This window comes from Pseudomonas sp. BIGb0278 (genome assembly GCF_024809895.1).
Taxonomy (GTDB): Bacteria; Pseudomonadota; Gammaproteobacteria; order Pseudomonadales; family Pseudomonadaceae; genus Aquipseudomonas; species Aquipseudomonas shirazensis.
In genome coordinates this window covers 391,638-449,308 of the sequence record NZ_JANUEL010000003.1, presented here as the reverse complement: position 1 = coordinate 449,308, position 57,671 = coordinate 391,638, and the positions used below count along the sequence as shown (strand labels likewise).

Genomic DNA, 57,671 nt, shown 5'->3' with positions numbered 1-57,671 from the left:
GACCAAAGACCAACTGATTGCCGACATCGCCGAAGCAATCGACGCGCCAAAAACCACCGCTCGTAACGCCCTGGAGCAACTTGGCCAGATCGTTGCCGACCAACTGGAAAACGGCGCCGAAATCACTCTGCCAGGCATCGGCAAGCTGAAAGTCTCGGAGCGTCCTGCCCGTACCGGCCGCAACCCTTCGACTGGCGCTGCCATCGAAATCGCTGCCAAGAAAGTCGTCAAGTTCGTACCTGCGAAAGTGCTGACCGACGCCGTCAACAAGTAATTGTCGACGCTTGGATAAACCGCGCCCGGCTTGCCGGGCGCGGTTTTTTTACGCCTGCGATTTGCCCTGGCGCTGCGCATGCCAGGCTTTGCGCGCAGCTGCGTCGTGGAAGCTCCAGGCAACCACGCGGCTCTGTTTCTGCCCTTGGCCCATTGCCAGCGTCTGTACTGCTACGGCGCCAGCCTTTTTCAGTGCGGCTTCGATCACCGGCAGGTTACCCGCCTTGGACACCAGGCTGGTGAACCACAGCACCTGAGGCGCGCAAGCGACGCTCTCGCTGATCAGCTGGCTGACGAAGCGGATCTCGCCGCCTTCACACCACAGCTCATTGTTTTGCCCGCCGAAGTTCAACACCGGCAGCTTGCGCTTGGGGTCTTGCTTGCCGAGGTTTTTCCATTTGCGCTGGCTGCCACGGGTAGCCTCGTCGCGCGAGCTGTGGAAGGGTGGGTTGCTCAGCGTCACATCGAAGCGCTCGTCGGGCTGTAGCAGGCCGCTGAAGATGAGCTTGCTGTTGCTTTGCTGGCGCAGGGCAACGGCCTTATGGAGGCCATTGGCCTGCACGATGGCCTTGGCCGAAGCAAGCGCCACAGGGTCGATATCGGAGCCGAGGAAGCTCCAGCGGTAGTCGCTGTGGCCGAGCAGGGGATAGATGCAATTGGCGCCAACGCCGATGTCCAGCGCGCGCACCTGAGGGCCGCGGGGGATTTCACCGCCGTTATCGGCAGCCAGCAGATCGGCGAGGACGTGCAGGTAATCGGCGCGGCCAGGGATCGGCGGGCACAGGTAGTCGGCCGGAATATCCCAGTGCTGGATACCGTACTGAGCCTTGAGCAGGGCACGGTTGAACACGCGCACGGCTTCGGGGTTGGCGAAGTCGATGCTGGGGTTGCCGTAGGGGTTGGTGATAGTGAAGCGGGCCAGATCGGGGTGGGCCTTGATCAGGGCGGGAAAGTCGTAGCGGCCCTGGTGGCGGTTTCTCGGGTGCAGGGTGGGTTTTTCGGTCATGGTCGGATCCGGTGTTGCAAGCCTTGGGGCCGCTTTGCGGCCCTTTCGCGACACAAGGCCGCTCCTACAGTAACCGCGTCAGTCTAGGTGAACGCGGTCGGTGTAGGAGCGGCCTTGTGTCGCGAAACGAGGGCAAAGCCCTCGCCGCTCAGGTCAGCAATGTCGAGTTACAGCGCTGCAATCCGCGCATGCTGCTCGGTAAAGTTGGCCAGTGCCTGTTCGGCTTCGGCCAGCTTGGCGCGTTCCTTGTCGATCACCGCAGGCGGTGCCTTATCGACAAAGGCAGCATTCGACAGCTTGCCGCCAACGCGCTGGACTTCGCCCTGCAGACGCTGGATTTCCTTGTTCAGGCGCGCCAGCTCGGCATCCTTGTCGATCAGCCCAGCCATTGGCACCAGCACCTGCAGATCACCCACCAGTGCAGTCGCCGACAGCGGCGCTTCGTCGGCTTCACCGAGCACGGTGAACGACTCGACCTTTGCCAGCTTCTTCAGCAATGGTTCGTTTTCCTGCAGGCGGCGCTGGTCTTCGGCACCGGCGTTCTTGAGGAACAGCGGCAGCGGTTTGCCCGGGCCGATGTTCATCTCGGCGCGGATGTTGCGCAGGCCGTTCATCAGCTGTTGCAGCCATTCGATATCGCCTTCGGCAACGGTATCGATACGGCTCTCGTTGGCCACCGGCCACGGTTGCAGCATGATCGTCTTGCCGCTGACGCCGGCCAGCGGCGCGATGCGCTGCCAGATCTCTTCGGTGATGAAGGGCATGAACGGATGCGCCAGGCGCAGTGCCACTTCAAGTACCCGCACCAGCGTGCGACGCGTGCCACGGGCGCGCTCGATTGGGGCGTTTTCGTCCCACAGGACCGGCTTGGACAGCTCCAGGTACCAGTCGCAATACTGGTTCCAGATGAACTCGTAGAGCGCCTGGCTGGCCAGGTCGAAGCGGAACTGCTCCAGCTGACGGGTCACTTCGGCTTCGGTGCGCTGCAGCTGCGAGATGATCCAGCGATCAGCCAGCGACAGCTCGTAGGCTTCGCCGTTCTGGCCGCAGTCTTCGCCCTTGTCCAGCACGTAGCGCGCGGCGTTCCAGATCTTGTTGCAGAAGTTGCGATAGCCTTCGACGCGGCCCATGTCGAACTTGATGTCGCGACCGGTCGACGCCAGCGAGCAGAAGGTGAAGCGCAAGGCATCGGTGCCGTAGCTGGCGATGCCTTCCGGGAACTCGGCCTTGGTCTGCTTGGCGATCTTCTCGGCAAGTTTTGGCTGCATCATGCCGCTGGTGCGTTTTTCCAGCAGGGCATCGAGGGTGATACCGTCGACGATGTCCAGCGGGTCAAGCACGTTGCCCTTGGACTTGGACATCTTCTGGCCTTGGCCATCACGCACCAGCCCGTGCACATAGACGGTCTTGAACGGTACCTGCGGGGTGCCGTCCTCGTTTTTCACCAGGTGCATGGTCAGCATGATCATCCGGGCAACCCAGAAGAAGATGATGTCGAAACCGGTGACCAGCACGTCGGTGGAGTGGAATTTCTTCAGGAACTCGGTTTGCTCTGGCCAGCCGAGAGTGGAGAAGGTCCATAGCCCCGAGCTGAACCAGGTATCCAGCACGTCGTCGTCCTGACGCAGTACCACGTCGCTGCCCAGCTGATGCTTGGCGCGGACTTCGGCTTCGTTGCGGCCAACGTAGACCTGGCCGGCTTCGTCGTACCAGGCCGGGATGCGGTGGCCCCACCACAGCTGACGGCTGATGCACCAGTCCTGGATGTCGCGCATCCACGAGAAGTACATGTTTTCGTACTGCTTGGGCACGAACTGGATACGGCCGTCTTCAACGGCAGCAATCGCAGGCTCGGCCAGCGGCTTGGTCGACACGTACCACTGGTCGGTCAGCCACGGCTCGATGATGGTCCCGGAACGGTCGCCCTTGGGCACCTTCAGGGCGTGGTCATCGACGCTGACCAGCAAGCCCTGGGCATCCAGGTCGGCAACCATCTGCTTGCGCGCGACAAAGCGGTCGAGGCCGGCGTACTGCGCAGGCAGGCTGGTGTCGAGCTGCTCGTTGAGGCTGCCGTCGAGGTTGAACGCCTGGGCGTTGGCCAGCACCAGCGCATTCTTGTCGAAGATGTTCAGTAGCGGCAGGTTGTGACGCTTGCCGACTTCATAGTCGTTGAAGTCGTGGGCCGGGGTGATCTTCACGCAGCCGGTGCCGAACTCGGGATCGCAGTAGTCGTCGGCGATGATCGGGATAAGACGCCCGACCAGCGGCAGTTTGACGAACTTGCCGATCAGCGCCTGATAGCGCTCGTCGTTCGGGTTGACCGCAACCGCCGCGTCACCCAGCAGGGTTTCCGGGCGAGTGGTGGCGACTACCAGGTAGTCCTTGCCATCAGCGGTGGTGGCGCCATCGGCCAGCGGGTAGCGCAGGTTCCACAGGTGGCCCTTCTCGTCGTGGTTTTCCACTTCAAGGTCGGAGATTGCCGTGTGCAGCTTGGTGTCCCAGTTGACCAGGCGCTTGCCGCGGTAGATCAGGCCGTCTTCATGCAGACGCACGAAGGCTTCCTTGACCGCATCGGACAAGCCGTCATCCATGGTGAAGCGCTCGCGGCTCCAGTCGACCGACGAGCCCAGACGGCGGATCTGCCGGCTGATGTTGCCGCCGGACTGTTCCTTCCATTCCCAGACCTTGTCGAGGAACTGTTCGCGGCCCAGATCGTGGCGGCTCTGGCCTTTGGCCTCGAGCTGACGCTCTACCAGCATCTGCGTGGCGATACCGGCGTGGTCGGTGCCCGGCTGCCACAGGGTGTCGCGACCCTGCATGCGGCGGAAGCGGATCAGGGCATCCATGATCGCGTTGTTGAAACCATGGCCCATGTGCAGGCTGCCGGTCACGTTTGGCGGCGGGATCATGATGGTGTAGGACTCGCCTGCACCTTGTGGGGCGAAGTAGTTCTCGGACTCCCAGGTGTTGTACCAGGAAGTTTCAATGGCGTGCGGCTGGTAGGTCTTATCCATGCGCGGCGGGACCCTTAGGCATTAATTCGGGAAAGCCGAGCAGTATAACGGAGCGGCTGGTTGCACGCGACAGGCGCCTGAGTCGATCGCAGCGAGTGCTGCGTGCAGACTTCGCCAGCCGCCGCTACGCGGCACTGCGGGCTGTGCGGTTACTCGGGGCGCTTGAGCAGGCGCTCCATGCGGGCATCGAGGCGGCGCTTGATTTCGGTCTCGATGTGCGGGGTATAGTCGTTGATGACGTCCTGCATGATCAACTGCGCGGCAGCACGCAGCTCGGCGTCCAGCCGCAGCAAGGTGTCCTGGCGGCGCGCCTGGGCAGCGTCGTCGTCCTCGGCTTCGATTTCGGCCACGGGCGGCGGCGCATGGTTGCCTTGCGGCTCGTCGAGCACTAGCGGGATTTGCTCGACGGTATCGGTCAGCAGCGGCGGTTGCAGGTTGTCGTCGCCCAGCAGCACCCGAATCGACTCGAGATCATCCAGCAGGTGGGCGGAGGTAGGCAGAGAAGAAGGCTTGTCCATCGTCGTTAAAGTCGCTGTAGGCGGTGATTGTGCAGAGCATAGCCCTGTTCCCGGTAGAAACGGAACCGTTCTCGGGCCGCCTCGCGAATCGCTGGCGCCTCGACGACGATTTCCGCTACACGCTGGAAGTTGCCGACAAAGCCTGGCACTTCGCCGCCAAGGTTGATCAGCAGGTCGGCATGGCTGCCGGCATCGTTGCCCAGGCCCAGCACCACCACCGCGTTGGCATCGACCTCGGCCAGATCGTGCGGCACAAAGGCTTCGCCCTTGAACTGCCACAGGCGTTGGTCGAGCTGAGCGCGCTGGGCGGCATCCTCGCAATGCAGGTACACCCGATGGCCCAGCCGCCAGGCTTTCTCGCACAGCTTGCAGGCAAAATCCAACCGCGCGTCGAGGGCGTCGGTAGGCAGCACATAGAAGTCTACTTGGCTCATGATTCAGTCCGTTGGCGGCAGCCCCTGCGGGCTGCCGCCGTGCCCGGTCAGGCGTTGGCGCGGTCGAGCAGGTACTGGGTCAGCATCGGCACCGGGCGGCCAGTGGCGCCCTTGTCCTTGCCGCCGCTGATCCAGGCGGTGCCGGCGATGTCCAGGTGGGCCCAGTTGTAGGCTTTGGCAAAGCGCGACAGGAAGCAGGCAGCGGTGATGGTGCCGGCCTTTGGCCCGCCGATGTTGGCGATGTCGGCGAACGGGCTGTCGAGCTGCTCCTGATACTCATCGAACAGTGGCAGCTGCCAGGCGCGGTCGTCGGCGCGCTTGCCGGCGTCGAGCAGTTGCCCGAGCAGTTCGTCGTTGTTGCCGAGCATGCCGGTGGTGTGGCTGCCTAGAGCGACGATGCAGGCGCCGGTGAGGGTGGCGATGTCGATCACCGCCTGCGGCTTGAAGCGCTCGGCGTAGGTCAGGGCGTCACACAGCACCAGACGGCCTTCGGCGTCGGTGTTGAGGATTTCGACGGTTTGCCCGCTCATGGTGGTGACGATGTCGCCCGGGCGAGTGGCATTGCCGCTCGGCATGTTCTCGGCACAGGCGAGGATGCACACCAGGTTGATCGGCAGCTTCAGTTCAAGCACGGCGCGCAGGGTGCCGAACACGCTGGCGGCGCCGCACATGTCGTACTTCATTTCATCCATGCCGGCGCCAGGCTTGAGGCTGATGCCGCCGGTGTCAAAGGTGATGCCTTTACCGACCAGAACGTAGGGTTTTTCGCTTTTTTTGCCGCCCTGGTACTGCATGACGATCAAGCGTGGCGGCTGCTCGCTGCCCTGGCCGACCGCATAGAAGGCACCCATGCCCAGTTCTTTGATTTTTTTCTCGTCGAACACTTCGACCTTGAGGCCCTTGTGCGTCTTGCCCAGCTCTTTGGCCTGTTCAGCCAGGAACACCGGGTGGCACAGGTTAGGCGGCAGGTTGCCGAGGTCGCGAGTGAAGGCCATGCCGCTGGCAATCGCGGTAGCGTGCTGCACGGCGCGTTCGACTTCGGCCAAGCCAGCCTTGTCGGCCAGCAGGGTAATTTTCTTCAGGGCGCGCGGCTCGGCTTTCTGGCTCTTGAAGCGGTCGAACACGTACTCGCCATCGAGCAGGCTTTCAGCCAGCAGACGGTATTTGCCGTAATGACCTTCGCGGCCAGTGATGGCGATATCGTCCAGCGCCAGTACGGCATCGCTGCCACCGAGGTTTTTCAGCACGCCGGTGACAGCGCTGGCCAGCTTGCGCCAGCTGCGGTCGCCAAGGTCATCCTTGCCGCTGCCGACCAGCAGCACGCGCTCGGCCTTCAAGCCGGCCAGACCGTGCAGAAGCAGGGTCTGGCCCGGCTTGCCGGCCAGGTCGCCGCGCTTGAGCACGGCGCTGATGGCGCCGTTGCTGGCTTCGTCGACAGCCTTGGCGATTTCACCGAGCTTGCGCCCTTCGCCAACGGCCAGTACCAAAGTGGCGGTTTTCACCGATGCAGCAGCTACGCTCTTTACAACCAGTTCCATGTACGGGTCCCCGAATGGTCAGTCAGATAGCGCATGGGCTTTTGTCAGCCCTGGATACGCTCGATGCGAGCCTGGCCGCGTACTCGCGTGCCAGCAGGAAAGCTGCCAGTTTGAGCCTCGCGCAAGCGTGCTGACAACCCCGATGTCTGCGCTGATGCGTAGCCAAGTGACAGGCGAGGGCAATCACAGGATAATGCGCGCACTTTACATGGAGGTTCGCCCCTGGCGAACCGGCATTGGTCTTGGCTGTCTGAAGCCATTGTTTGGCGTCCGCCCCTGACAACCCAGGAGTGTCTGGTTTGATCGTCTTTCGTTATTTGTCCCGCGAGGTCCTGCTGACCTTGAGCGCCGTCAGCGCTGTGCTGCTGGTGATCATCATGAGCGGGCGTTTCATCAAATACCTGGCGCAGGCCGCACAGGGGGTTCTTGACCCGAGCGTGCTGTTCCTGATCATGGGCTTCCGGCTGCCGGGTTTCCTGCAGTTGATCCTGCCATTGGGGCTGTTCCTGGGTATCTTGCTGGCTTATGGCCGGCTGTACCTGGAAAGCGAAATGACCGTGCTGTCTGCCACCGGCATGAGCCAGCAGCGTCTGCTCGCCATGACCTTGGCACCGGCTGCGCTGGTGGCACTGCTGGTGGCCTGGCTGAGCCTGAGCCTGGCCCCGCAGGGCGTCGCGCAGGTGCAGCAGATCATCTCTCAGCAGGATGCGCTGACCGAGTTCGATACCTTGGTGCCTGGGCGTTTCCAGACCTTGCGTGACGGCTCGCGGGTGACCTACACCGAGCAACTGTCGGACGACCGCGTCAACCTCAGTGGCGTGTTCATCTCCGAGAAGCGCTTCAATCAGGACAAGACCAAGGACCGCGCGCCTTCGGTGCTGGTGGCTGAAAAGGGCCACCAGGAAGTACAGGCCGACGGCAACCGCTACCTGGTGCTGGAAAACGGCTATCGCTACGACGGTAACCCCGGCCAGGCCGATTACCGCGCGATCAAGTACGACACCTATGGCGTATTGCTGCCCAAGCCTGAGGTCAGCGAAGAAGTCACCGAGCGTGAAGCCATCCCGACTTCCGAGCTGTTCGGCCAGACGGGCCTGCGTGAGCGCGCCGAGCTGCAGTGGCGCTTGTCGCTGCCGCTGCTGGTATTCATCGTGACCCTGATGGCGGTGCCGCTGTCGCGGGTCAACCCACGCCAAGGGCGCTTCCTCAAACTGTTGCCGGCGATTCTTCTCTACATGGCTTACCTGACAATGCTGATTTCCGTACGCGGCGCCCTCGAGAAGGGCAAGCTGCCAATGGCCCTGGGCATGTGGTGGGTGCACGGGTTGTTCCTGCTCATCGGCCTGGGCCTGATGTACTGGGAACCGATGCGTCTGAAACAGGCTGCACGGCGCGCGGAGGTGACCCGTGGCCAAGCTTGATCGTTATATCGGCATGAGCGTGCTGGTGGCCATTCTGGCGGTCCTCGGCATCATTCTCGGGCTGGCTTCGCTGTTTGCCTTCATCGATGAGATGGGTGACCTGAGCGACACCTACAGCGTGCTCGACGCCAGTTACTTCGTGTTACTGACCGCGCCGCGGCGGCTATACGAGATGCTGCCGATGGCGGCCTTGATCGGCTGCCTGATCGGTCTTGGCAGCCTGGCCAGCAGCAGCGAGCTGACCATCATGCGTGCGGCGGGCGTGTCCATCGGGCGCATCGTCTGGGCAGTGATGAAACCGATGCTGGTACTGATGCTGGTTGGTCTGTTGATCGGCGAATACATCGCGCCGGTGACGGAGAACAAGGGGCAGGCCGAGCGGTCGCTTGCTCAGGGTGGCGGTGAGGCGCAGAGCTCCAAGCGCGGTATGTGGCACCGGCAGGGTGATGAGTATGTGCACATCAACTCGGTGCAGCCCAATGGCTTGTTGTTGGGTGTGACCCGTTATCGCTTTGATGCCGAGCGCAAGATCATCACCTCGAGCTTTGCTCGTCGTGCTACCTACAGCACTGATCATTGGCAGCTGAATGACGTCACTACTACGCACTTCCGCGGGGATCACACTGAGGTGATCAAGGCGCCGGAAGAGCGTTGGGATGTGTCGGTTACGCCTGAGCTGCTCAATACCGTGGTGTTGGCGCCTGAGTCGCTGTCGATTACCGGGTTGTGGGATTACATCCATTACCTGGCTGATCAGGGGCTGAACAATGCGCGTTACTGGTTGGCGTTCTGGGGCAAGGTGTTGCAACCGGTGGTGACGGCGGCGCTGGTGTTGATGGCGATCTCGTTTATCTTTGGGCCGTTGCGGTCGGTGACCTTGGGGCAACGGGTGTTTACCGGTGTGCTGGTTGGGTTCACCTTCAAGATTGCTCAGGATTTGCTGGGGCCTTCTAGTCAGGTGTTTGGCTTCCCGCCGTTGTTGGCGGTGCTGTTGCCGGCTGGTATTTGTGCGTTGGCTGGGGTTTGGTTACTGCGTCGGGCTGGGTGATCTGGCTGGGATGTGGGAATGTGAGCTTATGCGGCTTTTTTGGTGGCTGATCGGGCCCCTTTCGCCTTTACGGCGAGTTACTTTTTTGGCAAACGCCCCAAAAACGTAACCAAAAAAGGGCTTGGCTCCACATCCGGCCCCTTCGCTGCGCTGCGGGGTTCCCTCGCTCCGGTCTTGCTCCCGTGAGGACCGCGCTGTACGGCCCATCCTGGGCCGCAGCGCTTGCCGGCCATCCATGGCCGGCACCTCCCTTCGCAAGACCTGCGCTCGGCCTTCTGAGTCGCCGGTGGATCAAGATCAAAAGCAGATCAAGATCAAGGGCACGCCTCGCTACGCTGGCGCAGAGCGTGAGTGGCGTGGCTGCTATGTTTTCAACGGCCCAGAATCACTTCTTTTGCTTTGGCACCCTCACAAGTTCCGTCTGCGAATAGATGTCATGCCAGCCGCGTTTGCGTTTGTCGAACAATGCCCAGACAAAGCCCAGACCCAGGCACAGCCACGACGCAATCGACACGACAAAACGCAACAGCGCCTGCCACAGGCTGATGGCGCTGCCGTCGGGGTTCTGTACGCGTACGCCCCATACTTGCATGCCCAGGGTCTGGCCGCCGTGGGTCCAGAATTTGGCGAAGAAACCGAACAGCGCGAACAGCAGCACCGTCGACAGCAGCGGGTCGCCATCCAGCGCGCCGGCGTCGGTGAGGGTGCGCATGCGGTCCTGGCCAATGATCGACATCTGGATCAGCTTGTACGCCCCGGCGGTGACGATCAGCAGTGCCGTGCACAGCAGGAAGTCGTAGAACATCGCCGCCAGTCGGCGCCCGAGGCCGGCGGGTGGGAACTCGCCTTGGGGGTGCAGGGTGTGCTTGGGCATGCAGGCAACTCGTCAGGCCAAAAGCGCATTCTATGAAATTGCAGGCGTAAAAAAGCCCCCGCAGGTCAATGCGGGGGCTTTTTTATATCAGTTGTCAGGCGATTACTTGCACTTCATCAGCTTGCAGGCCTTTTTGCCCCTGAGTTGCCACGAAGCTGACCTTCTGGCCTTCTTTCAAGCTCTTGAAGCCGTCGCCCTGGATTGCGCGAAAGTGCACGAACAAGTCCGCGCCGCTTTCCGGGGTGATGAAGCCGTAGCCTTTTTCATCGTTGAACCATTTGACGGTACCGTTCTGACGCTGAGCCATTGTCTTGTTTCCCATGAATCTTCTAGAGGGTGATAACCGCGCACTGCTGGTGCAGGCAGTCGGCAAAATTACGCTGTAGTGCAGGAAACCAAGCGTCGTCGAACGGGTTGTAGCGGACCGCGGCTACTGGCCCAAGTCACGATCAATTGCGACCCATGCAAACACAGTGGGCTGAATGTACGCCAACTTTTGCGACCATGACAAGCCCTCGCATAGCACCCACCAAGAGGATCTCGGGCGCACTGTTCAATAGTGCTCCAGATACCATGGCGCCTGGGCTGGCGCCATTTTCAAAAGGTTATCGAACAGGTTCGAAATCGAATAAGCAGGCCGGCTTAGCCGCGGTAGTAACGTGGCGCAACGAAAGGCATCTTGCTGACTTTCAATGGCACGTTCTTACCCCGCACTACCGCACTCAGGGGAGTGTCGAGTGCGGTGTGGGCGAGATCCACGTAGCCCATCGCAAGCGGTGCTCCCAGGGTCGGACCGAAGCCGCCGCTGCAGACCTTGCCGACTACCTTGCCTGAGGCATCGACAATCTCGGCGCCCTCACGCACCGGAGTCCGTTCCTGCGGCAGCAAACCGACCCGTCTACGCGCCACCCCCTGGTGCTGCTGGGCGAAGATCTGCTCGGCACCGGGGAAGCCACCGGCACGTTCGCCGTCGGCGCGGCGTACCTTGGATATGGCCCAGAGCAGGCTGGCCTCGATTGGTGTGGTCGCGCTGTCCATGTCATGCCCATACAGGCACAGGCCGGCTTCCAGGCGCAGCGAGTCCCGCGCGCCAAGGCCGATGGCCTGCACTTCAGGCTCTTGCAGCAGGCGCCGGGCCAGCAGCTCTGCACCTTCGGCCGGTACCGAAATCTCGTAACCATCTTCGCCGGTGTAACCCGAGCGGCTGACGTAGCAGTCCAGACCGAGCAACTTGACTGCACGGAACTGCATGAAGGTCATGCTCGCCACCTCTGGCGCCAGGCGCGCCAGCACCGTTGCTGCGGCCGGGCCTTGCAGGGCCAGGAGCGCACGCTCGGTAAACAGCGGCTGGATCTCGCACTGGCCTTCGAGGTGTTGGCGCAGGTGCGCCAGGTCCTGCTCCTTGCAGGCAGCATTGACCACCAGCAGCAACTCATCGTTGCCCAGGTTGGCCACCATCAAGTCATCCAGAATGCCGCCAGCGTCGTTGGTGAACATCGCATAACGCTGCATGCCGACTGGTAGGTCGATGATGTCGACCGGTACCAGGGTTTCCAGCGCCTGCGCCGCAGCGCTGCCGCTGAGGCGGATCTGGCCCATGTGCGAGACGTCGAACAAACCGGCCTGGGCGCGGGTGTGCTGGTGTTCCTTGAGCACGCCGAGCGGGTACTGCACCGGCATGTCATAACCGGCGAACGGCACCATGCGCGCGCCCAGTTCCAGGTGCAGCGCGTGCAGCGGGGTCTTGTGCAGCTGTACTTCGGACATCGGTGACTCCTTGAGAGTGGTTCAGATCAACATTCGATGATGTTGACGGCCAGACCGCCGCGGGCGGTCTCCTTGTATTTGCTTTTCATGTCGGCGCCGGTCTGGCGCATGGTGCGGATCACCTTGTCGAGCGAGACGAAGTGCTGGCCATCGCCGCGCAAGGCCATGCGCACGGCATTGATCGCCTTGACCGAGCCCATCGCGTTGCGCTCGATGCACGGCACCTGGACCAGCCCGCCAATCGGGTCGCAGGTCAGCCCGAGGTTGTGCTCCATGCCGATTTCGGCGGCGTTCTCGACTTGCTGGGCAGTGCCGCCCATGACCTCGCACAGCGCCCCGGCAGCCATCGAACAGGCTACGCCGACCTCGCCCTGACAGCCGACTTCGGCGCCGGAAATCGACGCGTTTTCCTTGTACAGAATGCCGATCGCTGCGGCGGTCAGCAGGAACCGCACCACGCCGTCCTCGTTGGCACCGGGCACAAAGCGCATGTAGTAGTGCAGCACGGCCGGGATGATCCCGGCGGCACCGTTGGTGGGCGCTGTGACCACGCGCCCGCCGTTGGCGTTTTCTTCGTTGACCGCCAGTGCATACAGGTTGACCCAGTCGAGCACTGACAAGGCATCGCGCAGGCTGGCTTCCGGGTGCTGGCTGAGCTGACGGTACAGCGCCGCCGCACGGCGTTTGACCTTGAGTCCTCCAGGCAGGATGCCTTCGTGCTGGCAGCCGGCAGTGACGCAGTCCTGCATGACCTGCCAGATCCGCAGCAGGCCGTCCCGGGTTTCCTGTTCCGGTCGCCAGGCCGCTTCGTTGGCCAGCATCACCTGGCTGAACGAAAGCTGCTGCGCGCTGCAATGGGCGAGCAACTGTTTGCCGGTGGTGAACGGGTAGGCCAGGACGGTGCGGTCTTCGACGATGCGGTCGTGCCCGGCCGCTTCTTCATCGACCACGAAGCCGCCGCCAACCGAGTAATACTCGCGGCTGCGCAACTGCAAACCGGCCTCGTCGAAGGCGCGAAAGATCATGCCGTTGGGGTGATAGTCGAGCGGCTTGCGGATCATCGCCAGGTGCTGCTTTTCGTGAAAGGCGATTTCGTGCTCACCGAGCAGGCACAGCCGGCCACTGCTGCGAATAGCCTGCAGACGCGGGGCGATGCTGTCGGTATCGACGCTGTCGGGCTGGGCGCCTTCAAGGCCGAGCAGCACCGCCTTGTCGCTGCCGTGGCCCTTGCCGGTGGCACCGAGCGAGCCATACAGCTCGGCCTTGACGCTGGTCGTCTGGCTCAGCAGGCCGTCGCGGCGCAGGCCTTCGGCGAAGCGCGCGGCCGCGCGCATCGGCCCAACCGTGTGTGAGCTGGAGGGGCCGATGCCAATTTTGAACAGGTCGAACACGCTCAGGGACATGGATTGCTCCTCGGAACAGGCCTGGCTGTCGGGTGCGCCCGCCTCCAGTGGAGGCGGGCGAGGCGGCTATCAGACGTCCTGATAGCTCTCGATCGACGGGCAGGCGCAGATCAGGTTGCGATCACCAAACACGTTGTCGACCCGACCCACTGGTGGCCAGTACTTGGCTTCAACCAGGCTTGGCAGCGGGTACACCGCCTGCTCGCGGCTGTAGCCGTGGGCCCATTCACCGACCAGCTCGGCGGCGGTGTGAGGGGCGTTCTTCAGCGGGTTGTCATCCTTGTCCAGGTAGCCGTTTTCGACGGCGCGGATCTCTTCGCGAATCTTGATCATGGCATCGCAGAAGCGGTCCAGTTCTTCCCGCGATTCACTTTCGGTCGGCTCGATCATCAACGTGCCGGCCACCGGGAACGACATGGTCGGGGCGTGGAAGCCGTAGTCGATCAGGCGCTTGGCCACGTCATCGACGCTGATGCCGCTGCTGTCCTTGAGCGGGCGCAGGTCAAGAATGCACTCGTGCGCCACCAGGCCATTGCTGCCGGTGTACAACACAGGATAGTGCTCTTCCAGGCGGCGGGCGATGTAGTTGGCGTTGAGGATGGCCATCTGCGAGGCGCGGGTCAGGCCAGCGCCACCCATCATGCGGATGTACATCCAGGTGATCGGCAGGATGCTGGCGCTGCCGAACGGCGCGGCGCAGACCGCACCGGTGGTGTTTTCCAGCGCGGCGTGGCCGGGCAGGAACGGCGCCAGGTGTGACTTGACGCCAATCGGGCCGACGCCCGGGCCGCCACCGCCGTGGGGGATGCAGAAGGTCTTGTGCAGGTTTAGGTGCGAGACGTCGCCACCGAACTTGCCCGGCGCGCACAGGCCGACCATGGCGTTCATGTTGGCGCCGTCGATGTACACTTGGCCGCCGTTGTCATGGATGATCGCGCAGATTTCGCCGATGGCTTCCTCGAACACGCCATGGGTGGACGGGTAGGTGATCATGATCGCTGCCAGCTGCTCGCGGTGCTCGACGGCCTTGGCGCGCAGGTCGGCGATGTCGACGTTGCCGCGTGCATCGCAGGCGGTCACTACCACACGCATACCCGCCATGTGCGCGGTAGCCGGGTTGGTGCCGTGTGCCGACGACGGGATCAGGCAGATATTGCGGTGCGCGTCACCACGGCTGCGGTGGTAGGCACGGATCGCCAGCAAGCCGGCGTACTCGCCCTGGGAGCCGGCGTTGGGTTGCAGCGACACCGCGTCATAGCCGGTGGCAGCGCAGAGCATCGCCTCCAGCTCGTTGGTCATCTGCAGGTAGCCCTGGCTTTGCTCGGCGGGGGCGAACGGGTGCAGGTTGCCGAATTCGGCCCAGGTTACCGGGATCATTTCGCTGGCGGCGTTGAGCTTCATGGTGCAGGAGCCCAGCGGGATCATGCTGCGGTCCAGCGCCAGGTCCTTGTCGGCCAGCTTGCGCAGGTAGCGCATCAGCTCGGTTTCGCTGTGGTAGCGGTTGAACACCGGGTGTTCGAGGATCGCCGACTGCCGACGCAGCGCTGCTGGCAGGCGAGACTCATCGGCCGCAGCCAGGGCGGCGAAGTCAGGCAGCGACTGCTCGCCGGCAAATAGCTGCCAGAGTGCTTCGACGTCAGCCTGGGTGCTGGTTTCATCAAGCGACAGGCCCAGTTGCTCGGCGTCGATCTGGCGCAGGTTGATGCGCTGCTCGCGGGCCTTTTGGTGCAGGGCGGCGGTGGTTGCGCCGGTGGCCAGGGTCAGCGTGTCGAAATACGCCTGGGTCTGCAGGGTGACGCCCAGTTGCTGCAGGCCAGCGGCGAGAATTGCGGTGAGCGCGTGAGTACGCTCGGCGATGCGCTTGAGGCCAGCCGGGCCGTGGTAAACGGCATACATGCCGGCGATGTTGGCCAGCAGGACCTGCGCGGTGCAGATGTTGCTGGTGGCCTTCTCGCGGCGGATATGTTGCTCGCGGGTCTGCATGGCCAGGCGCAGGGCGGTCTTGCCGAAGCGGTCGATCGACACGCCGACCAGGCGGCCTGGCATATCGCGTTTGAATGCATCGCGGGTGGCGAAGTAGGCCGCATGCGGGCCGCCGAAGCCCAGCGGCACGCCGAAGCGCTGCGCGCTGCCGATGGCCACGTCGGCTTCGAATTCACCGGGTGGGGTCAGCAAGGTCAGCGCCAGCAGGTCAGCGGCCACCGCGACCAGGGCGTTGCCGGCGTGCAGGCGCTGGACCAGTTCGCGGTAGTCGAACACATCGCCATTGCTGGCCGGGTATTGCAGCAGCGCGCCGAAGAAGCGGCTGGTGTCATCCAGTGTGCGCTCGTCACCGATTACCACTTCGATGCCCAACGGCTCGGCACGGGTGCGCAGCACGTCGAGGGTCTGCGGGTGGCAATGCTGCGAAGCGAAGAAGCTGTGGCTGGCCTTGTTTTTCGACAGGCGCTTGCAGAAGGTCATGGCTTCGGCGGCGGCGGTGGCTTCGTCGAGCAGCGAGGCGTTGGCGATCGGCAGTCCGGTCAGGTCACTGATCATGGTCTGGAAGTTCAGCAGGGCTTCCAGGCGGCCTTGGGAGATCTCTGGCTGGTAAGGCGTGTAGGCGGTGTACCAGGCCGGGTTTTCCAGCAGGTTGCGCAGGATCGGGGCAGGCGTGTGGGTGTTGTAGTAGCCCTGGCCGATCAGGCTTTTGAACAGCTGGTTCTTGCCAGCGATGGCTTTCAGCGCGGCAAGCGCCTCGGCTTCACTCTGGCCGTCGCTGCTGCCGAGCACACTGGTGCCCTTGATGCTGTCGGGGATCACCGCGGCGCTCATGGCGTCGAGGCTGTCAAAACCCAACTTGGCGAGCATGCTCTGCTCGTCAGCGGTGCGCGGGCCGATATGGCGGGCGATGAATTCGTCGGCAGTGCCGAGGTTACTGGTCATGGTCGGTCCTCAAGCGTCAGCGTTGGCTTTGATCAGGCGGTCGTAGGCATCCTGGTCAAGCAGTTTAGCCACGGCGTCGGCATCGGCCGGCTGGAAGCGGAAAAACCAGCCTGCGCCCAACGGGTCTTCGTTGACCAGTTCAGGGTTGTCAGCCAGTTGCTGATTGACCTCGAGCACTTCACCGGTCAGCGGCATGTACACGCCACTGGCGGCTTTCACTGATTCCACGGTGGAGGCTTCTGCGCCTTGCTCGTAGTGCTGCAGCTCAGGCAGTTGCACGTACACCACGTCCCCCAAGGCGTTCTGGGCAAAGGCGGTGATGCCTACGGTGACGCTGCCGTCGGCTTCGCTGCGCAGCCATTCGTGATCTTCAGTGAAACGCAATTCGCTCATGGGGATTCCTCAAGGAAACAGGGCGTTGGCGCGGTCTTCCGCGCTCTTGGGTTGAGGATTGGTTAGCAATAACGTTGCCAATTGAAAAATATTGAATAAATTCAATGACTTGATTTTATTTCGGGCTAATTGTTGGCAGATATTGGAATGATTTCGATACGGGCGGGGTGGGGTAGAAATGCTTAGAGGTATCAAACCCTTGCATATGTGGCGCTTCGGCATGTCGGAACGTATTCGATACGGTGTGTTGAAATCGATACGGTGGTGTTTGGAAAGGGGCCGCTTTGCGGCCCTTCGCGGGTGAACCCGCTCCCACAGGGTTTTGCAGCGCAGTCCAATCTGTGGGAGCGGGTTCACCCGCGAAGGGCCGCAGAGCGGCCCGAATGTGGCAGGTGTAAGCCTTGATACGGGTCCATCCGGTATTTGCAGGTGGAGCGTGGCCAAAAAAAAGGCGCCCAGCAGGGCGCCAAAAGATCCACCTTTACCAAAGGAGCGCTTGGCTACTCAAGGTGAATGGGTACAACTTGCGGTATTACAGGATCGACAACGGGTATTCGATGATCAGGCGAACTTCATCCAGGTCCGATTCAAAGGCGGTAGCGCGGGTGTTGGCCTGGCGCATGCGCACTGACAAGTCCTTGGCCGGGCCCGCCTGCACCACGTACTTGACCTCGATGTTGCGCTCCCAGCGTTTCTGCTCGGTGAGCGGGTCGCCGTTGCTGTCAGTACGCAGGTAGAAGCGGTTGGCGTTGCTGTAGTCCGCGCCGCTGCCACGGGCATAACGGGTCATGAACGACAGCCCGGGGATCCCATAGCTGGCCATGTCCAGGTCGTAGCGCAGCATCCATGAGCGCTCTTTCGGCGAGTTGAAATCGCTGTACTGGATCGAGTTGTCGACAAAGATCGAATCCGACTGGCGCAGGTAATCGAAATCGTCGTCGCCGTTGTTGCGCTGGTGTGACAGGGCCAACGTATGCGCGCCAAATTGAACGCCTACTTTGGCGCTCCAGATGTTGTTGTTGAATTCGCCCAGGCGCTGTTTGCCTTGATCGACAGCCTTGTAGTAATTGGCACCGCCGATCAACGCCAATTGATCGCTCAACGGATAATTCAGGCTGATGCCGGTGTAGTACTGATTCCACACGTCTTTCAACTGACTGGCATAGGCGCTGACACTGATGGTGTCGTTGACCTGGTAATCACCGCCGCCGTAGCCGATCCACGGTGAGCCCACTGCGCCGCCGTAGAACGTGACGAAGCTGTCATTGAGGTCGCTGGAGACCGGCTGGCTCATTGCATGCAGGCGGCCACCTTGCACGGTCAGGCCATCGATGCTGGTGTTCTCGACGGTGACGCCACGAAAACTCTCTGGCAGCAGCCGCGAATCGCCGGCAGCCACCACTGGCGTCGACGGGAACACATCACCGACTCTGACCGTGGTGTCGAACAGGCGCACCTTGGCCGCAGCGCCGAGTTTGCTGTACTCATCGCGGGCCTCGCCATTGCTGGCGACAGGCAGGATGTCGAAGGAGCTGCGGCCGCCGTTGCGCCCGTCGCCGGTGTCGAGTTTCAGCCCGAGCATGGCAAAGGCGTCGATACCGAAGCCGACTGTACCTTGGGTGAAGCCGGAACTGAAACGGCTGATGATCGCGTGGGCCCAGGCCTCGGAGTAGCCGTTGGTATTGCCCTTGCCGCTGTTGTAAGTGGGCGCTGCCGCGCTGCGATCATCCCGATTGAAATAGAAATTGCGGTTGAGGACGGTCAGGCTACTGCCTTCGATAAAACCTTCGGCTTGGTCAGCAGCGTTAGCCGAAACTGCATAAGTTGCCGATAACGCGGAACTTGCCGCTACACACAGCGCTAGTTTGACATTCATCCAGAGCTCCCCTGATACGGCAGTTTTTATTAGTGTGCCAAAGGTTGTTTTTATGAAATCTGCCTCGGCGGCGCAGGGATATTTGCGCTGGATATATCGTTGCAGTCAGAAGATAACGGCAGGGTAATCCGATCATTACAATTTGGTCATTTGCCTGTTGCCCGACCACGTCAACGGGACGCGCTGGAAAGTTACGCCGCATTCACTTCCTTGCAAAATTGTAATGTTGCCGCCACCGCGCTGATAGCTGCCGTTCATTAGCGTGCCTGCACTTGATTCAACAGGGCTTGGCGGCGGCCGCAGGGTGCTTGCCAGGTTTCAGTGAAATGTGTGCAGAGGACCCTTACCGTGCCCCGGTTCAACCGTTCCACCTTGATCAGCAAGCCAGCCTGGGCGTGCCGGCTGCTGGCTGTCTGCGCGCTGATCGGCGCCGGCCTGCCCGCGCCGGCACTGGCCCAGGGCCTGAGTTTGACCCAGGCCCTGGCCCAGGCCATGGCGGCCAACCCGCAGTTGGCAGCTGCCCGCCAGGAAATCGGCATCGCTCAAGGTGCGCGTGACCAGGCTGGGGTCATGCCCAACCCTGAGCTGTCTTACGAGGTTGAAGACACTGACCGCAACAGCAGCACGACCACGGTCACGCTCAGCCAGGCGCTGGAGCTGGGTGGCAAGCGTGGTGCGCGCATCGAAGCTGCCAGCTACGGCCAGAGCGTCGCCCAGCTGGAGCTGGCGCGTCAGGTCAACAGCCTGCGCGCCGATGTTGTAGAGGCCTTTCATGCCGCGCTGCGCGCGCAGGTCGGGGTCGATCTGGCGCGCCAGTCGCAGCAGCTCGGCGAACGCGGCCTGAAGGTTGTCGATGGCCGGGTGCGGGCGGGCAAGTCGTCGCCGGTCGAGGCGACCCGCGCCCAGGTCGAGCTGGCCGAAGCGCGCCTGCAGTTGCGCCGGGCTGAAACCGAACAGGCCATGGCTTACCAGAACCTGGCCCTGATCAGCGGCAGCGCCACTGCCGATGTTCAGCGGCTGGATGCGCCGAGCCTGTCGCCTGGCTTGCCGCCATCCTCCGTCGACCTGCTGGCCCGGCTCGAGCAGACCGCCGAGATGCGCCACGCGCTTGCCGTGATCGACCAGAGCGATGCCGCGCTTGGCTCGGAAAAGGCCCTGCGCGTGCCCAACCTCACCGTCAGTGTCGGCAGCCAATACGACCGCACCGTGCGCGAGCGGGTCAACGTGGTCGGCCTGTCGATGCCGTTGCCGCTGTTCGATCGCAACCAGGGCAACGTGCTCTCGGCGGCGCGCCGCGCCGATCAGGCGCGCGACCAACGCAACGCGGTCGAGCAGCGGCTGCGCAGTGAAACCCAGACCGCGCTGCTGCAATGGACCCGCGCAATGCACGAGGTCGAGACCTACGAGCAGACCATCCTACCGGCAGCCCAGCAGGCGCTCGACAGCGCTACCCGCGGTTTCGAAATGGGCAAGTTCGGCTTTATCGAAGTGCTCGATGCCCAGCGCACCTTGATCACCGCACGCGGCCAGTACCTCGACTCGCTGGGCGCCGCCAGTGCTGCCCGGGCGCAAGTGGAACGCATCTACGGCGACCTTGATGGTGCCGTTGCCGCGCGTTGAGCGGCCAGACGCTTTATTCGGTACCTGGCGGCTGAGCCCGTCACTGCCCACGATCAGCAGGAGTAGCAATGAACAACACACGCAAGATCGCCCTCGCGGTTGCCGCCGTGGCCGCCCTCGGCCTGGGCAGCCTGCTCTGGAGCTCGAATGCCGAGCAGCACGCCGATGCCCATGGCAAGGATGACGATCATGGCCATGCCGAGACGCAGGCGACGCCAGCCAAAAACTCAGGCGAGGATGATCACGACCACCAGGAAGGCGCTGAAGACGAGCACGCCGAAGCAGGCCATGGAGAAGAGGAGGGCAAGCTGACCCTCAGTGCTGAGCAGATCAAGGCTGCGGGCATCGTCCTCGCCCCTGCAGGGCCACGCCAGCTCGGCACCGTGGTGAGCTTCCCGGGTGAAATCCGCTTCGACGAAGACCGCACCGCGCACGTGGTGCCGCGGGTGCCTGGCGTGGTCGAAAGCGTGCAGGCCAATCTCGGCCAGGCGGTGCGCAAGGGCCAGGTTCTGGCGGTGATCGCCAGCCAGCAGATCTCCGACCTGCGCAGCGAACAGCAGGCCGCCCAGCGCCGACTGGAGCTTGCCCGGCTGACCTTCACCCGCGAACAACAGTTGTGGCAGGACAAGATTTCTGCCGAGCAGGACTACCTGCAGGCGCGCCAGGCCCTGCAAGAGGCTGAGATTGCCCAGGCCAATGCCCGCCAGAAAATCGCCGCAATCGGCTCTGCCATCGGGGCCGCTGGCGGCAACCGCTACGAACTGCGAGCACCGTTCGATGCAGTGGTGGTGGAGAAGCACCTGAGCGTCGGCGAAGTGGTCAGCGAGGCCACCAACGCGTTCATTCTGTCTGACCTCAGCCAGGTCTGGGCGACGTTTGCGGTGCCGCCCAGTGACTTGAACAAGGTCACCACCGGCCGCGCGGTCAAAGTGTCCTCGCCAGACATGAATGCCGAAGTCGACGGCAAGGTCGGCTATGTCGGCAGCCTGCTCGGTGAGCAGAACCGCGCGGCGACCGTGCGCGTCACCCTGACCAATCCCGAGGGCGCCTGGCGCCCGGGCCTGTTCGTGAATATCGCGGTCACGGCGCAGTCGGCCCAGGTCGCCGTGGCCGTGCCCGAGTCGGCCGTGCAAACCCTCGAAGCACAGCCTGCGGTATTCGTGCGCAGCGTCGACGGCTTCGAGGCGCACCCGGTCAGCCTTGGTCGGCGTGACGGCGGTTATGTGGAAATCACCACGGGCCTGCAGGCCGGTGTCGAGGTCGCTGCCAGTGGCAGTTTCACGCTCAAGTCGGAGCTGGGCAAGGCCACTGCCGAGCACAGCCACTGATGCGCCGCGAAAGGAAGATTGCCCATGTTTGAACGTCTTATCAGATTCGCCATCGAGCAGCGTATTGTGGTCATGATCTCGGTGCTGATCATGGCTGCGGTCGGGGTCTACAGCTACCAGAAGCTGCCCATCGATGCGGTCCCGGATATCACCAACGTCCAGGTTCAGATCAACACCGCCGCACCAGGCTATTCACCGCTGGAAACCGAGCAGCGCATCACCTTTGCCGTGGAAACGGCCATGGCCGGCCTGCCGGGGCTGCTGCAGACCCGCTCGCTGTCGCGCTCGGGCCTGTCGCAGGTCACGGTGATTTTCAAGGACGGCACCGACATCTTCTTCGCCCGGCAGCTGGTCAACGAGCGTCTGCAGGTGGCCAAGGCGCAATTGCCGCAAGGCGTCGAAGCGATCATGGGGCCGGTATCGACCGGGCTCGGCGAGATTTTCCTGTGGACCGTCGAGACCGAGCCTGGCGCGTTGAAGGAAGACGGTACGCCCTACACCCCGACCGACCTGCGGGTGATCCAGGACTGGATCATCAAACCGCAGTTGCGCAACGTGCCCGGGGTTGCCGAAATCAACACCATTGGCGGCTACGCCAAGCAGTACCAGATTGCGCCCGATCCCAAGCGCCTGGCTGCCTACAAGCTGACCTTGAATGATTTGCTGACTGCCCTGGAAAGCAACAATGGCAACGTTGGCGCCGGCTACATCGAGCGCAGTGGCGAGCAATTGCTGATCCGCGCACCAGGCCAGGTGGGCACTGTCGATGACATCGCCAACATCGTCATCAGCAGCGTTGGCGGCGCGCCGATCCGCGTCAGCAATGTCGCCGAAGTCAGCATCGGCAAGGAACTGCGCTCCGGCGCTGCCACCGAGAACGGCCGTGAGGTGGTGCTCGGCACCGTGTTCATGCTGATCAACGAGAACAGCCGCAGCGTGTCGCAAGCTGTTGCCAGCAAGCTCGCCGAGATCAACCGCACGCTGCCCAAGGGCGTGGTGGCGGTCACCGTCTATGACCGCACCAATCTGGTCGAAAAAGCCATTGCCACGGTCAAGAAGAACCTGATCGAAGGGGCGATCCTGGTCATCGTGATTCTGTTCCTGTTCCTCGGCAATATCCGCGCGGCGTTGATCACGGCGATGGTGATCCCGCTGTCGATGCTGTTCACCTTCACCGGCATGTTCAACAACAAGGTCAGCGCCAACCTGATGAGCCTGGGCGCGCTGGACTTCGGCATCATTGTCGACGGCGCGGTGGTGATCGTGGAAAACGCCATCCGACGTCTGGCCCATGCCCAGCACAAGCACGGGCGCATGCTGAGCAAGACCGAGCGTTTCCATGAGGTGTTCGCGGCGGCCCGCGAGGCGCGCCGGCCGTTGATCTTCGGTCAGTTGATCATCATGGTGGTGTACCTGCCGATCTTTGCCCTTACCGGGGTCGAGGGCAAGATGTTCCACCCGATGGCGTTCACCGTGGTGCTGGCGCTGCTCGGCGCGATGATCCTGTCGGTGACGTTCGTGCCTGCCGCGATTGCCATGTTCGTCACCGGCAAGGTCAAGGAAGAGGAAGGCGTGGTCATGCGCACCGCGCGCCAGGGCTACCAGCCGGTGCTGCGCTGGGTGCTAGAGCATCGCCGGTTTGCCTTCGCCGGGGCGTTCATCGTGGTACTGCTCAGCGGCGTGCTGGCGACGCGCATGGGCAGCGAGTTCATCCCCAGCCTGAGCGAGGGTGATCTGGCCTTGCAGGCGTTGCGTGTGCCGGGCACCAGCCTGACCCAGTCGGTCGACATGCAGCAGCGTCTGGAAAAAGCCATCATTGAGCAGGTCCCAGAGGTGGAACGGATATTTGCCCGTACCGGCACCGCCGAGATCGCCTCCGACCCGATGCCGCCGAACATCTCCGATGCCTACATCATGCTCAAGCCGCAGAGTCAGTGGCCCGACCCGAGCCTGTCGCGGGAGGCATTGATCGCCCAGGTGCAGAAGGCAGCCGCCAGCGTGCCGGGAAGCAACTATGAGCTATCGCAGCCGATTCAGTTGCGTTTCAACGAGCTGATCTCCGGTGTGCGCAGTGATGTTGCGGTCAAGGTTTTCGGCGATGACATGGATGTGCTCAACCGCACTGCGGCCAAGATCGCCACGGCGTTGCAGGGCGTGCCAGGCGCGTCCGAGGTCAAGGTCGAACAGACCACCGGCTTGCCGGTACTGACCATCAATATCGACCGCGACAAGGCCGCACGTTATGGCCTGAGCATGGGCGCTGTGCAGGACGCCATCGCCATCGCGGTAGGTGGCCGTGAGGCTGGCACCTTGTATGAAGGCGACCGCCGTTTCGACATGGTGGTGCGCCTCTCGGAGACCTTGCGCACCGACGTTGCCGGGCTGTCCAGCCTGTTGATCCCGGTGCCGGCAAGCGCCGCCAGCGGGGCCCAGCAGATTGGCTTCATCGCCTTGTCGCAGGTGGCCAGCCTGGACCTGCAGTTGGGGCCCAACCAGATCAGCCGCGAGAACGGCAAGCGCGTGGTGGTGGTCAGCGCCAACGTGCGCGGGCGTGACCTTGGCTCGTTCGTCGCGCAGGCCAGCGAGACCCTGGCCAGCACGGTCGCCATCCCGGCAGGTTACTGGACCAGCTGGGGCGGCCAGTTCGAGCAGTTGCAGTCGGCGGCCAAGCGGCTGCAGATCGTGGTGCCGGTGGCTTTGCTGTTGGTCATGACCTTGCTGTTCTTGATGTTCAACAACCTCAAGGACGGCTTGCTGGTATTCACCGGGATTCCCTTTGCCCTGACCGGCGGGGTGGTGGCGCTGTGGCTGCGTGATATCCCGCTGTCGATTTCGGCTGGGGTCGGCTTTATTGCCTTGTCCGGGGTCGCGGTGCTCAACGGACTGGTGATGATCGCGTTCATCCGTGGGCTGCGTGAGGAGGGTCGCAGTGTCAGGCTGGCCGTGGATGAAGGAGCGCTGACCCGGTTGCGACCGGTGTTGATGACGGCGCTGGTGGCGTCGCTCGGCTTCATCCCGATGGCCTTGGCCACCGGCACCGGCGCTGAGGTGCAACGGCCGCTGGCGACCGTGGTGATTGGCGGGATTCTGTCGTCTACGGCGTTGACGCTGCTGGTGTTGCCGGCGCTGTATCACTGGGTGCATCGGCGTGATGATGAGGTAGAGCAGGCTTGAAGTAGTTGCCCAACAAAAAACCCACAATGCAGATTGTGGGTTTTTTTATTGAAGATTGAATAGAGCGGGGCCGCTGCGCGGCCCTTCGCGGGTGAACCCGCTCCCACAGGTTGATAAGTTAACTCACAACCCTGTGGGAGCGGGTTCACCGGGACGCCGGACCGCCGCGAAGGGGCGCGCAGCGGCCCCGTTATTGGTATGACAACTTACTTACTTTCAGTGCGTGGCTGTTTCTGCTGTTGCGCAACTTTTTGTTTGTCATCCTGCTGCAACGACTTGCTATCCCAAAGTCGTGCCTGTTCAGTCCGAAAATCCTTATTGAATTGCTTGGCGCGCTCATGCCCGCCTTCAGCATATGCGGTGCCGGTCATTCCAATCAGCAGGCTGGCCATGGCCATGCGCTTCAGCAGTTTCATAATTAACCTCGCTATCGTCAACCTGCCGGGAACGGCGGTTTCTCTCGCATGCAGGTTAACCAGGCGAAGTTAACGCGAGGGTGAGTGGGCCATTACAGTTTGGTTAGGTTGGCGCACTCATAACGGCAGCGGGTAATCGGCGCGCTAAAGATTACGGCAGCGTTAGTTGAATTCAACTTTTGAACGTTCATTGCCCGACCATTCGTCTTTTTTTGATAAAAATAGGGCACGATTTCTAACCGTTTTTCTCCCAATAGGTAGATGACGCGGTTCTGCGGTATCGCCCGACTACAGCAAAGGCTAGGAGAAAAATGTATGCACAACCCCGCCGATAAACAACACCAGCAACAAACACCGAGCAAGTCCGCCGGAGAAGCCGAGCGCGACAACGATGCACGCCGGCCAGACGGCTCGACGGGCACCGAGCATGATTCGACCGCGCAGAAAACTGCACGTCAGGAAGACCAGCAGCGCAAGTAAAAATGAAAAAGCGGCGCGCATCTCTCGGGATGCGCGCCGCTTTTTTTGCGGGGTTTACAGGATGGGCTTACCGCCGGTCACGCCATAGCGCGAACCGGAAATGTAGCTGGCCTCATCCGAGCCCAGCAGCACGTAGATCGGGGCGACTTCGACCGGCTGGCCAGGGCGGCCCATCGGCGTTTGCGTACCGAATTCGCTGACCTCTTCGACCGGCATGGTCGCCGGGATCAATGGTGTCCAGATCGGGCCAGGTGCGACGCTGTTGACGCGAATGCCCTTGCTGCCAAGCATCTGCGCCAACCCGGCGGTGAAGTTGGCGATCGCACCTTTGGTCGTCGCGTACGGCAGCAGTGTCGGCTTGGGCGAATCGGAGTTGATCGAGCTGGTGTTGATGATCGAACTGCCCCTGGCCATCGACGGCAGCGCGCGCTGGCAGATGCGGAACATGGCAGTGATGTTCACATCGAAGGTCATCACCCACTCGTCATCGGTGATGTCTTCGAGGTTTTCGTGGGACATCTGGAACGCGGCATTGTTGACCAGGATGTCGATGCGGCCGAATTTCTCCACCGTTTTGTCGACGGTTTCGTAGCACACCGCCTTGTGCGCCAGATCGCCCGGCAACAGCAGGCATTGGCGACCGGCCTGCTCGACCCAGCGGGCAGTTTCCTGGGCGTCTTCGTGTTCGTTCAGATAAGCAATGGCGACGTCGGCACCTTCACGTGCATAGGCAATCGCCACGGCGCGGCCGATGCCGCTGTCGCCGCCAGTGATCAGGGCAATCTTGCCCTGCAGGCGGCCACTGCCTTTATAGCTGTGCTCACCGCAATCGGGGAGCGGTTGCATCTTCTGCTGCTCGCCGGGTACGTCCTGCGGTTGTGCCGGAAACGGTGGCGTAGGGTAATCGCGCATGGTCGGTACTCCTGTTGAGATGAAAGGCTCCTGTTATTGGAAGGAGCTCATCCGCGGGAGTTGGAGTGCATGCGCGGTCAACGCGACCAGTGGTCAAGCCTCAGGGTTTGGCGGGGATCCCGTACTTGCGCAGGCGCTGAGCAATCGCAGTATGTGAGGTATTCAGCCGTGCTGCCAGCTGCCGGGTCGAGGGATAGCTGGGGTATAGGCGCTGCAGCAGCTCACGCTCGAAATCGCCAACTGCCTGCTCAAGGCTGGCCACCTCGGTGTCCTGGCCTCGGCGCACCGCGGTGCCGGCGATGTCCAGGTCGCCAATGTCGACCAGGTCGCTGTCGCAGATGGCCGCAGCGCGGAAGATCACGTTCTGCAATTGGCGCACGTTGCCCGGCCACGGGTTGGCCAGCAACGCTGCATGGGTGCCTGGGGCGAGCTGGCAGGTCGGGCGCTGGATCTGCGTGCAGGCCTGCTGCATGAAGTAGTGCGCCAGCAGCAGAATGTCCTGGCCGCGCTCGCGCAGCGGCGGCACTTGCAGGTTGAGCACGTTGAGGCGGTAGAACAGGTCCTCGCGAAAGCTGCCCTCGCTGACCATGCGCTCGAGGTCACGGTGGGTGGCGCTGATGATGCGTACATCGACCTTGACCTCGCGATCGCCACCGACCCGGCGAAAGCTGCCGTCGTTGAGAAAACGCAGCAGCTTGGCCTGCAGGTACGGCGACATTTCGCCGATTTCGTCGAGAAACACCGTACCCTGGTTGGCCAGCTCCATCAGCCCCGGCTTGCCGCCGCGCTGCGCGCCGGTAAACGCGCCCGGGGCATAGCCAAACAGTTCGCTCTCGGCCAGGCTCTCAGGCAATGCGGCGCAGTTGAGAGCCAGAAACGGCGCGCCCTGACGGCTGCTCAGGGCATGGCTGGCGCGGGCCACCAGCTCCTTGCCGGTGCCGGTTTCGCCATGCACCAGTAACGGCGCATCCAGCGCCGCCACGCGCAGGGCACGGGCCTTGAGGGTGCGAATGGCTGGCGAGTCGCCGAGCAGCGCATCGAAGCCTTCGGCGTGATCATGGTGCAGCGCCGACAAGCGCTCCCCCATACGCTTGGGCGGGTACAGTGTCAGCAGGCCGCCGGCATGGGTGATCGGCGTGGCATCCAGGAGCAGGCTGTGGCCGTCGAACTGCATCTCGCGCATCGGCAGGTGGAAGTTGTTGTCCAGCAGCGCCTGCAGCAGGGCCGGGTCCTTGAACAGCTCGCCAACCGAACGCCCGGCCGACTCGCGCCCGCACAGGGCGATCAGCGCCGGGTTGGCCAGCAACACCTTGCCGGCGCTGTCGACGGCCAGCACCGGGTCGCTCATGGCTGCCAGCAAGGCGTCCAGCTGCAGGTGGCGGCGCTGGCCGGGGAGGATGTCGACCACTTCCACCGATTGCACGCCGTGCACTTCCAGCAGGGCATCGTGCAGTTCTTCGAGTACCGCCGGGCTGAGGGTCGGGGCGTCGATGTAGACGTTTGGCGGGACCATCTCCACGGCGTCCAGATTGAGATGGCGGGCACCGAGCAGGGCCAGGACTTCCTGGGTGATGCCGACGCGGTCGATGAAGCTGACGTGAATGCGCATGGGGAGCGTACAAGGCTGTGGCCGCAGAGGCGCTCAGTATGCCGCGCCCGCCTCAGGCTTCAAGCCTTGTGCATCAACAAAACTGCCGGCGGTACTGTCGCCGTAGAGGCTATTCCAGGTGCTCCGGCTTGACGCAGTCGCCGGATTTGACCGCGAGCTTCTGGCGGATGTCTTCAAACATCAGGTCATAGATTTTGTGCGACGAGCCCATGCTCTCGAATTTTTTCGGCTGCGGCATGTAGCTCTGGGCCTTGCGCGTGGCGATGCTGAGAAAGCTCGGCAGGACCTGATCCTTGGCCAGAAAGAACGTCTCCTCGACCGGCTTGCCTTCGATGCTGCCGTGCATACGAAACTGGATGCCGGCGCCGTCCTTGGGGTCCGTGGCCACTTCGTAATTGATGTTGAGGTCGTAGCTGTGATCCTGGTTGTGCAGCGCCATGCGCTCGATATGCACGTGACCTGGCTCGAACTTGGCCATGATAGCTCCTCGCAAAGGTGTGAAAACGGCGGGCGACCGGCACCCGCCAACTGCAATCAACGGTAGCTTATTCCAGGCTTGGCGGTGGATACCCGAGTGCCGGCGGTGCCTTTGACGATCTCTTCGATGTCGGCTAGCGAGCCAATCACCGCGACCTTGCCGGTGTTGCGGGCGAAGTCGCAGGCAGCCTGCACCTTGGGTCCCATCGAGCCTGCGGCAAAGCCAAGCCGCTCCAGTTCATCCGGGTGAGCCTGGGCAATCGCCTTCTGCGTGGGCTTGTTGAAGTCGACATACGCGGCGTTGACGTCAGTGGCGATGACCAGCAGATCAGCGTCCAGCTGTTCAGCCAGCAGGGCCGAACACAGGTCCTTGTCGATCACCGCTTCGATGCCTTTGAGCTTGCGGTTTTCATCGTACATGGTGGGGATGCCGCCGCCACCGGCACAGATCACGATGCTGCGTTTTTCCAGCAACCATTTGATCGGACGGATTTCGAAGATGCGCTTGGGTTTCGGGCTGGCGACTACCCGGCGGTATTTGTCGCCGTCAGGCTTGACCACCCAGCCCTTGTCCTTGGCCAGACGCTCGGCGTCCTCCTTGCTGTAGACCGGGCCGATGAACTTGGTCGGGTCCTTGAAGGCCGGGTCGTTGGCGTCGACTTCGACCTGGGTGAGCAGGGTGGCGAACGGCACTTCGAAGTCGAGCAGGTTGCCCAGCTCCTGTTCGATCATGTAGCCGATCATGCCTTCGGTTTCAGCGCCAAGCACGTCCAATGGGTAGGCTTCGTCCGGCTTGTAGGCCTGGGCCTGGAGCGACAGCAAACCGACCTGCGGACCGTTGCCGTGGGCGATGACCAGTTCATTGCCGGGGTGGATCTTGGCGATCTGTTCGGTGGCGGTGCGGATGTTGCTTCGCTGATTGTCAGCGGTCAGAGGCTCGCCTCGGCGGAGCAGGGCGTTGCCGCCCAGTGCAACAACGATACGCATGGTGAAGTGTCCTTTGGCAGAGAGGAGCAGACGGCGTGGCCGCTGCACGTGAACGTGCTGACAAGCAGCAATTCACCCAGCAGCGGCCACGCCAGCCCAGCGGGTCGGTCAGAGATCAGCCAGGGTCGAGACCAGGATCGCCTTGATCGTGTGCATGCGGTTTTCCGCCTGCTCGAAGGCAATGCAGGCCGGCGACTCGAACACGTCGTCGGTCACTTCGATACCGTTGGCCAGGTGCGGGTACTGCTCGGCGATCTGCTTGCCGACCTTGGTGTCGGAGTTGTGGAACGCCGGCAGGCAGTGCATGAACTTGGCCCGCGGGTTGCCGGTGGCCTTCATCAGCTCGGCGTTGACCTGATACGGCAGCAGTTGCTGAATGCGTTCGCCCCAGGCTTCGACTGGCTCGCCCATCGATACCCAGACGTCGGTATGGACGAAATCGACGCCTTTAACCGCCGCTTTCGGGTCTTCGGTGAGGGTGATGCGCGCGCCGCTTTCTTCGGCGTATTTGTGGCAGCGTTCGACCAGATCATCGTGCGGCCACAGCGCCTTGGGCGCGGCAATGCGCACATCCATGCCGAGTTTGGCGCCGATCAGCAGCAGCGAGTTGCCCATGTTGTTGCGGGCGTCGCCCAGGTAGGCGTAGCTGATGTCGTGGATCGGCTTGTCGCTGTTTTCGCGCATGGTCAGCACGTCGGCGATCATCTGGGTAGGGTGGTATTCATCGGTCAGGCCGTTGAACACCGGTACCCCGGCAAACTTGGCCAGCTCCTCGACGATCTCCTGCTTGAAGCCGCGGTACTCGATGGCGTCGTACATGCGCCCGAGCACCCGTGCGGTGTCCTTCATGCTTTCCTTGTGACCGATCTGCGACGAATTGGGGTCGATGTAGGTGACGTTGGCGCCTTGGTCGTAGGCGGCCACTTCGAACGCGCAGCGGGTGCGGGTCGAGGTCTTTTCGAAGATCAGGGCAATGTTGTTGCCCTTCAGGTGCTGCTGCTCGGTGCCGGTGTACTTGGCGCGCTTGAGGTCGCGGGACAGGTCGAGCAGGTAGCGCAGCTCGCGCGTGGTGTGGTGTTCCAGGCTGAGCAGGTTGCGGTTGTGGATGTTGAACGCCATGACAGTTCTCCTTGGATTCGGTGAGGTACCCGGCCGGCGCCTGGTGAGCGCGGCCGGGGTGCTGGCTATTTCAGTAATCGATAGGGTCGCGGATGATCGGGCAGGTCATGCAGTGGCCGCCGCCACGGCCACGGCCGAGTTCGCCGGCACTGATGGTGATGACCTCGACCCCGGCCTTGCGCAGCAGGGTATTGGTATAGGTATTGCGGTCGTAGCCGATGACCACGCCAGGCTCGAGCGCGACCACGTTGTTGCCGTCATCCCACTGCTCGCGCTCGGCGGCAAAGGCGTTGCCGCCGGTTTCCACCACGCGCAGCTCTTTCAGGTTGAGCGACTCGGCGACCACTTCGATGAAGCTCTTGTGCTCGCGGCGCACGTCCAGGCCATACGGCTTGCTGCTGTCCTGACGGATCACGAACGGCACGATCTCTTTGACTACTTCCGGGAAGACCGTGACCAGGTCGCGGTCGCAGAAGCTGAACACGGTGTCCAGGTGCATCGCCGCGCGCGATTTGGGCAGGCCGGCGACCACTACTTTTTCTACCGCGCCCTTGGCGAACAGCGACTGCGCCAGTTGGCCGATGGCCTGGCGCGAAGTGCGCTCACCCATGCCGATCAAGACCACGCCATTGCCGATCGGCATCACGTCGCCGCCTTCCAGGGTGGCCTTGCCGTGGTCCTGGTCAGGGTCGCCGTACCAGATTTCGAACTCGGCGTTGGTGAACTGTGGGTGGAATTTGTAGATGGCGGTGGTCAGCAGGGTTTCCTGACGGCGCGCTGGCCAGTACATCGGGTTCAGCGTGACGCCGCCGTAGATCCAGCAGGTGGTGTCGCGGGTGAACTGGGTGTTGGGCAGCGGGTCGAGGAGGAAGCTGGAGTGACCGAGGTAGTCGCGGTACATCTTGATCACGCTGGCGCCTTCGCTTTCAGGCAGGTCTTCGCCGGCCACGCCGCCAATCAGAAACTCAGCCAGACGGCGCGGCTCCATGCCTTCGAGCCAGCTGCGCACTTCGTTGGTCAGGCCCAGGCCGACGGTGTCGGCGGTGATCTTGCGGTCGAGGATCCACTTCAGAGCTTCAGGGATCTGCACGGTCTCGGTCAGCAGGTTGTGCATTTCCAGCACTTCGATGCCGCGCTCGCGCATCTTGGTAACGAAGTCGAAGTGGTCGCGCTTGGCCTGGTTGACCCAGATCACATCGTCGAACAGCAGGTCGTCGCAGTTGCTTGGGGTCAGCCGCTGGTGTGCCAGGCCTGGGGAGCAGACCATCACTTTGCGCAGTTTGCCGGCTTCGGAATGGACGCCGTACTTGAGGTTTTCGGTGGACATGGTGATTGCCTCCATGATGCAGATTCGGTGATTAAAGGGTCAGGAAACCGTCATACAGGCCGTAGGCCGCCACCAGCGCGCCGACGACTACTGCGGCGAAGATCAGCTTCTCCATGCTGGTGAAGATCGGTTGCCCCAGTTCACGCTTGGCCTTGGCGAACAGGATCGCCCCAGGCGCATACAGCAGCGCCGACAGCAGCAGGTACTTCATGCCGCCGGCATACAGTAGCCAGATCGCGTAGAGCAGGGCGATGGCGCCGATCAGCAGGTCCTTGCGCCGCTCACCGGGTGCTTGTTCGTAGGTTTCGCCGCGCAGCGCCATGAGAAAGCCGTAGGCCGCCGACCACAGGTAGGGCACCAGGATCATCGAGGTGGCGAGGTAGATCAGTGACAGGTAGGTGCTGGCCGAGAACAGGGTGATGATCAGGAACACCTGCACCATCGCGTTTGTCAGCCAAAGGGCGTTGGTCGGGACATGGTTGGCGTTTTCGCGGCGCAGGAACTCCGGCATGGTGTGGTCCTTGGCCGCCGCGAACATGATCTCGGCGCACAGCAGCACCCACGACAGCAACGCCCCGAGCAGCGAGATGATCAGGCCGACGCTGATCAGCACCGCGCCCCAGTGGCCGACCACATGCTCAAGCACTGCCGCCATCGACGGGTTCTGCAGCTTGGCCAGTTCCGGTTGGGTCATCACGCCCATCGACAGCACGTTGATCAGCACCAGGAACAGCAGCACGGTGATAAAGCCGATTACCGTGGCCTTGCCGACGTCGGCGCGTTTTTCTGCGCGGGAGGAGAAGATGCTCGCGCCCTCGATGCCGATGAACACCCACACGGTGACCAGCATCATGTTGCGCACCTGGTTCATCACGCTGCCCAGGTCCGGCGAGCCGACCGCCCAGATGTCGGCGGTGATCACGTCGAGCTTGAACGCGAACAGGCAGATCAGCGCGAACAAGGCCAGCGGCACCACCTTGGCGATGGTCGTCACCAGGTTGATGAAGGCGGCTTCCTTGATCCCGCGCAGCACCAGAAAATGCACGGCCCAGAGCAGGATCGAGGCGCCGATCACCGCCGCCGGCGTGTTGCCTTCGCCAAATACCGGGAAGAAATAACCGAGCGTGCTGAACAACAGCACGAAGTAACCGACGTTGCCCAGCCAGGCACTGATCCAGTAACCCCAGGCTGAGGAAAAGCCCATGTAGTCACCAAATCCAGCCTTGGCGTAGGCATACACGCCACCGTCCAGATCGGGCTTGCGATTGGCCAGGGTCTGGAATACGAACGCCAGGGTCAACATGCCTACTGCGGTAATTGCCCAGCCAATCAATACCGCGCCCACACCGGCACTGGCGGCCATGTTTTGCGGCAGGGAAAATATCCCGCCACCAATCATCGAGCCGACCACAAGTGCGACCAGTGCGCCGAGTTTAAGTTTTTCGGGAGAATCAGACATTTAACGACTCCGTACCAGGAGAAAGTTGACGTCATGGTAAACCTGACGCCGCCGGCATTCGCTGATGTAGATCAGTTCATGGCAACGTAAGGCCTGGGCCAGACGTGTCTCCTGGAGTGTGCCGACCGCTCTGCTGCAGGCCTTTGCACCGGCAACTCCATGTCTAGGTAGAGTAAACACTCTGTTCTGCCTGCGATGTTTCAAACTAGCCGCTTTTACTGGATAGGCAAATTTTCAGCGTAAATTAAAATTATTACTGCAGAGGCTATAGTTGCCCGGCAGTCTCCCACTGGCGCACAGGATCGCCTATAGACAGTGTTGCTATTAGTGCTATAGCGTTTAAGGGTGACAGCGCATATACAGCGCTATTTATATGGGCTCAAAAGTTTTGCGTGCAGATGACATCAACCAACGGTGGGCGCCCAATGAGCGAGCCTGGAAATAAACTGCGACTCGGTGCATTGATTGCGCTGGTAGTGGGTTCGATGATAGGTGGCGGAATCTTTTCGCTGCCGCAGAACATGGCCGCCCGCGCCGACGCCGGCGCTGTGTTGATCGGCTGGGGCATCACCGCCGTAGGCATGCTGGCGCTGGCGTTCGTGTTCCAGACCCTGGCCAACCGCAAACCCGAACTCGACTCGGGGGTGTATGCCTACGCCAAGGCCGGCTTTGGCGACTACATGGGTTTCTCTTCGGCGTGGGGCTACTGGATCAGCGCCTGGCTGGGCAACGTCGGCTACTTCGTACTGCTGTTCAGCACCCTGGGGTTTTATTTCCCGATGTTCGGCGAGGGCAATACGCCGGTGGCGATCGGCTGCGCCTCGATGTTGCTCTGGTGCGTGCACTTTGTGGTGCTGCGTGGGATCAAGGAAGCCGCGTTCATCAACCTGATCACTACCGTGGCCAAGGTAGTGCCACTGCTGATTTTCATCGTGATTGCCGCCGTGGCGTTTCGTGCCGAAGTCTTCACCCGCGACTTCTGGGGCGCGAGCAACCCGCAGTTCGGCAGCGTCATGGAGCAGGTCCGCAACATGATGCTGGTGACCGTGTTCGTGTTTATCGGCATCGAGGGCGCGAGCGTGTACTCGGCGCGGGCCCAGCGCCGTTCAGACGTGGGCAAGGCGACCGTGATCGGCTTTCTCGGCGTGCTCGCCTTGCTGGTGCTGGTCAACGTGCTGTCGCTTGGGGTGATGACCCAGCCGGAGCTGGCGGGGTTGCAGAACCCGTCGCTGGCAGCGGTGCTGGAGCATATCGTCGGCCCATGGGGCGCGCTGCTGATCAGCCTTGGCCTGGCGGTGTCACTGCTGGGCGCGCTGCTGTCGTGGGCACTGTTGTGTGCAGAGATCCTCTACGCCACGGCCAAGGACAAGACCATGCCGCGTTTTCTCACCGTCGAGAACGCCAATCACGTGCCGGCCAACGCGCTGTGGCTGACCAACTGCATGATCCAGGGCTTTTTGCTGATCACGCTGTTTTCGGCAGGCACCTACACCAGCCTGATCTATCTGGCGTCGTCGATGATTCTGGTGCCGTACCTGTGGTCGGCGGCCTATGCGGTGCTGCTGGCGCTGCGCGGTGAAGGCTATGCCGAGCAAGCCGGGCTGCGCCGCAAGGACCTGGTGGTGGCCGGCCTGGCGCTGGTCTACGCGATCTGGCTGTTGTACGCCGGCGGGCTCAAGTACCTGCTGCTCTCGGCGTTGCTGTATGCGCCAGGGGTGATTCTGTTTGCAAGGGCCAAGCACGAGCAGGGCCAGGCGCTCTTCACCGGCTGGGAAAAGCTGATTTTCGCTGCGGTGCTGGCAGGTGCAGGCGTGGCCGCGTATGCGCTGTACGCGGGGTTGTTGACGCTCTAGCTCAGCCGGCGTTGCAGTTGGAGGCTGCGGGCTGAACGCGCTCCGGGCGTGACCAGATCCACAGGTTGCCCAGGCTCATGCCGGCGATGGCCAGAAACACCGGCCAACGGTGCTCGAGAAAGGTCAGCATCAGGCAGGCGCAAATCAGCATGCTCACGGTGGCGCTGATTTTCGCCCGGCGCTGGATCACCCGGCCGTTGCGCCAGTTGTGCAGGATCGGCCCGAACAGCCGATGGTTCTCCAGCCAGGCGCTCAGCCGCGGCGAGCTGCGCGTCGCGGCCCAGGCTGCAAGCAGAATGAACTCGGTGGTCGGCAGGCCCGGAATGACAATCGCCACCAAGCCGATCCCCAGGCTCACATAAGCCAGGATCGCGTACAGCAGGCGGGTCAGTTTCGAGCGGGCAAGTTGGGTCATGGTCTCACTGCAAAAACGGCCGGCCACCACCGCGGTGACCGGGTAAAGCGTATCAGGCCGGCGCGACTTCTGCCGCGTAGGCATGCTTGAGCAACTCGGTGAAGCGCTCGAAGGCGGCGACTGCAGCACGCTCGGCGGCTGCGTCTTCTTCAGCCGACAGCTCCAGGCCGTCGAGGATGCGAGTGAACTGTTTCCAGCCTTCGGCACGGCCACCGGCCGGCTCACCCAGGTGACGTGCGCCAAAGCTGTCGGACAGCTCCAGTGCCACTGCACGCTTGATCAAAAAAGCGGCGCCCAGTTTGGAGCCTTCGGAGACGAAGATCCAGCCCAGTGCCTCGCCCAGGCTCGGCGCCTGCAACGCGCCAGCCACGGGCGCCGGCACTGCGGTATCGAGATCGGCCAGGTCCAGGCGAGCCTGATCGGCGCGGCAGCGTGCGGCCAGGTCGGGCACGATAGCGATCAGTTGTGGGTCGTTGTACAGCGCCTGCAGCTCGGACTGGAACAAGTACTGGGCGACCACGAAGCGGGCAAAGTTGTCACGGTTGGCAAACGGCGCGTGGGCTTTGACCAGTGCGTCGAGCTCGGTGTGTGGGGCGTTGGTCGCTTGATTCAGGCGTTGCGAGCGCAGCAGCGGGCGCTCGGCGTTGGCGGCGTTGGTCATGGTGGATCCTTGGAAAAAGGGCGGTCTAGTTACGAGACGAACAAGCGGGCTGAACACAGTAAAAATTCATGCTCAATAGTCCTGGCAGCGCAGGTCCATGTAGGAGCGGCCTCGTGTCGCGAAAGGCGCGCGTAGCGGGCCCAGGATCTGCGCAGCACCACAGAATGCCGGGGCCGCTACGCGACCCTTTCGCGACACAAGGCCGCTCCTACAGGGAACGCGGCGCCCGCCAGATATCAGTTTCGCCGGGGCATCGCGCCGGCGCAGGTCAGATATCCCAGATGACGTTCACGGCAAAATTGCGCCCGGGCATGGTCAGGCGGTCGAGGTTGGCCGGCTGGGTCACCGCCGCTTCGCCCTGGCCGTCGTAGCCACGCACCGAATCCCACTGCCAGTACTTCTTGTTGGTCAGGTTGTACAGCCCGGCGTTGACGGTGACGTCGTCGGTGACTTTGTAGAAACCGCTCAAGTCGAGCACGCCGTAGCCCGGGCTGCGGAACTGGGTGCTGGCGCCGTCCGGAGCGAAGAAGGCGCTGTCGTCGACGCGGGTCTTGCGTTTGACCAAAGTCCAGCTGAGCAGGGCGCCATAGTCGGCCTGGTCATAACCGAGACCAAACACGCCGGTCAGCGGGTTGACGCTGTTGATCGGCTGGCCATTGTCATCGTTGCGACCGTTGGCATAGGCAATCGAGGTCTGGCCATACAGTCCCTGCGGTGCGCCAAAGTGATCGAGGTTCAAGCGGCCTTTGAACTCGGCGCCCTTGATGGTGGCGTGCTTGATGTTGCTGGCCTGGAAGGTGGTGCCGAGGTTGGCCGACTGCACGGCGTCTTCGTTGATGAAATCCCGGTACTTGTTGTAGAACACCGCGACATCGAAGTTACCTGCGGCAAAGTTGCCGCGCAGGCCGGTTTCATAACTCTTGCTTTTTTCCGGCTCCAGGCCCGGATTACCCTCTACCCGGTAGCCCACAATCGGGTTGTCGAAGCGCCCGTACATCGACTTGGCCGTCGGCGTGCGGAAGCCTTCGGCGTACTGGCCGTACCAGGTGTAGTTGTCGTCAAAGGCGTAGGTCACGCCAAGCTTGGGCGACAGGCGATGCCACTTCTTGTCCGAGTCGTCGATTGCAGTCGGAGCAACGCCGGTGCCCTGAATGCCACGCAGGAAGGCGTCGGTCATCTCCGGTCGCATGCGCGTGTAGTCGTAGCGCGCGCCGGGCAGGAAGGTCCAGCTGTTCCAGCGGATTTCGTCCTGGGCGAACAGGCTGTAGGTGTCGACGGTCGGGTCGGGGAAGTCGCTGACCAGCACTTGGCCATCGCTGGCTTGGCCTACTGCCGTGCAGCTGCCGCCGACGTTCAGGCAGGTGCCGCTGCCGCTGCGCGTACCGGTGACTTCTTCGTGCTTGAGGGTGGTGCCGTAGGTCAGCAGATGGTCGGTCTGGCCGATGCTGAAGGACTTGTCCAGCTGCCCGTCGAATACCCACTGGCGGTCCTTGTAGGTGGTCTTGCGATCACGCGCTACCTGGCGGCCCGAGGCGACATACAGCTCTTCGGTGCGCTGGTCGGTCTTGGCGATCTGGTAGTTCAGGCTCCACTTGGCGCGGTCGGCGAACAGGCTGTCGAGGCCGAATTCGTGATTGATGCCAAAGCGCTCGCGGGTAACCGTGTCATTGCCCTGGCGCTCGCGGTACGAGTTCATCGGGCCACGCCCTGGAATGAATGGCCCGCCCACGGCACTGAGGATGTTCTGGTCGCGATCATCCTTGTAGTTTTCGTAGGTGAAACCCAGCCGCGCATCATCGGCATAGTTCCAGCCGGCCTTGGCCAGCACGTTGGTAGTGCGCACGTCCTCCGGGTTGGCGGCGGTGCGATCAAGGCCAGTGCCGTTGTGCTCGCCATAGGACTCGGTCTCATGGCCGTTACGCTGGCTCAGGTGCAGCAGGCCGTCGACATCGCCCTGACGGCCGGCGATGGTGGCCGAGGTCAGCCAGCTTTCGTCAGCCGAGCTGTAGCCGGTCTTCAAGCGTGCGCCGATGTCCTTGCCCGGTTTGATGATGTCGTCCGCGTCGAGGGTGAAGTAGCTGACCGCGCCGCCGATGGCGTTGCTGCCGTACAGCACCGAAGCCGGGCCGCGCAGGATCTCTACGCGCTTGACGATTTCCGGGTCGACATAGTTGCGTTGGGTCTGCGCGTAGGGGCCGTAGAAGAAACTGTCGGGGATCGACACTCCGTCGATCTGGGTCAGGATCCGTTCACCGTCGATGCCGCGGATGTTGTAGCCGTTGAGGCCGCTGCGCTGGCCGGTGCCGCCAACCGAAACACCCGGCTCGTAACGCACCAATTGCTGGATATCGTTGACGTTCTGTCGATCCAGCTGCTCGCGGGTCTGCACAGTGACGGTGCTCGGTACCTGGCTGACATCCTGGGCGCTGCGGGTGGCGCTGACGGTCAGTTGCTGCAGGGCAATCACACTGCTGGCCGACTGGCGTTCAAGCACCACGTTGCCGTTACCGATCTTGCGGTAGCTCAGCCCGGTGCCTTGCAGCAAACGCTGCAGCGCAGGCTCGGCTGGCAGCGAGCCCTGGACGCCGGGCGATGAGATACCCTCGGCGACCTCGGCGCTGAAGCCGACCTGCCAGCCGGTAACCTGGCTGAAGGCGTTGATGGCCGCAACCAGCGGTTGTTGGCTGATGCTGAAGCGGTAATCGCCCATGCGCGGGCTGCTGGCCTGGGCCGGCTCTGCGGCCAGGGCCGGCAGGCTGACGGCGCCACTGGCGATCAGGGCCAAGGTCAGCAGAGACAGCTGCCCCAGGCGGCGGGGTGACGGGCGGAGTTGAGCTGTGGACATCGAAAGCGCTCCCAGACGCGCGAACTGTTATAGGTGATGCTTGTTCTTGTTTAAAAACAAGAATCAGTTGCATTGGCTATAACGAGACGTGTTGTCGGTAGCGATCGCGTAAAAATAATTCAGGCGGCAGTCAGCGATTCAGTTGAGGATCACCAGCGCCGGGTATTCATGCAGCCTGGCTGAGGTGATCTGGGCCAGCGCGCGCAAGGTTTCCAGCGGTTGGTCGAGGCGGTAGTTACCAGTCACGGCAACCTGCTCGAGCGCGCCGTTGCGGCTGATGATCCAGCCCGGATAGTAACGGCGCACCTCGGCCAGCACTTCGCTCAGCGGGCAGTTCTCGAACACCAGGCGGCCCTCGACCCAGGCCAGATCCTGGCGCATATCGGGGCGGCTGGGCTGGCCAAAACCCTGCGGGCCAACGCTGATGCTGTCACCGGCGCGCAGGCGAATGTGCTGATCACTGGCAGCGTGCAGGTCAACATCGCCGCGCTGCACGCGGACCTGCGCCTGGCCATCCAGGTAGCGCACGGCAAAGTCGGTGTCGCGGACCTGCGCACGCATCGGCCCGGCCTGCACCTCAAGCGCCTGCTCACCGGCACGGTTTACCTGAAAATACGCCTCGCCTTGCAGCAGGCGGGCCACTGGCTGGCCGTCGCGCACATCGCTGGCAAACGCCGAGTCGGTGTTGAGCAGGACCTTGGTGCCGTCGTCCAGCTGCAGCCGCTGGCGCTCGCCGACCACGGTCAGGTGATCGGCCTGCAGGCGCACCGGCAGGTTGCCGAAGCTGAACAGGCCGACCAGTAGCACGGCTGCGCTGGCCAGTGGCTTCCAGTGGCGGCGCAGGCGAGCGGCTGGAGCGTTGCGCTGGGTCTGGTGGATCTGCCCGGCGGCCTGACGCAGGGGCACACCGTTCCACACCGCTTCGGCCTCGACATAGGCCTCGGCGTTTTCCGGCGCAGCGCTCAGCCAGACCTCGAAGGCTGCGGTGTCTGCTGCGCTGGCGCATTGCAGGCGCAGCAGCCAGTCCAGTGCCTCGTCCATGGCACGCGCGCGGGCATCGGGCCCGGCAGGTGTCGGGCGTGGGCTGGGGCTGTCGGTCACGAAGGGTCCTTGCTTGGGGGATTTTGCCGAATGATCGGGGCTGCAACGGGCCAAGGCAAGCGCTTTACCGATCCTGGCGGGCCAGCGGTCGGCTTACTTGAGCCGCTCGGCCACACCCATGCAGATGGCCATGATCAGTTTCAGTTCCTTTTGCACCGTGCTCGCCGAAACCTGCAACTGCTCGGCAATCTCCAGGTAGCTGGCGCCGTGCAGGCGGCTGAGGATGAAGATGCGCTGCTGGCGCGTGCTCAGTTGGCCAAGGCTGACACTCAGGTGCTTGAGCAACTGCTCGGCGTGGGCTGCGTCCTCGCTGCTGCTGGTGGGGGCGGCGACGTTGTGCAGGACTTGCTCGGGTACATCCTCGACCAGCGTGCGCGCTTGTACGCGGCGGGCGCGCAGGTGATCCAGGGCCAGGTTGCGGGCAGTCTGGAACACGAACGGCTCAAGGTGTTCGACCGGCCGTTCGCCGAGGGCGCGGGTTACCCGCAGGTAGGTTTCCTGGAGCAGGTCTTCAGCGGTACTGGGGTTGCCCACCATGCCTTGCAGCGTGCGCAGCAGGCTGAGGCGTTGGGTTAGGAAGACGATATTGAAGCGTGACTGACTCACGGGGCGACCTGGCCGATACGGAGGTTAATGATAATGCTTATCATCACCTGTATTGGTCAAGCGTTAAAACTGATCCCTTGCGAGGCGTATGTCCGGCCCGAGCAGGCAGCGCAATGTCTGCGCTGCTGCTGGGCGAGCCAGCTTACTGCGCGTTGTGCAGCGCCAGGCAGTTGTCGAGCATGCGGTTGGAGAAGCCCCACTCGTTGTCATACCAGGCCAGCACCTTGAGCATGCGACCATTGCTGCGGGTGTGGTTGGCATCGAAGATCGACGACAACGGGTTGTGGTTGAAGTCGCATGATACCAGCGGCAGGGCGTTGTAACCCAGGACCCGCGAATGGCGGCTGGCTTCGAGGAACAGCTGGTTGACCTGCTCGGCGCTGGCTTCGCGCTTGAGGTTGACGGTCAGGTCCACCAGCGACACATTGATCACCGGCACGCGCACGGCCATGCCGGTCAGCTTGCCCGCCAGTTCCGGCAGCACCAGGCCGACCGCTTCGGCGGCGCCGGTCTTGCTCGGGATCATCGACTGGGTGGCCGAACGCGCCCGGTATGGGTCGCTGTGGTACACGTCGGTGAGGACCTGATCGTTGGTGTAGGCGTGAATGGTAGTCATCAAACCCTGCTCGATGCCGAACTCGCGGTGCAGCACCTGGGCAATCGGCGCCAGGCAGTTGGTGGTGCAGGAGGCGCTGGAGATGATCTGGTGCGAGGCACGCAGCACATCATGGTTGACCCCGTAGACGATGGTGGCGTCAACGCCCTTGCCCGGCGCCGAAATGATCACCTTGCCGGCGCCGGCGCTCAAATGTGCTGCAGCCTTGGCGCGGTCGGTGAACAGCCCGGTGCATTCGAACACGACGTCGATGGCTTCGGCCTTCCACGGCAGCTCGGCCGGATTACGGATGGCGCTGACCGCGATGCGGTCGCCGTTGACGGTCAGGCTTTCATGATCGGCCTCGACCTGTGCATCGAAAATGCCGTGGACGCTGTCGTACTTGAGCAGGTGGGCGTTCATTGCGCTGTCGCCCAGATCGTTGATGGCGACGACCTGCAGGTCTTGCCGGTAGCCTTGGGTATACAGTGCGCGCAGGACGTTGCGCCCGATACGGCCGAATCCGTTGATGGCGATGCGTAGGGTCATGGTAATACCTCTGGCAGTCGGGTGAAGGCTGTGGCACAAGGCCTATTGCCGTGGAGCACGCATTCACTGAAACGATTTTGTTATTGGAATTACAAGATTATGCGTTATGGGATAGAAAACAAGCCCTTTTGATGGCAGTATTTTGTGTAAACATACAACGAGTGGTCGGGCGAGCTGCTTCCACGTTGCACCAGGCAGGTTTCACTTGAGCCTAGGTCGCAATCGGGGGGAGGGGAAATCCCGCTTCAGATCACCCTTACCGTCAGCCTGGAGTTCAGTACATGCACCCGCGCATCCTAGAGGTCACCCAACGGCTGATCGAACGTAGCCGTCCTACCCGTGAACGTTATCTGCAACTGATTCGCGGTGCGGCCAGTGACGGCCCGATGCGCGCCAGCCTGCAGTGCGCCAACTTCGCCCACGGCGTGGCCGGCTGCGGTAGCGAAGACAAACACAGCCTGCGCATGATGAATGCCGCCAACGTGGCAATCGTTTCGGCTTATAACGACATGCTTTCTGCGCATCAGCCGTACCAGCATTTCCCCGAGCAGATCAAACAGGCGCTGCGCGAGATCGGCTCGGTCGGTCAGTTTGCCGGCGGTGTGCCGGCCATGTGCGATGGCGTCACCCAGGGTGAGCCGGGCATGGAGCTGGCCATCGCCAGCCGCGAAGTGATCGCGATGTCCACCGCGATTGCCCTGTCGCACAACATGTTCGACGCCGCCTTGATGCTCGGCATCTGCGACAAGATCGTCCCTGGCCTGATGATGGGCGCGTTGCGCTTCGGCCATCTGCCGACCATCTTCGTCCCTGGCGGACCAATGCCGTCGGGCATTTCCAACAAGCAGAAGGCCGATGTGCGCCAGCGCTATGCCGAAGGCAAGGCCAGCCGCGAAGAGCTGCTCGAGTCGGAAATGAACTCCTACCACAGCCCCGGCACCTGCACCTTCTACGGCACCGCCAACACCAACCAGCTGGTGATGGAAGTGATGGGCCTGCACCTGCCCGGCGCCTCGTTCGTCAATCCTTACACGCCGTTGCGTGATGCCCTCACCGCCGAAGCTGCGCAGCAGGTCACGCGCATGACCAAAGCCAGCGGCAGCTTCATGCCGCTGGGCGAAATCGTCGATGAAAAGGCCCTGGTCAACTCTATCGTCGCCCTGCATGCCACCGGCGGCTCGACCAACCACACCCTGCACATCCCGGCGATTGCCCAGGCTGCCGGCATCCAGTTGACCTGGCAGGACATGGCTGACCTGTCCGAGGTCGTGCCAACCCTGTCCAACGTCTACCCCAACGGCAAAGCCGACATCAACCACTTCCAGGCCGCCGGCGGCATGTCGTTCCTGATTCGCGAGCTGCTCGATGCCGGGCTGCTGCACGACGACGTCAACACCGTGGCCGGGCCCGGCCTGCGCCGCTACACCCAGGAGCCGTTCCTTGAGGATGGCCGACTGGTCTGGCGCGAAGGCCCGTTGCAAAGCCTGGACGAGAACATCCTGCGCCCGGCTTCGCGGCCATTCTCCAGCGAGGGCGGCCTGCGGGTGATGGAAGGCAACCTCGGCCGCGGCGTGATGAAAGTCTCCGCCGTGGCGCCCGAGCACCGCGTGGTCGAAGCGCCGGCGCGAGTGTTCGAAGATCAGCAGGCATTGGCCGATGCGTTCAAGGCCGGTGAGCTGGAGCGCGATTTCGTCGCGGTGATGCGCTTCCAGGGCCCGCGCTGCAACGGCATGCCCGAGCTGCACAAGATGACGCCGTTTCTCGGCGTGCTGCAGGATCGCGGCTTCAAGGTCGCGCTGGTCACCGATGGGCGTATGTCTGGCGCCTCGGGCAAGATTCCGGCGGCGATCCACGTCTGCCCGGAAGCGTTCGACGGCGGCCCGCTGGCACGTGTGCGCGATGGTGATATGGTGCGCGTTGATGGTGTCGAAGGCACCTTGCGGGTGATGGTCTCGGCCGAAGAGCTGGCCAGCCGCGATCTGCCGCCTGCACCCCAGGGCAATGACCTGGGCTGCGGGCGCGAACTGTTTGGTTTCATGCGCATGGCGTTCAGTTCAGCGGAACAGGGCGCAAGCGCCTTTACCTCTGGCCTGGAGAATCTCAAGTGAATGAGTTGCTGGTTGGCGACATCGGTGGCACCAACGCACGTTTTGCCCTTTGGCGCGACAACCAGCTGCACGCCGTGCGGGTGTTGCCGACGGCTGACTACACCAGTCTGGAACAGGCGATCCAGGCGTACCTGCAGGAGCAGGGCATCGCACGCGGTGAGCTTGCGGCGGTATGTCTGGCGGTTGCCGGGCCGGTGGATGGCGATGAGTTCCAGTTCACCAACAACCACTGGCGGCTGAGCCGACGGGCGTTCTGCGAAATGCTTCAGGTCAAGCAGCTGCTGTTGCTCAACGACTTCTCGGCGATGGCGCTGGGCATGACCCGTTTGCTGCCTGGTGAATTCCAGGCGGTATGCGCCGGTGACGCCGACCCAGCCCGTCCGGCGCTGGTGATCGGCCCTGGCACCGGGCTGGGCGTCGGCAGCTTGTTGCACCTCAACCAGCAACAGTGGATGGCGGTGCCAGGCGAGGGCGGCCATGTCGACCTGCCCGTCGGTAACGCGCGTGAAGCCGCGATCCATCAGCAGATCCAAAGCCAGATTGGTCATGTCAGTGCCGAAACCGTACTCAGCGGCGGCGGCCTGGTGCGCTTGTATCAGGCGATGTGCGCGCTGGATGGTGTTCAGCCAGTTCACCTGAGCCCAGCGGAAGTCACCGAGGCTGCGCTGGCTGGTGAGCCGCAGGCATTGGCCGTGATCGAACAGTTCTGCTGCTTCCTTGGCCGGGTTGCCGGCAACAACGTACTCACCCTCGGCGCGCGCGGCGGGGTGTATATCGTCGGTGGCGTGATCCCGCGGTTTGCCGAGCTGTTCCTGCGCAGCGGTTTTGCTGCCAGCTTTGCCGACAAGGGCTGCATGAGCGGCTATTTTGCCGGGATCCCGGTATGGTTGGTCACCGCTGAGTTTTCTGGCCTGTTGGGTGCCGGTGTGGCGCTGCAGCAAGCGATGGCTCGTTAGATTTCTTGGGGCCGCCGCGCTGCCCTTCGCGGGTGAACCCGCTCCCACAAGGACCGCGCCGTCCTCACCCTGTGGGAGCGGGTTCACCCGCGAAGGGCCGCAGAGCGGGCCCAACAACACGGAAGAACTTCAGTGAGCACTGCCCCCCGATCGATCCTGATGGTCGATGACGACCATGACATCCGCGAACTGCTGCAGACCTACTTGAGCCGCTCCGGCTTTCAGGTGCGCGCCGAGGCCGATGGCCAGGGTTTTCGCCAGGCGCTGGACAGCAAGACGTGTGACCTGGTGATTCTCGACGTGATGCTGCCCGACGAAGACGGCTTCAGCCTATGCCGTTGGGTGCGCCAGCACCCGCGCCAGTCGCGGGTGCCGATCATCATGCTCACCGCCAGTTCCGACGAGGCCGATCGGGTCATCGGCCTGGAGCTGGGCGCCGATGACTACCTCGGCAAACCGTTCAGCCCACGGGAGTTGCAAGCGCGGATCAAGGCCTTGCTGCGCCGTGCTGAGTTTGGCCAGGTAGCGCCCGCCAGTGCCGTGCTGGCGTTTGACGAATGGCAGCTGGATACCGTCAGCCATCGACTGTTCCACCGCGACGGTGAAGAGGTGATTCTGTCGGGCGCCGACTTTGCTTTGCTCAAGCTGTTTCTCGACCACCCGCAGCAGATCCTCGATCGCGACACCATCGGCAATGCTACCCGTGGCCGCGAGCCGATGCCGCTCGACCGTATCGTCGACATGGCCGTCAGCCGCCTGCGTTCACGCTTGCGCGATACCGACAAACCGCCACGGCTGATCCGCACCGTGCGCGGCAGTGGCTACCTGCTGGCGGCACATGTCAACCGCAGCCACTGAGCGCCGCTGGCGCCTGCTGCCGCGCTCGCTGCTGGGGCGCATGCTGCTGTTGACCCTGCTGGTGGTATTGCTGGCGCAGGGCCTGTCGAGCTTGATCTGGGTGGCGCAGTTGCGCGCCAGCCAGTTGCAGGGCCTGCGCGCCAGCGCGCAGAGCCTGGCCCACTCGATGAGCGCCAGTGTCAGTTACTTCCGCTCGTTGCCGGTGGCCTATCGGCCAATGGTCCTCGACCAATTGCGCAGCATGGGCGGCACGCGCTTTTTCGTATCGCTCAACGACAAGCCGCTGGACATGGCCACGCTGCCGATCACTCCGCGCAAGCAGGCAGTCATCGACGTGTTCCAGCAAGTGCTGCACGAGCGCCTCGGCCAGCAGGTGGAAGTTTCGGTCGAGTTCGTCAGCCCCGATCAGCTGCGCATCTTCAACAGCGGCCTCAAGCTCGATGAATTGCCGCGCTCGTGGGCGCATTATTCGCTGACCCTGGAACCGCTCAACCCACCGGTGCTGGTCAACCAGATCCGCCTGGCCGAAGGCGAGTGGCTGTACATCGCCTCGCTGCTGCCGGAGCCCTACACCAGCCTTGAGGCCGAGCGCCTGCCGCGTCAGCAGATCGGCTTCATTGCCCTGACCACGGCCATGTTGCTGCTGTTCATCGGCCTGTTGGTGCACTGGCAAAGTCGACCGTTGAAGCGTCTGGCCCGCGCGGCCCGCGATCTGTCGCTGGGCGCCGATGTGGTGCCGGTGACCGAGGGGGGCGGCAGCGAAGTGGTCGAGGTAGGTCGCGCCTTCAACAGTATGCGCGAGCGCATCAGCCGTTACCTGACCGAGCGCAGCCAGCTATTCAGCGCGATCTCGCACGACTTGCGCACGCCGATCACGCGCCTGCGCCTGCGCGTCGAGCTGCTTGAAGACGAACGCCTGCAAGCGCAGTTCAGCCGTGATTTGGACGAGCTGGAGCTGTTGGTCAAAGGCGCACTGCAGTGCGTCAAAGACACGGATATCCACGAGAACATCGAGCCGATCGATCTCAACCAGCTGCTGGAAATTCTCGCTGAACCGTACCTGCGTGACGGCCGGATCACCGTCGAGGGGCGGGCGTTGGCGCCGTATCCGGGCAAGGCGTTGGCCCTGCGCCGCTGCATCGGCAACCTGGTCGACAACGCGATCAAGTACGGCGAGCGCGCGCACCTGCGCATCATCGATGGCCCGGAGGGCTTTGTGCTGCAGGTCGATGACCACGGCCCGGGTGTGCCGCAGCAGCAAATGGAGCAGGTGTTCGAGCCGCATTTTCGTCTGGCCGGGCAGCAGCAAGGCTATGGCCTGGGCCTGGGCATCGCGCGCAATATTGCCCACAGTCATGGCGGTGAAGTCAGTTTGCTCAACCTGCGCGAGGGCGGCCTGCGGGTGACCCTGTGCCTGCCGCGCAGCGCCGAGTGAGCAACGCTTGGTCACCAGCCAGTGACAGCAATGGCGGCCTTTGTGACCTATTGGCCGTAGCACTCTGGCTAGACTTGGCCGCCACGACAGGCGCCGTGCCTGTTCTCGACAAGGACGCAGCAGGCCGATGAATCATGCTCAATCGCCGTTGATCGACGGGCCGCACAGTGCCTGGCTGGATGCCGAAGGGCAGCGTTTGCTGGCCTTCGCCAGAGCCTCACAGCTGGAACTCGGCTTCGGCAACCTCGACAGCTACGGCCACCTTGCCGCCGACGCAATTGCCGACACCATTACCACCGCGCGGATGACCCACAGCTTCGCCTTGGCTCATCTACAAGGCAGGCCCGGTTGTCTGGAACTGGTTGAGCTCGGCATCGCCGCCTTGGCCGGCAGGCTGCGCGATGTCGAGCACGGCGGCTGGTACGCCAGCGCGGCCCCCGCTGGCGACAGCATCAAAGCCGCTTACCTGCACGCCTTCGTTGCCCTTGCTGCGAGTTCTGCGCAGGTGGCCGGCAGCGCTGCTGCGCCGGCCTTGCTGGCGCAAGCCATCGAGATCATCGAGGCGCATTTCTGGAGTGAAAGCGAGGGTGCCCTGCGCGAAAGCTTCAGTCGCGATTGGCAGCAGCAGGAGGCCTATCGCGGGGCCAACAGCAACATGCATGGCACCGAAGCGTTTTTGGCCCTTGCCGACGTGACTGGCGAGCCGATCTGGTTGCAGCGTGCGCTGCGCATCGTCGAGCGGGTGATCCACGGCCATGCGCGTGCCAATGGCTTCAGTGTGATCGAGCACTTCGACCTGCACTGGCAGCCGCTCACCGATTACAACAGCGACAACCACGCCGATGGCTATCGACCCTACGGCGTTACTCCCGGCCACGGCTTCGAGTGGGCGCGGCTGCTGCTGCACCTTGAAGCTGCGCTGCAATTGGCCGATCTAGCGACACCCGACTGGCTACTGGCCGACGCACGCGGCCTGTTTGCCAGCGCCTGTCAGCACGCCTGGCACGCCGACGGCGCCCCCGGAATCGTCTACACCCTCGACTGGCAACAACGCCCGGTAGTACGCCAGCGCCTGCACTGGGTGCATGCCGAGGCCAGCGCCGCTGCCGCTGCGTTGTGGCAGCGCACGGGGGAGTCGCAATACCAGTGCTGGTACGGGCGTTTCTGGGCGTTCATCCAGGCGCATCTGATCGATAACGACGCCGGCAGCTGGCACCACGAACTGAGCCCGGACAACCTCCCCAGTGCGACGATATGGGCGGGCAAACCGGACCTCTATCACGCTTATCAGGCCGTGCTGTTGCCCACCCTGGCTCTGGCGCCAAGCCTTGCCACGGGCCTCGCGCGGCGAATGTAACCAACTGATGACAATCGCGCAGCGCTTCGTTACCTGAGGCGCCTTGCCGGGTTATTACACTCCTGTGCAATGCAAGCGACAGTCTTGCCCTGCATAACAACAAGAAAGGTATTGCGATGAACTCCACTCTGCGTCTCGCCGCCGCGATTTCCCTCGCCTCCCTGCTGCCCCTGAGCGCGTCTGCCGCCGATGCCAAAGGCTCGGTCGAAGTGGTGCACTGGTGGACCTCTGGTGGCGAAAAGGCTGCTGTCGATGTACTCAAGGCTCAAATCGAAAAAGACGGCTTCATCTGGAAAGATGGCGCTGTTGCCGGCGGCGGCGGTGCCACCGCAATGACCGTACTGAAGAGCCGAGCCGTGGCCGGCAACCCGCCAGGCGTGGCCCAGATCAAGGGCCCGGACATCCAGGAGTGGGCCTCCACCGGCCTGCTCGACAGTGACGTGCTCAAGGACGTGGCCAAAGAGCAGAACTGGGACGGCCTGCTGGAGCAGAAAGTCGCCGACACCGTCAAGTACGAGGGCGACTATGTCGCTGTGCCGGTCAACATCCACCGCGTCAACTGGCTGTGGATCAACCCCGAAGTATTCAACAAGGCCGGCATCGACAAGGCGCCGACCACCCTCGACGAGTTCTACGCCGCAGCCGAAAAACTCAAGGCAGCCGGCTTCATCCCGCTCGCCCACGGCGGCCAGCCATGGCAGGACAGCACCGTGTTCGAAGCGGTGGTGCTGTCGGTAATGGGCGCGGACGGTTACAAGCAGGCGCTGGTTGATCTTGACCAAAAGGTGCTGACCGGACCGGGCATGGTCAAGGCGCTGACCGAACTCAAGCGCGTCGCTACCTACATGGACGCTGACGGCAAAGGCCAGGACTGGAACCTGGAAGCCGCCAAGGTCATCAACGGCAAGGCCGGCATGCAGGTCATGGGCGACTGGGCCAAGAGCGAGTGGACCCTGGCCAACAAGGTCGCCGGCAAGGATTATCAGTGCGTGCCGTTCCCGGGTACCGACAAGGCCTTCACCTACAACATCGACTCGCTGGTGGTGTTCAAGCAGAAGGACGCCGGCACTTCGGCTGGCCAGCAGGACATCGCCAAAGTGGTGATGAGCCAGGACTTCCAGAAGCTGTTCAGCAGCAACAAGGGCTCGATCCCGGTACGTAAGGACATGCTCGTCGACATGGCCAAGCATGGCTTCGATGCCTGCGCGCAGACCTCGGCCAAGGACTTCCTTGCCGACGCCCAGACCGGCGGCCTGCAACCAAGCATGGCGCACAACATGGCGACCAACCTGGCAGTGCAGGGCGCGTTCTTCGATGTGGTCACCAACTACATCAACGACCCCAAGGCCGACCCGGCCGATGCCGCGAAAAAGCTCGGCGCGGCGATCAAGTCCGCCCAGTAACGGCTGGTCCGGCGCAGCCGTCCTCGCGGCGGCTGTACGCCACCCTCAGTTAACGTTCTGTACTGACAGGTATCGCTGCCATGACTACTGCGACCGCGCAACTGCGGGCCTCACCCCTGGACGCCGTGCAGCGCTGGTTACCTAAACTGGTACTGGCGCCGACCATGGTCATCATCCTGGTGGGCTTCTACGGTTATATCCTGTGGACCTTTGTCCTCTCGTTCACCACCTCGACCTTTTTGCCCAATTACAAATGGGCAGGGCTGGCGCAATACGCACGCCTGCTCGACAACGACCGCTGGTGGGTGGCGAGCAAGAACCTGCTGGTGTTCGGCAGCCTGTTCATCGGCATCAGCCTGGTCATCGGAGTGCTGCTGGCGATCCTGCTGGACCAGCGTATCCGCCGCGAAGGGTTTATCCGCACCATCTACCTATACCCGATGGCGCTGTCGATGATCGTCACCGGCACCGCCTGGAAGTGGCTGCTCAACCCGGGCATGGGCCTGGACAAGCTGATGCGCGACTGGGGCTGGGAAGGCTTTCGCCTGGACTGGCTGATCGACCCCGACCGGGTCGTGTACTGCCTGGTGATCGCTGCCGTTTGGCAAGCCTCCGGGTTCATCATGGCAATGTTTCTGGCCGGCCTGCGCGGGGTCGATCAGTCGATCATCCGCGCGGCGCAGATCGACGGTGCGAGCTTGCCGCGGATCTATTGGCAGGTGGTTCTGCCCAGCCTGCGCCCGGTATTTTTCAGTGCGGTGATGATCCTCTCGCACATCGCCATCAAGAGCTTTGACCTGGTGGCGGCGATGACCGCTGGCGGCCCGGGTTACTCGTCCGACCTGCCGGCCATGTTCATGTACTCGTTCACCTTCAGCCGTGGCCAGATGGGCATGGGTTCGGCCAGCGCGATTCTTATGCTGGGCGCGATCCTGGCGATTCTGGTGCCTTACTTGTACTCGGAGCTGAGGAACAAACGCCATGACTAGCCGCCTCGACAAACCGGCCATCAGCCTCAGTCGGCTGGCCATTCATGCGGTATTGCTGTTTGCCGTGCTGCTGTACCTGGTGCCGCTGGTGGTGATGCTGCTGACCAGCTTCAAGACCCCGGAAGACATCGGCAGCGGCAACCTGCTCAGTTGGCCGGCGGTGGTCACCAGCATCGGCTGGGCCAAGGCCTGGGCCACGGTCAGTGGCTATTTCTGGAACTCGATCATGATCACCGTACCGGCGGTGCTGATCTCTACCGCGCTCGGCGCACTCAATGGCTACGTGCTGGCGATGTGGCGTTTCCGTGGCTCGCAGGTGTTCTTCGGCCTGCTGCTGTTTGGCTGCTTCCTGCCGTTCCAGACCGTGCTGCTGCCAGCCTCGTTCACCCTCGGCAAGCTCGGCCTGGCCAACACCACCGCTGGCCTGGTGCTGGTGCATGTGGTGTATGGCCTGGCGTTCACCACGCTGTTTTTCCGCAACTACTACGTGACCATCCCCGATGCGTTGGTGAAGGCGGCGCGGCTGGATGGTGCCGGGTTTTTCACCATCTTCGGGCGGATCATTCTGCCGATGTCGACGCCGATCATCATGGTCTGCCTGATCTGGCAGTTCACCCAGATCTGGAACGATTTTCTGTTCGGCGTGGTGTTCTCCAGCGGCGATTCGCAACCGATCACCGTGGCCCTCAACAACCTGGTCAACACCAGCACCGGGGCCAAGGAATACAACGTCGACATGGCCGCGGCAATGATCGCCGGCCTGCCAACCCTGCTGGTCTATGTGGTCGCAGGCAAGTATTTCGTGCGCGGCCTGAGCGCCGGCGCAGTCAAGGGGTAAGTCATGGCCACACTCGAACTTCGCAACGTCAACAAGACCTACGGCACTGGTGTGCCAGACACACTGAAAGACATCCAGCTGGCGATCAAGGACGGTGAGTTTCTGATCCTGGTCGGCCCTTCCGGCTGCGGCAAGTCGACCTTGATGAACTGCATCGCTGGCCTGGAGAGCATCAGCGGCGGGGCGATCCTGATCGATGGCGACGACGTCAGCGGCATGAGCCCGAAGGATCGCGACATCGCCATGGTGTTCCAGTCGTACGCGCTGTATCCGACCATGAGCGTGCGCGACAACATCGCCTTCGGTCTGAAGATCCGCAAGCTGCCCCAGGCAGCCATCGACGAAGAAGTGGCGCGGGTAGCCAAGCTGCTGCAGATCGAACACCTGCTCACGCGCAAGCCGGGCCAGCTCTCCGGCGGCCAGCAGCAGCGCGTGGCGATGGGTCGGGCGCTGGCACGGCGGCCGAAGATCTACCTGTTCGACGAGCCGCTGTCCAACCTCGACGCCAAGCTGCGGGTTGAGATGCGCACCGAAATCAAGCTGATGCACCAACGGCTGAAAACCACCACGGTGTACGTCACCCATGACCAGATCGAGGCGATGACCCTGGGCGACAAGGTGGCGGTGATGAAGGACGGCATCATCCAGCAGTTCGGCACCCCGCAGCAGATCTACAACGACCCGGCCAACCAGTTTGTGGCCAGCTTCATTGGCTCGCCGCCGATGAACTTCGTGCCGGTGCGCCTGCGCGAGCAGGGCGGCCGTGTGCTGGCGCTGCTCGACAGTGGCCAGGCGCGCTGCGAGCTGGCGCTGGGCGCGGCCAGCCAAGGCTTCGATGGCCGTGAAGTGATTCTCGGCATTCGTCCCGAGCAGATCAGCCTCGGTGCAGGGGAGGGCGACGGCCTGTCGCTGTTGCGCGCCGAAGTCCAGATCACCGAGCCGACCGGGCCGGACCTGCTGGTCTTCGTCACGGTCAACCAGACCAAGCTGTGCTGCCGGCTGGCGCCGGATATCAGCTGCCAGGTCGGCGACACCCTCAACCTGCAGCTGGACCCGGCACGGGTGCTGCTGTTCGACGCGCAAACCGGTGAGCGCCTGCACCTGGCTCGCCACGCCGCACCCTTGCAAGACAACGTTGCCCACATCGCGGGCCGTTGATTGGACCCTTCATAACAAGAAAAGAGGACGCACAGGGATGGAACATCGCAATCGCATCAGCACGTTGGGTTCGCTGGCCTTGCTGGCCGTGGTCGGCAGCAGCAGCGTACAGGCCGCCGAGGCCTTCTCCAGCGAATCGAAATGGATGAGTGGCGACTGGGGCGGCACCCGCACCGAGCTGCTCGACAAGGGCTACGACTTCACCCTCGACTACGTCGGTGAGGTCGCCGGCAACCTCAATGGCGGTTACAACGACGACAAGACTGCGCGCTACAGCGACCAGTTCGCCCTCGGCATGCACCTGGACCTGGAGAAAATCCTCGGCTGGCACGACACCGAGTTCAAGCTGGCGGTCACCGAGCGCAGCGGCCGCAACCTGTCCAACGACCGCATCAGCGACCCGCGCGCCGGTCAGTTCAGTTCGGTGCAGGAAGTCTGGGGCCGCGGCCAGACCTGGCGGCTGACCCAGATGTGGATCAAGCAGAAGTATTTCGATGGCGCGCTGGACGTCAAATTCGGCCGCTACGGCCCGGGCGAGGACTTCAACAGCTTCCCTTGCGACTTCCAGAACCTGGCGTTCTGCGGCTCGCAGGTGGGTAACTGGGTTGGCGGCATCTGGTACAACTGGCCCGTTAGCCAGTGGGCATTGCGGGTCAAGTACAACATCACCCCGGAAGTCTTCGTGCAGGTCGGTGCGTTCGAGCAGAACCCGTCCAACCTCGAAACCGGCAACGGCTTCAAGCTCAGCGGCAGTGGCACCAAAGGCGCGATCATTCCGGTCGAGGCGGTCTGGCAGCCCAGGGTCAATGGCCTGCCGGGTGAATACCGCCTGGGTTATTACTACAGCACGGCCTCGGCCGATGACGTCTACAAGGATGTCAACGGCAACGCCCAGGGCATCAGCGGCGTCGGCTTCAAGTCGCACTCGAGCAAGCACGGCTGGTGGGTGGTGGCCCAGCAGCAAGTCACTGCACATGCCGGTGACGTCAATCGTGGCCTGAGCCTGTTCGCCAACTTCACCGTGCACGACAAGGCCACCAACGTGGTCGACAACTACCAGCAAGTCGGCATGGTCTACAAAGGCGCTTTCGATTCACGGCCCAAGGATGACATCGGCTTCGGCATCGCCCGGATCCACGTCAACGATGACGTGAAAAAGCGCGCCGAGCAGCTCAACGCACAGAGCGGTATCAGTGATTACAACGACATGGGCTTTGTGCCGCTGCAGCGCACCGAGTACAACGCCGAGCTGTACTACGGCTTCCACGTCACCAACTGGCTGACCGTGCGGCCCAACCTGCAGTACATCAAAAGCCCAGGTGGGGTTGATGAAGTCGACAACGCGCTGGTCGCAGGGCTGAAGATTCAGTCGTCATTCTGAGGCTAAATGTTGTAAATTTACGCCATCGTAGCGACCGCACTGCGGTCGCTTGTCGCCCAGCCGTTGTCACGCAGGCTGTTTCAGCAGTGCGTGGCGACGCGTTTGGCCGGCAACCGCGGCCCTAATGACAACAAGAGTTACCAGCCATGCCCGAACATCCGCTCCACTGCTTGTTCACCCCGCAGCGGCCCAGGCCCGTCTTCGAGTGGGAGCGTCATCAACAGCGCGATGTCCTTGTCATCGATCACCCGCACTGCCAGGCGGTGTTCAGCCGTCAGGGTGCGCAATTGCTGCACTTTCAGCCGAGCGGCGAACGGCCGTGGTTGTGGTGCGCCGAGCAATGGCCGCAAGTTGGCGCGATCCGCGGGGGAGTGCCGGTGTGCTGGCCCTGGTACGGGCGCCACCCCAGTGAAGACCTGTGGCCTACCCATGGTTGGGCCCGGCTACTGGACTGGAAGCTGCTGAGCAGCACATCCGACGATGACGGTGTGACCCTGGTGTGGCAGTTGCAGCTGTGTGAGTGGCAGGTCGACCTGCACGCGCGGCTCGGCAAGAACATGGAGCTCAAGCTCAGCACCGTGCATCAGGACAGTGAAACCTGCCAATTGAGTCATGCTCTGCTGGCTTACTGGCGTATTAGTGACGTTGCCAAGATAGCGCTGTCTGGGCTCGAAAACATTGAAGGTTATGACCAGCTCAGCCGGCAGAGCTGCCGGCAGAAGGGCGCCTTGAAGGTCGGCGGCGGGTGTCAGCGAGTGTATCCAGGCACCTCATCGGTGCAGTTGCACGACCCGACCTGGGACCGCGAGCTGTGCATCGATACCGGCGACAGCGACGACACCGTGGTCTGGCACCCCGGCAGCCGTCCGCTGATGGGCGTCAGTGGCCGCGAGAGTCAGCGCTTCGTCTGTGTCGAAGCCGCCAGCGGCAGCACCGCTGGCCTGAGCCTGGCGCCGGGCGAGCAGGCGCACCTGAGCCTGCAGGCGCACCGGCTCAATTGAGCTCGTCGTCCTCGATCGGGTAGCGGCTGGCGTTGAGGCTCTCTTTGATCTTGCGCAGGTGCGGCTGGAAGTCGACGCCGCGGCGCAGGGTCATGCCGGTGGCCAGGACGTCGAGCACGGTCAGTTGGATGATCCGCGAAGTCATCGGCATGTAGATGTCGGTGTCTTCCGGCAGCGGAATATGCAGGCTCATGCTGCAGGCGTTGGCCAGCGGCGAGCCGGCGGCGGTCAGGCCGAGCACCGAGGCGCCGTTTTCGCGAGCGACGCGGGCAACCTCGACCAGCTCACGGGTGCGCCCGGTGTAGGAGATGATCACGAACAGGTCGCCGGTGTGTGCTACCGAGGCGAGCATGCGCTGCATCAGCACGTCGGCGTGGGCCGACACGGCCAGGTTGAAGCGGAAGAACTTGTGCTGGGCGTCCAGTGCCACCGGGGCCGAGGCGCCGAGGCCGAAGAAGTGGATCTGGCGGGCCTGGATCATCATGTCGACGGCGCGGCTGACCTGCTGCGGGTCGAGTTGCTGGCAGGCACTGTCGAGCGAGGCGATGGCGCTGCCGAAGATCTTCTGGGTGTAGGCGGCCGGATCATCATCAGCCTCGACCGCACGGCTGACGTAGGCGGCGCCGCTGGCCAGGCTCTGCGCCAGCTGCAGCTTGAGTTCCGGGTAGCCGCTGACGCCGAACGAGCGGCAGAAGCGGTTGACGGTCGGTTCGCTGACCTTGGCCGCCTGGGCCAGTGCGGCGATGCTGAAACGGGTGGCCTGTTGCGGGTTGAGCAGGATGACTTCGGCGACTTTGCGTTCGGCCTTGTTCAGCTCATCGAGGCGTCCCTGGATCTGTTCCAGAAGGTTGCGCACGCGGTCCATGGTATGTCCTTGGGTCGAGAAGACGGCCGGCTGGCGTTACAGCAGGCTTTTTGCAGGGTTGTCTATCGTACTGTCGGTAGGGGTTGATCTACCACTTGTCTGTAACACTTGTCGGCAATGTTGTGGTTTTTACTACATTACCTCTTGAAAAGTGCGGTTGAAAACGATATTCCTAGGCCAACTTTAGGAAAGAACCAACATCATGGCTGCGATCAGTGTTGAACCTTGCACCTTTGCCTTGTTTGGCGCCTTGGGCGACCTGGCACTGCGCAAGCTGTTCCCCGCGCTTTATCAGCTCGACCGTGCCGGCCTCCTGCACGCCGATTCGCGCTTGCTGGCGCTGGCCCGCGAGGCCGGTGACAGCCAGCAGCACCTGGCCAACATCGAAGCGCACCTGCGCCGGTTTGTGCCCGATGCCGATATTGAAGCGGCTACGCTTGGGCGCTTTTTGGCCCGGCTGAGCTACCTGCATCTGGATTTCCTCCAACCCGAGGGCTATCAGACCCTCGCTGAACAGGCCGCCCCAGGCGTGCCGCTGATCGCCTACTTTGCCACCCCGGCGGCGGTGTACGGCGCGATTTGCGAGAACCTCGACAAGGCCGGCCTGGTCGAGCGCACCCGGGTGGTGCTGGAAAAACCCATCGGGCACGATCTTGAGTCATCGCGGCGGGTCAACGACGCGGTGGCGCGGTTCTTCCCCGAGAGCCGGGTCTATCGCATCGACCACTATCTGGGCAAGGAGACGGTGCAGAACCTGATCGCCCTGCGCTTCGCCAACAGCCTGTTCGAGACTCAGTGGAACCAGAATTCGATCTCCCATGTGGAGATCACCGTGGCCGAAAAGGTCGGTATCGAAGGCCGTTGGGGCTACTTCGACAAGGCCGGCCAGCTACGCGACATGATCCAGAACCATTTGCTGCAGCTGCTCTGCCTGATTGCCATGGACCCGCCCAGCGACCTCTCGGCCGACAGTATCCGCGACGAGAAGGTCAAGGTGCTCAAGGCCCTGGCGCCGATCACTGGCGAGGCCCTCAGCACCGCCGTGGTCCGCGGCCAGTACATCGCCGGTTACAGCGATGGCAAGCCAGTGCCGGGCTACCTCGAAGAAGACAATGCCAACGCCCAGAGCGACACCGAAACCTTCGTCGCCCTGCGTGCCGATATCCGCAACTGGCGTTGGTCGGGGGTGCCGTTCTACCTGCGCACCGGCAAGCGTATGCCTGGCAAGCTGTCGCAGATCGTCATCCACTTCAAGGAAACCCCGCACTATATCTTCGCTCCGGAACAGCGCTTGCAGAT

At 62.8% G+C, this 57,671-nt stretch carries 47 protein-coding genes (2 of these 47 cut by a window edge); 20 read left to right on the top strand and 27 right to left on the bottom strand.

All coding sequences use genetic code 11. The features are described from left to right. Nucleotides 1-274, top strand: partial view of an HU family DNA-binding protein gene (locus M2396_RS14770; protein WP_029613585.1) — the 3' portion only. 8 nt of this gene lie to the left of the window's left edge; 274 of the gene's 282 nt are visible here — the last part of the coding sequence; the start codon falls outside the window, past its left edge; it ends in the stop codon at nucleotides 272-274. A 48-nt stretch (nucleotides 275-322) separates the two neighbouring features. Here the strand turns inward: M2396_RS14770 and rlmF are convergent, their stop codons facing one another. The 5 genes from rlmF to M2396_RS14745 all read right to left on the bottom strand — a co-directional run bounded on the left by rlmF (nucleotide 323) and on the right by M2396_RS14745 (nucleotide 6,783). Beyond that, a complete protein-coding gene (gene rlmF, locus M2396_RS14765; protein ID WP_220633147.1) occupies nucleotides 323-1,279 on the bottom strand; it encodes a 23S rRNA (adenine(1618)-N(6))-methyltransferase RlmF in 957 nt (318 codons plus the stop codon). Between the two features lie 167 nt (nucleotides 1,280-1,446). Next, on the bottom strand, nucleotides 1,447-4,293 hold the full coding sequence (locus tag M2396_RS14760; RefSeq protein WP_150570831.1) for a valine--tRNA ligase: 2,847 nt from the start codon (nucleotides 4,291-4,293) through the stop codon (nucleotides 1,447-1,449). A 149-nt stretch (nucleotides 4,294-4,442) separates the two neighbouring features. Next, nucleotides 4,443-4,811 (bottom strand): DNA polymerase III subunit chi, encoded by a 369-nt coding sequence (locus M2396_RS14755; protein ID WP_259075717.1) that lies wholly within the window; start codon nucleotides 4,809-4,811, stop codon nucleotides 4,443-4,445. A 5-nt stretch (nucleotides 4,812-4,816) separates the two neighbouring features. Then, nucleotides 4,817-5,245, bottom strand: coding sequence for a DNA polymerase III subunit chi (locus tag M2396_RS14750; RefSeq protein WP_259075716.1), 429 nt, complete (start codon nucleotides 5,243-5,245; stop codon nucleotides 4,817-4,819). Nucleotides 5,246-5,292: 47 nt separating this feature from the next. Then, nucleotides 5,293-6,783, bottom strand: coding sequence for a leucyl aminopeptidase (locus M2396_RS14745; protein ID WP_259075715.1), 1,491 nt, complete (start codon nucleotides 6,781-6,783; stop codon nucleotides 5,293-5,295). Nucleotides 6,784-7,082: 299 nt separating this feature from the next. Here M2396_RS14745 and lptF point away from each other — a divergent pair, with 299 nt between their 5' ends. Further along, nucleotides 7,083-8,204 carry an LPS export ABC transporter permease LptF gene (gene lptF, locus M2396_RS14740; protein WP_101316910.1) on the top strand — a complete coding sequence of 374 codons (1,122 nt, stop codon included), beginning with the start codon at nucleotides 7,083-7,085 and terminating at the stop codon, nucleotides 8,202-8,204. Then, nucleotides 8,191-9,252 carry an LPS export ABC transporter permease LptG gene (gene lptG / locus M2396_RS14735; RefSeq protein ID WP_101316912.1) on the top strand — a complete coding sequence of 354 codons (1,062 nt, stop codon included), beginning with the start codon at nucleotides 8,191-8,193 and terminating at the stop codon, nucleotides 9,250-9,252. The genes lptF and lptG overlap by 14 nt, the downstream gene beginning before the upstream one ends. Before the next feature lie 385 nt (nucleotides 9,253-9,637). Here the strand turns inward: lptG and M2396_RS14730 are convergent, their stop codons facing one another. The 7 genes from M2396_RS14730 to M2396_RS14700 form a co-directional block, all read right to left on the bottom strand. After that, complete coding sequence (locus M2396_RS14730; RefSeq protein ID WP_101316914.1) at nucleotides 9,638-10,126, bottom strand: RDD family protein; 489 nt, start codon at nucleotides 10,124-10,126, stop codon at nucleotides 9,638-9,640. A gap of 94 nt (nucleotides 10,127-10,220) precedes the next feature. After that, a complete protein-coding gene (locus tag M2396_RS14725; protein ID WP_259075844.1) occupies nucleotides 10,221-10,433 on the bottom strand; it encodes a cold-shock protein in 213 nt (70 codons plus the stop codon). Between the two features lie 335 nt (nucleotides 10,434-10,768). Next, nucleotides 10,769-11,893, bottom strand: coding sequence for a glycine cleavage system aminomethyltransferase GcvT (gene gcvT / locus M2396_RS14720; protein WP_101316918.1), 1,125 nt, complete (start codon nucleotides 11,891-11,893; stop codon nucleotides 10,769-10,771). 26 nt (nucleotides 11,894-11,919) lie between these two features. Beyond that, the gene (locus M2396_RS14715; protein WP_259075711.1) at nucleotides 11,920-13,296 is read right to left on the bottom strand and encodes an L-serine ammonia-lyase; all 1,377 of its coding nucleotides are present in this window, start codon (nucleotides 13,294-13,296) and stop codon (nucleotides 11,920-11,922) included. 69 nt (nucleotides 13,297-13,365) lie between these two features. Next, a complete protein-coding gene (gene gcvP, locus M2396_RS14710; RefSeq protein ID WP_259075709.1) occupies nucleotides 13,366-16,221 on the bottom strand; it encodes an aminomethyl-transferring glycine dehydrogenase in 2,856 nt (951 codons plus the stop codon). Between the two features lie 9 nt (nucleotides 16,222-16,230). Further along, nucleotides 16,231-16,614: a glycine cleavage system protein GcvH gene (gene gcvH / locus M2396_RS14705; RefSeq protein WP_101316925.1), complete on the bottom strand. Its 384-nt coding sequence runs from the start codon at nucleotides 16,612-16,614 to the stop codon at nucleotides 16,231-16,233. A 532-nt stretch (nucleotides 16,615-17,146) separates the two neighbouring features. Then, a complete protein-coding gene (locus tag M2396_RS14700; RefSeq protein ID WP_259075707.1) occupies nucleotides 17,147-18,490 on the bottom strand; it encodes an OprD family porin in 1,344 nt (447 codons plus the stop codon). A gap of 348 nt (nucleotides 18,491-18,838) precedes the next feature. Here M2396_RS14700 and M2396_RS14695 point away from each other — a divergent pair, with 348 nt between their 5' ends. From M2396_RS14695 to M2396_RS14685, 3 genes are all read left to right on the top strand, one after another. Beyond that, a complete protein-coding gene (locus M2396_RS14695; protein ID WP_259075705.1) occupies nucleotides 18,839-20,110 on the top strand; it encodes a TolC family protein in 1,272 nt (423 codons plus the stop codon). 68 nt (nucleotides 20,111-20,178) lie between these two features. Continuing rightward, complete coding sequence (locus M2396_RS14690) at nucleotides 20,179-21,438, top strand: efflux RND transporter periplasmic adaptor subunit (protein ID WP_150571078.1); 1,260 nt, start codon at nucleotides 20,179-20,181, stop codon at nucleotides 21,436-21,438. 24 nt (nucleotides 21,439-21,462) lie between these two features. After that, a complete protein-coding gene (locus tag M2396_RS14685; protein WP_259075702.1) occupies nucleotides 21,463-24,612 on the top strand; it encodes an efflux RND transporter permease subunit in 3,150 nt (1,049 codons plus the stop codon). Between the two features lie 206 nt (nucleotides 24,613-24,818). On the opposite strand, the gene M2396_RS14680 is transcribed toward M2396_RS14685, so the two are convergent. Then, nucleotides 24,819-25,028: a hypothetical protein gene (locus tag M2396_RS14680; RefSeq protein WP_259075700.1), complete on the bottom strand. Its 210-nt coding sequence runs from the start codon at nucleotides 25,026-25,028 to the stop codon at nucleotides 24,819-24,821. A 315-nt stretch (nucleotides 25,029-25,343) separates the two neighbouring features. Here M2396_RS14680 and M2396_RS14675 point away from each other — a divergent pair, with 315 nt between their 5' ends. Beyond that, nucleotides 25,344-25,508, top strand: coding sequence for a hypothetical protein (locus M2396_RS14675; RefSeq protein WP_191622787.1), 165 nt, complete (start codon nucleotides 25,344-25,346; stop codon nucleotides 25,506-25,508). 54 nt (nucleotides 25,509-25,562) lie between these two features. Here the strand turns inward: M2396_RS14675 and M2396_RS14670 are convergent, their stop codons facing one another. From M2396_RS14670 to arcD (M2396_RS14640), 7 genes are all read right to left on the bottom strand, one after another. Further along, complete coding sequence (locus M2396_RS14670) at nucleotides 25,563-26,420, bottom strand: SDR family oxidoreductase (RefSeq protein ID WP_259075698.1); 858 nt, start codon at nucleotides 26,418-26,420, stop codon at nucleotides 25,563-25,565. A 100-nt stretch (nucleotides 26,421-26,520) separates the two neighbouring features. Then, nucleotides 26,521-28,029: a sigma-54-dependent transcriptional regulator gene (locus M2396_RS14665; RefSeq protein WP_101316936.1), complete on the bottom strand. Its 1,509-nt coding sequence runs from the start codon at nucleotides 28,027-28,029 to the stop codon at nucleotides 26,521-26,523. 109 nt (nucleotides 28,030-28,138) lie between these two features. After that, a complete protein-coding gene (locus tag M2396_RS14660; protein ID WP_103436212.1) occupies nucleotides 28,139-28,507 on the bottom strand; it encodes a DUF5064 family protein in 369 nt (122 codons plus the stop codon). A gap of 56 nt (nucleotides 28,508-28,563) precedes the next feature. Beyond that, nucleotides 28,564-29,493: a carbamate kinase gene (gene arcC / locus M2396_RS14655; RefSeq protein WP_101316940.1), complete on the bottom strand. Its 930-nt coding sequence runs from the start codon at nucleotides 29,491-29,493 to the stop codon at nucleotides 28,564-28,566. A gap of 108 nt (nucleotides 29,494-29,601) precedes the next feature. Continuing rightward, entirely contained in the window at nucleotides 29,602-30,612 is a 1,011-nt protein-coding gene (locus M2396_RS14650; RefSeq protein WP_101316942.1) for an ornithine carbamoyltransferase, read from the bottom strand. 70 nt (nucleotides 30,613-30,682) lie between these two features. Further along, nucleotides 30,683-31,939, bottom strand: coding sequence for an arginine deiminase (gene arcA / locus M2396_RS14645; RefSeq protein ID WP_150572047.1), 1,257 nt, complete (start codon nucleotides 31,937-31,939; stop codon nucleotides 30,683-30,685). Nucleotides 31,940-31,970: 31 nt separating this feature from the next. After that, complete coding sequence (arcD, locus tag M2396_RS14640) at nucleotides 31,971-33,398, bottom strand: arginine-ornithine antiporter (protein WP_101316946.1); 1,428 nt, start codon at nucleotides 33,396-33,398, stop codon at nucleotides 31,971-31,973. A gap of 425 nt (nucleotides 33,399-33,823) precedes the next feature. Here arcD (M2396_RS14640) and arcD (M2396_RS14635) point away from each other — a divergent pair, with 425 nt between their 5' ends. Beyond that, nucleotides 33,824-35,251, top strand: coding sequence for an arginine-ornithine antiporter (gene arcD, locus M2396_RS14635; RefSeq protein ID WP_259075694.1), 1,428 nt, complete (start codon nucleotides 33,824-33,826; stop codon nucleotides 35,249-35,251). A 1-nt stretch (nucleotide 35,252) separates the two neighbouring features. On the opposite strand, the gene M2396_RS14630 is transcribed toward arcD (M2396_RS14635), so the two are convergent. The 6 genes from M2396_RS14630 to gap all read right to left on the bottom strand — a co-directional run bounded on the left by M2396_RS14630 (nucleotide 35,253) and on the right by gap (nucleotide 42,023). Beyond that, nucleotides 35,253-35,666, bottom strand: coding sequence for a YbaN family protein (locus M2396_RS14630; protein WP_103436217.1), 414 nt, complete (start codon nucleotides 35,664-35,666; stop codon nucleotides 35,253-35,255). A 52-nt stretch (nucleotides 35,667-35,718) separates the two neighbouring features. Beyond that, nucleotides 35,719-36,327: a biliverdin-producing heme oxygenase gene (locus M2396_RS14625; protein ID WP_150572044.1), complete on the bottom strand. Its 609-nt coding sequence runs from the start codon at nucleotides 36,325-36,327 to the stop codon at nucleotides 35,719-35,721. Between the two features lie 268 nt (nucleotides 36,328-36,595). Continuing rightward, entirely contained in the window at nucleotides 36,596-39,172 is a 2,577-nt protein-coding gene (locus tag M2396_RS14620; protein WP_259075691.1) for a TonB-dependent receptor, read from the bottom strand. Between the two features lie 138 nt (nucleotides 39,173-39,310). Then, nucleotides 39,311-40,273: a FecR domain-containing protein gene (locus M2396_RS14615; RefSeq protein WP_259075689.1), complete on the bottom strand. Its 963-nt coding sequence runs from the start codon at nucleotides 40,271-40,273 to the stop codon at nucleotides 39,311-39,313. 93 nt (nucleotides 40,274-40,366) lie between these two features. After that, nucleotides 40,367-40,879, bottom strand: a complete 513-nt coding sequence (locus M2396_RS14610; protein WP_101316956.1) for an RNA polymerase sigma factor — start codon at nucleotides 40,877-40,879, stop codon at nucleotides 40,367-40,369. Nucleotides 40,880-41,021: 142 nt separating this feature from the next. Continuing rightward, nucleotides 41,022-42,023, bottom strand: coding sequence for a type I glyceraldehyde-3-phosphate dehydrogenase (gene gap, locus M2396_RS14605; RefSeq protein ID WP_101316958.1), 1,002 nt, complete (start codon nucleotides 42,021-42,023; stop codon nucleotides 41,022-41,024). Nucleotides 42,024-42,304: 281 nt separating this feature from the next. Between gap and edd the strand changes: the two genes are divergently transcribed. The 11 genes from edd (at nucleotide 42,305) to M2396_RS14550 (ending at nucleotide 55,507) form a co-directional block, all read left to right on the top strand. Further along, nucleotides 42,305-44,131 carry a phosphogluconate dehydratase gene (edd, locus tag M2396_RS14600; RefSeq protein WP_150571069.1) on the top strand — a complete coding sequence of 609 codons (1,827 nt, stop codon included), beginning with the start codon at nucleotides 42,305-42,307 and terminating at the stop codon, nucleotides 44,129-44,131. Next, a complete protein-coding gene (locus tag M2396_RS14595; protein WP_259075684.1) occupies nucleotides 44,128-45,087 on the top strand; it encodes a glucokinase in 960 nt (319 codons plus the stop codon). Before edd ends, M2396_RS14595 begins: the two co-directional genes overlap by 4 nt. 132 nt (nucleotides 45,088-45,219) lie before the next feature. Further along, entirely contained in the window at nucleotides 45,220-45,945 is a 726-nt protein-coding gene (locus M2396_RS14590; protein ID WP_259075682.1) for a response regulator, read from the top strand. Continuing rightward, nucleotides 45,926-47,380, top strand: a complete 1,455-nt coding sequence (locus tag M2396_RS14585) for an ATP-binding protein (protein ID WP_103436225.1) — start codon at nucleotides 45,926-45,928, stop codon at nucleotides 47,378-47,380. The genes M2396_RS14590 and M2396_RS14585 overlap by 20 nt, the downstream gene beginning before the upstream one ends. 127 nt (nucleotides 47,381-47,507) lie before the next feature. Then, a complete protein-coding gene (locus tag M2396_RS14580; protein ID WP_259075680.1) occupies nucleotides 47,508-48,737 on the top strand; it encodes an AGE family epimerase/isomerase in 1,230 nt (409 codons plus the stop codon). Between the two features lie 116 nt (nucleotides 48,738-48,853). Further along, nucleotides 48,854-50,140, top strand: a complete 1,287-nt coding sequence (locus M2396_RS14575; RefSeq protein WP_150571065.1) for an ABC transporter substrate-binding protein — start codon at nucleotides 48,854-48,856, stop codon at nucleotides 50,138-50,140. An 80-nt stretch (nucleotides 50,141-50,220) separates the two neighbouring features. Next, nucleotides 50,221-51,129, top strand: a complete 909-nt coding sequence (locus tag M2396_RS14570; RefSeq protein WP_101316973.1) for a carbohydrate ABC transporter permease — start codon at nucleotides 50,221-50,223, stop codon at nucleotides 51,127-51,129. Further along, a complete protein-coding gene (locus M2396_RS14565) occupies nucleotides 51,122-51,967 on the top strand; it encodes a carbohydrate ABC transporter permease (RefSeq protein ID WP_101316975.1) in 846 nt (281 codons plus the stop codon). Before M2396_RS14570 ends, M2396_RS14565 begins: the two co-directional genes overlap by 8 nt. A gap of 3 nt (nucleotides 51,968-51,970) precedes the next feature. Beyond that, a complete protein-coding gene (locus M2396_RS14560; protein WP_150571064.1) occupies nucleotides 51,971-53,125 on the top strand; it encodes an ABC transporter ATP-binding protein in 1,155 nt (384 codons plus the stop codon). Nucleotides 53,126-53,162: 37 nt separating this feature from the next. Beyond that, nucleotides 53,163-54,506 carry a carbohydrate porin gene (locus M2396_RS14555; protein ID WP_150571063.1) on the top strand — a complete coding sequence of 448 codons (1,344 nt, stop codon included), beginning with the start codon at nucleotides 53,163-53,165 and terminating at the stop codon, nucleotides 54,504-54,506. 146 nt (nucleotides 54,507-54,652) lie between these two features. Beyond that, entirely contained in the window at nucleotides 54,653-55,507 is an 855-nt protein-coding gene (locus tag M2396_RS14550; RefSeq protein ID WP_150573734.1) for a D-hexose-6-phosphate mutarotase, read from the top strand. On the opposite strand, the gene hexR is transcribed toward M2396_RS14550, so the two are convergent. After that, on the bottom strand, nucleotides 55,500-56,363 hold the full coding sequence (hexR, locus tag M2396_RS14545) for a DNA-binding transcriptional regulator HexR (RefSeq protein WP_178080816.1): 864 nt from the start codon (nucleotides 56,361-56,363) through the stop codon (nucleotides 55,500-55,502). The two genes, M2396_RS14550 and hexR, sit on opposite strands and share 8 nt — an antisense overlap. A 211-nt stretch (nucleotides 56,364-56,574) precedes the next feature. On the opposite strand from hexR, the gene zwf reads away from it, so the two are divergent. Further along, a protein-coding gene (gene zwf, locus M2396_RS14540; RefSeq protein ID WP_101316985.1) for a glucose-6-phosphate dehydrogenase crosses the window boundary here: on the top strand, nucleotides 56,575-57,671 show its 5' portion. Its footprint extends 373 nt past the window's final position; the window shows 1,097 of its 1,470 coding nt (coding positions 1-1,097); its start codon is at nucleotides 56,575-56,577; its stop codon lies off the right edge, out of view.

Bases quoted from the DNA above. Each gene is read 5' to 3' on its own strand.
- M2396_RS14580 (WP_259075680.1), top strand. From the start codon at position 47,508: ATGAATCATGCTCAATCGCCGTTGATCGACGGGCCGCACAGTGCCTGG.
- M2396_RS14620 (WP_259075691.1), bottom strand. From the start codon at position 39,172: ATGTCCACAGCTCAACTCCGCCCGTCACCCCGCCGCCTGGGGCAGCTG.
- M2396_RS14730 (WP_101316914.1), bottom strand. From the start codon at position 10,126: ATGCCCAAGCACACCCTGCACCCCCAAGGCGAGTTCCCACCCGCCGGC.
- rlmF (WP_220633147.1), bottom strand. From the start codon at position 1,279: ATGACCGAAAAACCCACCCTGCACCCGAGAAACCGCCACCAGGGCCGC.
- M2396_RS14760 (WP_150570831.1), bottom strand. From the start codon at position 4,293: ATGGATAAGACCTACCAGCCGCACGCCATTGAAACTTCCTGGTACAAC.
- M2396_RS14680 (WP_259075700.1), bottom strand. From the start codon at position 25,028: ATGAAACTGCTGAAGCGCATGGCCATGGCCAGCCTGCTGATTGGAATG.
- arcD (WP_259075694.1), top strand. From the start codon at position 33,824: ATGAGCGAGCCTGGAAATAAACTGCGACTCGGTGCATTGATTGCGCTG.
- M2396_RS14715 (WP_259075711.1), bottom strand. From the start codon at position 13,296: ATGTCCCTGAGCGTGTTCGACCTGTTCAAAATTGGCATCGGCCCCTCC.
- arcD (WP_101316946.1), bottom strand. From the start codon at position 33,398: ATGTCTGATTCTCCCGAAAAACTTAAACTCGGCGCACTGGTCGCACTT.
- M2396_RS14630 (WP_103436217.1), bottom strand. From the start codon at position 35,666: ATGACCCAACTTGCCCGCTCGAAACTGACCCGCCTGCTGTACGCGATC.
- M2396_RS14675 (WP_191622787.1), top strand. From the start codon at position 25,344: ATGCACAACCCCGCCGATAAACAACACCAGCAACAAACACCGAGCAAG.
- M2396_RS14660 (WP_103436212.1), bottom strand. From the start codon at position 28,507: ATGGCCAAGTTCGAGCCAGGTCACGTGCATATCGAGCGCATGGCGCTG.
- M2396_RS14690 (WP_150571078.1), top strand. From the start codon at position 20,179: ATGAACAACACACGCAAGATCGCCCTCGCGGTTGCCGCCGTGGCCGCC.
- gap (WP_101316958.1), bottom strand. From the start codon at position 42,023: ATGACCCTACGCATCGCCATCAACGGATTCGGCCGTATCGGGCGCAAC.
- M2396_RS14570 (WP_101316973.1), top strand. From the start codon at position 50,221: ATGACTACTGCGACCGCGCAACTGCGGGCCTCACCCCTGGACGCCGTG.
- M2396_RS14750 (WP_259075716.1), bottom strand. From the start codon at position 5,245: ATGAGCCAAGTAGACTTCTATGTGCTGCCTACCGACGCCCTCGACGCG.
- M2396_RS14700 (WP_259075707.1), bottom strand. From the start codon at position 18,490: ATGAATGTCAAACTAGCGCTGTGTGTAGCGGCAAGTTCCGCGTTATCG.
- M2396_RS14585 (WP_103436225.1), top strand. From the start codon at position 45,926: ATGTCAACCGCAGCCACTGAGCGCCGCTGGCGCCTGCTGCCGCGCTCG.
- edd (WP_150571069.1), top strand. From the start codon at position 42,305: ATGCACCCGCGCATCCTAGAGGTCACCCAACGGCTGATCGAACGTAGC.
- M2396_RS14670 (WP_259075698.1), bottom strand. From the start codon at position 26,420: ATGCGCGATTACCCTACGCCACCGTTTCCGGCACAACCGCAGGACGTA.
- M2396_RS14685 (WP_259075702.1), top strand. From the start codon at position 21,463: ATGTTTGAACGTCTTATCAGATTCGCCATCGAGCAGCGTATTGTGGTC.
- M2396_RS14665 (WP_101316936.1), bottom strand. From the start codon at position 28,029: ATGCGCATTCACGTCAGCTTCATCGACCGCGTCGGCATCACCCAGGAA.
- gcvP (WP_259075709.1), bottom strand. From the start codon at position 16,221: ATGACCAGTAACCTCGGCACTGCCGACGAATTCATCGCCCGCCATATC.
- M2396_RS14745 (WP_259075715.1), bottom strand. From the start codon at position 6,783: ATGGAACTGGTTGTAAAGAGCGTAGCTGCTGCATCGGTGAAAACCGCC.
- gcvH (WP_101316925.1), bottom strand. From the start codon at position 16,614: ATGAGCGAATTGCGTTTCACTGAAGATCACGAATGGCTGCGCAGCGAA.
- M2396_RS14575 (WP_150571065.1), top strand. From the start codon at position 48,854: ATGAACTCCACTCTGCGTCTCGCCGCCGCGATTTCCCTCGCCTCCCTG.
- arcC (WP_101316940.1), bottom strand. From the start codon at position 29,493: ATGCGTATCGTTGTTGCACTGGGCGGCAACGCCCTGCTCCGCCGAGGC.
- M2396_RS14555 (WP_150571063.1), top strand. From the start codon at position 53,163: ATGGAACATCGCAATCGCATCAGCACGTTGGGTTCGCTGGCCTTGCTG.
- M2396_RS14565 (WP_101316975.1), top strand. From the start codon at position 51,122: ATGACTAGCCGCCTCGACAAACCGGCCATCAGCCTCAGTCGGCTGGCC.
- M2396_RS14560 (WP_150571064.1), top strand. From the start codon at position 51,971: ATGGCCACACTCGAACTTCGCAACGTCAACAAGACCTACGGCACTGGT.
- gcvT (WP_101316918.1), bottom strand. From the start codon at position 11,893: ATGTCCGAAGTACAGCTGCACAAGACCCCGCTGCACGCGCTGCACCTG.
- arcA (WP_150572047.1), bottom strand. From the start codon at position 31,939: ATGTCCACCGAAAACCTCAAGTACGGCGTCCATTCCGAAGCCGGCAAA.
- M2396_RS14725 (WP_259075844.1), bottom strand. From the start codon at position 10,433: ATGGCTCAGCGTCAGAACGGTACCGTCAAATGGTTCAACGATGAAAAA.
- M2396_RS14625 (WP_150572044.1), bottom strand. From the start codon at position 36,327: ATGACCAACGCCGCCAACGCCGAGCGCCCGCTGCTGCGCTCGCAACGC.
- M2396_RS14550 (WP_150573734.1), top strand. From the start codon at position 54,653: ATGCCCGAACATCCGCTCCACTGCTTGTTCACCCCGCAGCGGCCCAGG.
- M2396_RS14650 (WP_101316942.1), bottom strand. From the start codon at position 30,612: ATGGCGTTCAACATCCACAACCGCAACCTGCTCAGCCTGGAACACCAC.
- M2396_RS14755 (WP_259075717.1), bottom strand. From the start codon at position 4,811: ATGGACAAGCCTTCTTCTCTGCCTACCTCCGCCCACCTGCTGGATGAT.